Genomic DNA, 54,619 nt, shown 5'->3' on the forward strand with positions numbered 1-54,619 from the left:
CCCGATGCCGAGCGAGCCCTCCTCCGGCTTGACGTAAGCCAAACCGTACTTCGCGAGCAGCCGCTTCAGCGACTTCCGGGTCAACCGGCGGGTCGTCGGAATGTGGGCGGACAGGAAGGGCGATCCGATCAGCACCTTCGTCTTCGCCCACTTGCTGGATACCCTTTTCAACGTGCTCAACGCGTCGTCAACTCCTTCGTATCCGCGTATCGGCGGGAATGCCGAACGCCTTTCCCACACTGTATGGATTTTCTCGCGGAGAGGAAGGGCGCGCGTCTAAGCTGGGAGTACAAACCGCTCATATACATGAATATCACTTTGACCGAAGCGGAGGAATCGCGTTGGCACATGATCGGCTCCGCCGCAAAATCGAGCGGATGATCGACGTCTTCCCCTGGTACGGCGCATGGCTCGCGGAATCCGGCGTCGATCCCGCGGGCGACGTCGCCTTGGAACGGCTCCCGCTCCTGACCGCGGAGACGCTGGAGAGGCGCTATTACGGCGGGGAACCGCCGTCTTTCGCGACGCAAAGCGGCGTCGGCTCTTACCGGACGTCCGGCACGAGCACCGGCCGCCGCAAAACGATCTATTACTCCGAGGAAGACGAGATCCGCTACGTTCGGATCAAAGCCGAGTTGTTCGGAAAGCTGCTCGGCCCGACCGGCGCGCGGACCGCGCTGTCCGACATGGGCACCGGCCACGCGGCCGCCACCGCCCTGGACGTCTTCGCCGGTGCGGGCATCGCCGCGGAATCGATCTCGTTCGAGAAACCCGTCGGGGAACATTTGGCGAAGCTCGCCTCGCTCCGCCCCGACGTCTTGTATACGATGCCGTCGATCGTCGACCGATTGCTCGCCGCCTCGCCCGGCGATCCGGCGGCCTACGGCGTCCGCCATGTCTTGCTCGTCGGCGAGATCGCCTCCCCGGCTTGGCGCGCGGGCGTCGCGGCCCGGCTCGGGCTCGCGCCGGAACACGTCACGGACACGCTCGGCTCGATCGAGATCGGCACGATCGCATATTATTCGCACGAGCACGGCCGCTATTTCTTCGTCGAGGGGATCGAAGCCGAAGGCGTTCCGGCTTCGGCGTTATCGGCGGGCGAATCAAGCCGGATGCCCGAAGAAGATGACCCGCCTCATCGTCAAGACCAAGTGCTCGTGCTGACCTCCTACGCGCGCGATCTATTCCCCGCGCTCCGTTACGTCACCTACGATCTCGTTCGGGATCTACGTCCCGTACTCGTCGATGGGCATTGGGCGATGAGCTTCGAAGCGATCGTCGGGCGCATCGGCCCCGAGCTGAAGCACGGGGAGAAAATCAGCCTCTACGACATCGAAGAAGTCGTCTATCGCCATCTGCCGGAAGCGAACGTACGCGTACGCGTCGGCGGCAATAAGCTGACTATTCAGGTCGACGACGCGGAACGCGATCCGCAAGTTTACGCCGCGATCGAAGCCGATCTCGCAGATCGCATACCGGACATCGGCATCATGATCCGGGGCGGACTGCTGGACGCTCTCCGCGTCGTCCCCGCGGACATCTCGTTCGAAGGTACGGCGCTGAAGCACAAGAAGATTCATTACGACCGGGAGGCAACGGAACGATGAGCGACGGCAACGACGGAAGCGGAACGAACGAGGGACCTGCAGAGTCGACCATAGAGGTAACCATAGAAAAAACCGCTGAGGGAATTCATGAGGCCACAAATAAGGGAGCAAAAGAGGTTACGTACGAGGCAACAACCGCGGAGACGACAGGTAGCGGGAATGCCGGGAGCCGGTTAACCGACGCCGACCTCATGGTCGGCATCGGCGGGACGATCGGCCGTACGCCCGTCGTTCCCCTTGCCCGTCTATTCGAAGACGAACCGTTCGAAGTGCATGCGAAGCTGGAGATGTTTAACCCCGGCGGCAGCTCCAAAGACCGCCCCGCCCTCTTCATCCTTCGGGAAGCGATCCGTTCGGGAGAGATCGGACGCGGATCGACCGTTATCGAATCGAGCTCCGGCAACATGGCCGTCAGCTTGGCGCTGTTATGCCGCTACATGGGCATTCGGTTCGTCTGCGTCGTCGATCCCCGCACGACGGACACCCACCTGAGGCTCATCCGCAGTCTCGGCGGAGAGATCGACCTCGTCGACGAACCGGATCCTGCGAGCGGCGACTTCTTGCCCGCGCGCATCCGGCGCGTCCGGGAACTGCGCGAGACGACGCCGGACAGCTATTGGACGAACCAATACGGCAATCCGAACAATTACTTGTCGCACTACGAGACGACGATGCCCGAGCTGCTGGCCGCATTACCCCGCATAGATTATCTGTTCTGCGGCGTCAGCTCGTGCGGAACGATCCGGGGGTGCGCGGAGTGGCTGAAGGACAGCGGACTGGCGACGAAGATCATCGCGGTGGACGCGGTCGGCAGCGTTATCTTCGGAGGGGATCGGGGTAAGCGGCAGTTTCCGGGGCTGGGCGCGGCCATGACGCCGGCGCTGAGCCGTGGCGAGCTCGTCGACCGGATCGTCTACGTGTCGGAACGGGACTGCGTCGAAGGCTGCCTGGCACTCTCCGCCAAGGAATCGATTCTGGCCGGCGCTTCTTCGGGCGGCGTCGTCGCGGCGATCCGGGCGATGAAGAACGACATTCCTAAGGGTTCCGTGTGCGCGGCGATTCTGCCCGACCGCGGCGAGCGGTATCTCGATACCGTATATCACGAAGAATGGGTGCGACGACATGTACTATCTTAACGACGGCCATATCAGGGCGATCGGCTCCGATTGGCATACGCTTCGCGGCTTGGTCGAGCAGACGCTCCGGCTGACGGGCACGCCCGAAGTCGTACAACCGCTCAAGCCCTATTTGAGATACGGCGATCCGGGCAACCGGATCATCGCCATGCCCGCCTACGTCGGCGGCGACACGGCCGTGAGCGGCATGAAATGGATCGCGAGCTTCCCGGGCAACCTAGCGATAGACAAGCCGAGAGCGCACGGCGCGATCATCCTGAACGAACCGAACACCGGCGTTCCCGTCGCCGTCATCAACGGCGCGCTCGTCAGCCAGCTTCGCACGGCAGCGGTAAGCGCGGCGATGCTTCGCGCCTATATGGATCTCGGACGCCGCGATCGGTATCGCGTCGGTCTCGTCGGCTGGGGGCCGATCGGCCGCAGGCAGTTCGAGATGCTGACGGCGCTGCACGGCGACCGCATCGACGAGATCCGCCTGCACGACAGGCGCGGCATCGATCCTTCGACGATCGATCCGGCATGGCGCGACCGGACGATCGTCGCGGACGATTGGCGCGAAGCTTATCAAGCTGCCGATATCGTCGTCACTTGCACCGCCGCGACCGATCGTTACATCGATGAAGCGCCGTCCCCCGGCGCGTTGCTGCTGAACGTGTCGCTTCGCGACTATAAGGCGGATAGCGTAAAGAACGTACGGACCGTCGTCGTGGACGACTGGCGGGAAGTCTGCCGGGAAAATACCGACGTCGAGCTGTTGCACCGGGAAACCGGCCTGAGCGAAGGGGATGTCCTTACGTTGCGCGAGGTCGTATGGGACGAAGCGCTGAAAGGCCGCGCCGAAGCCGATCCGGTCTTCTTCAACCCGATGGGAATGGCAGCGTTCGACATGGCCGTGGCGGCGCATTATTGGCGGGAAGGACAACGCCTCGGCATCGGGGCTTGGCTGGAAGACTAGAAGAAGACAAATTCAAAACCGAGTTAAGCTCAGTCGTTGTCCGCGTCCGTATGAACGGCGATCAGAACGATGCTCGTGCCGTCGCTGACGTTCCGCACCCGATGAGGCGTGCACGCGTTCCAACTGAACGAATCGCCTACCTCGAGCGTCTCCGAATCTTCTCCTTGCTCGGCGACGACTTTTCCCTGGAGAACAAGATGGGATTCCTCGCCTTGGTGCGCGCGCGGCTCCTCGCCCGTCGACGCCCCCGGCGGGAATTCCACGATCATCATCCGGATGCCTTTCGTCGCGCTCAGATGCTCGACCTTCAGCTGATCGCCGCCGCTCGTCGTTCGTTTGCGGTCGGCTTTGCGGACGACGGACATCCGTTCGTCGTCGCTCATGAGCAAGTAAGCAAGAGGAACGTTCAGCGCCTTGGCGATCTGGTCGAGCGTCGCGATCGACGGAGACGTCTTGTTCGTCTCCACTTGGCTCATGAAACCTTGGGACAAGCCCGTTCTCTCGCACACTTGGGCGATCGTAATGTTTTTGCGTTTGCGAATCGCGCGGACGGCAGACCCGATATCCATATATGCACGCTCCATTGCGTCAAATATATTAGTAATACATAAACTATTTTTATATTAGCAATAAAGTGCTTGACAGTCTATCTGTTTCGGCAGTACATTAGCGATATGTAACTTACATTTATATAGCTAATATATTTTCCGCTATGAAGGAGGACTCACCCATGACGCCCACCTACGCTTACGACATCCGTCTCCCCGACAAGATGGAGCCCGGCAAGCTTTATCCGACGATCTTCACGCTGCACGGCAAAGGTTCGAACGAACGCAACATGGCGAATTTGACCGAGCCTCTCGAGAACGACTTCATCCTCGTTCACGTCCGGGGCGATCTGATTCTCGGTTCGGGTTATCAATACTATGAACTGAAGGGCCTCGGCAATCCCGTTCGCGAGAGCTTCGACAGAGCCGCGAATCTATTAACGGCATTCATCGAGGACGCGATCGCCCGGCATCCGATCGACCCGGCGCGCGTCTACTTGCTCGGCTTCAGCCAAGGCGCGATCTTATCGATGACCCTCGCCTTGACGCTTGGCTCCCGGCTGAAGGGCATCGTCGCCTTGAACGGCTACGTGCCCGACTTCGTCAAGACGGAGTACGTGCTGCGGGATACGTCGGACGTGTCGGTCTTCATTTCGCATGGCGAACGCGACTCGATCTTCCCCGTTCGGATCGGGCACGACAACGCGGCGTATTTCGGAACGAGGACCGACAAGTTGACCTATAAGCTCTACCCGACCGACCACGGCGTCTCCGAACAGAACCAAAGCGACTTCGTCGACTGGCTTCGCCGAGACTCGCACGCGGAATAACTTTAACGGGATTAAACGCGTACCCCGTTAATAATTCAACTCATTATTAAAGGAGATGTTCATGATGATCCCCTCTTACTTTTTCGCGCACGGCGCGCCCTCCTTGGTGCTGGAGCAACACGAATACACCGATTTCCTGAAAAAGTTCGCCGCCGATCATCCGAAACCGAAAGCGATCGCGCTGTTCTCCGCCCACTGGGAAAACCGGGAGCAGCAAGTCAGCGACGTCGGGACTTACTCGACCATTTACGATTTTTCCGGTTTTCAGGACGAGCTTTACGCCATAACGTATCCCGCCCATGGGCACGCGGCCGTCAGCGAAGAAATCCGCCGCCTGTTCGAGGAAACCGGCATCGCCAGCGTCGCGGATACGCGGCGCGGTCTCGACCACGGCGCTTGGGCGGTGCTGAAGCTGCTGTACCCGGACGCGGACATTCCGGTCGTCGCGCTGTCGGTCGACCGATTCTTGACGAACGAGCAGCAATACAAGATCGGCCAAGCCTTGTCCGCGCTCCGCGAACGGGATATCATGGTCATTGGAAGCGGCGGCACGGTCCACAATTTGCGCAGGCTGAACTGGCGGGCGCAAGAAGCGGAGCCGTGGGCCGTCGCGTTCGACGATTGGCTGCACGACAAAATCGAAGCCTGGGACACGGACGAGCTGTTCCGTTACGAGGAGCTCGCGCCGTTCGCGCGGGACGCGGTGCCGACGAACGAGCACTTCATTCCTCTGCTGCTGGCGATGGGCGCCGGCGACGGATCGCGGCAAGCGACGCTGCTTCACCGCAGCTATCAGCTCGGCACGCTGAGCCTCAGCTGTTGGGAGTTTCAATAATCATGGATCTTGGATTGACGGGCAAATCGGTATTCGTCGCGGCCTCGAGCAAAGGGCTGGGCAAAGCTTCGGCGCTGGCGTTCGCCAAGGAAGGCGCCTTGCTGACGATCGCGAGCCGCGATCTCGGCCAGCTCGAGCAGGCGCGGGACGACATTCGGGCGGCGACGGGACATGAAGCGGGTATGGTTCGACTTGACGTACGTAGCGGCGAAGACATTCGCAAAGCGATCGCGGGCGCCGTTGCCGCGCGCGGAGGGTTGGACGTGCTCGTCACGAACGCCGGCGGTCCGCCGCCGGGCGGATTCGCGGACATGGCGGACGACGATTGGCAGCTCGGCTTCGAGCTGAATCTCCTTAGCGTTATCCGCTTGATTCGAGAGGCTTTACCTGCTTTGCGCTCGGCGGGCGACGGCAAGAGCGGCGGCCGCATCGTAAACTTGGCGTCTACGTCCGTGAAGCAGCCGATCGACGGACTCATTCTGTCGAACGTGTTCCGCGCGGGCGTTCAGGCGCTCACGAAGACGCTGGCCGCGGAGCTTGCGCCGGCGGGCATTCTGATCAACACGGTCGCGCCAGGCCGCATCGCCACCGACCGGATCTTCGAGCTGGACGGCAAACGCGCTGCGGACAAGGGCGTCACGCTCGAGCAGATTCAGGCGCAAGCGACGTCGCAAATCCCGCTCGGCCGGATGGGCGATCCGGAGGAATTCGGGCGCTACGCCGCGTTTTACGGCTCGTTCGCCAACACGTACGTGACCGGCCAAACGCTTATCGTGGACGGCGGCATGGTGCGAAGCCTATAATGGGGGCTAGGCGAGAAGACCAGGCGAAAGGAATGTTGGATCGATCGTGAGCGAAACCAAAGAAAACCTGCGGACGACTTATAATCGCTACGCGGAGCAGCGGAACGAAGCGAAGATGGAGCCTTGGAAGTTCAAAGAGCGCCAGCTCTTCCTTCAAGCGATTCTCGAGGAGGACAAGAACGTTATTCTCGAGCTGGGAGCCGGTACCGGACGGGACGGCCACTACTTCAAGGAAAACCGGTTCGACGTCGTATGCGTCGACTTATCGGACGAGCATGTCCGGCTATGCCGGGAGAAAGGGTTGGACGCGCGGGTCATGGACTTCTACGAGCTCGCGTTCGAGCCGGAGATCTTCGACGCCGTCTACGCGATGAACTCGTTGCTTCACGTTCCGAAAGCGGATCTCGGTACCGTGCTCGAACAAGTGCATCGCGTGCTGAAGCCCGGCGGGCTATTCTTCTTCGGCGTCTACGGCGGCAAGAACAGCGACGCCGTCTGGGAAGGCGACCGCTTCGAACCGAAGCGCCATTTCACGATGTATGAGGACGACGACCTGCTGGCGATCGTCCGCGAGCGGTTCGGCGTCGAGGAGTTCCATGTCGAGCCTCTCGGCGAAGGCGTCCCTCATTTTCAATCGTTGCTGCTTCGAAAATAAACACGGAATAACGGGGAAGGAGCCACGGCGCCCTTCCCCGTTTTTTTGTCGAGTGCCGCGTTCCGGCGGCGATGGCATTCCCGCTTGCTTAATACTGGCTCAAATACGTGCCGATTGGCCGCGACGCGGTTGGGTGGTGCGGGTGCTTCTGCCGGACTGAGGGCCGAATGATCCGATGCGTGAATATGGTGTTATACGACGGAACCTTGAAATATTTTCACAATCACTTTATTTCACTTTCATGAATTACACCAAACATCCCTGTCATTCCATCGTGCTTATTAAAACCATAGTTATTATAAAATGGTTCTTTTCCTTGTGCTGCAAACAAACCAATAAATGATTTCTCAGGTGCATTTCCTGTTAAGAATTCTGTTATTGTCTTCATAATCAAAGTTCCGATTCCTTTGTTTTGATGCTCTGGATTAACTGCTATGTCTTGAATGTAAAAATAGATCTTTCCGTCTCCAACTACTCTTCCCATTCCAACAATTTCATCTTTAAATTGAATAACAACGCCGAATAACGATTTGTTTAAGGATTCTTCAGCAACATCAAAATTCATATAGTCTTTCCAACCAACAGCACTACAAAGATTGATGTATTCCTCAATTGTAGGCACTCTCTTGTGTGTAATATATTCGATACTCATGAGTTGTTTTCTCCTTTATCAAAATCGAATGAAATTCATGATGTTATACTATTGCTACATTGTCATCACTCACAAAAGTATTAATCTTCGTTCTGTCGTATAACGTTCATGTGTTCACGGCGTCCAACTCCCTTAAGCCCGAAGGGCGGCCGCGACGCGGTTAGGTGGTGCGGATGTGTCCGGCTGAATATGCTCCCCTGCTGCTGCCGATTGCATCCTAGAAACCTCATCTAACTTCTGCCGGACCGAGGGCCGAATGGCCCGATGCGTGAACATGGTGTTATGTGAAGTATCGTGCATCATTGAAATGCTATCAAATTACTTTCCTTAAATAATATCTCTTGAATCCTTCAGGAAATCCTTCTAATATTCCAAATATTTCATATCCATGTTTCTTATAAAATTCGGGAGCTTGAAAATTCCAAGTATCTAAATGAATTAGCCTACATCCCTTAGATCTCGAAATTGATTCTATTTCTTCTAATAGTCTTGAACCATAACCTTGACCTCTCAGCTGATCACTAACCCATAAAACATGAATATATAATGCAAATCTATAAAATCTCCCAAGAACTCCTCCAAAAATTTGGTCTTCCTGATCCTTTAATATCAAATTTATTGGTTCAGAATATGATTCTTGAGCAGTTGGGGCTATTGATTGATTAAAAGAATCAATCTGATTAATAATGAATTGAACTTCTGATTCTTGATATTCTTCTGTAAGAAATAACTGTCTTTCGATTTCCATCTCTTTCGCCCCTAATGTTTTTATTGGTTTCACGATATTTCATATAACGTTAATGTGTTCACGACGTCCCACCACCTTAAGCCCGAAGGGCGGCCGCGATGCGGTTAGGTGGTGCGGATGTGTCCGGCTGATTCCGCTTCCCTGCTGCTGCCAATTACTTCCCCGAGTCCACATCTAACTCCTGCCGGACCGAGGCGGCTCGTCCGCCGAAGCGTGAACATGGTGTTATACGCAGTGATCTCTTCATCGAGAAGCCAACAATTCCTTAAATTCATCATCAGTTACTTCTCTATCATCATATTCATGATCATCTACAACCTTGAACCAACTACCATCATGTTCCAATTTATGAAGATACCCTACCAAAACACAGTTGGGAATAATTACCTTCTTAACAAAAGGCCATTCCTCAGCTTCTTTCTTGACGTATATCACACCAGGTATAGAATGAATGAACCAAGGTTGATTACCAATACCGAATTGAAGAGATATTATTTCTTTCAGTAGAGTGATGGCCTTAAGTGCTAATTCTTTATCTAATCGATCTGTCTCCGGATTAAAATGAATCGAAAAGTTCCTTAAGTCCTTTAATTCAAAAAAAAGTGTTACTACTTCCGCTAGAAGGACATTCCAAGATTCAAGAGTTGCTATAACTTTGTCCCAATTATCAAAGGACTTTTTAGAATAAACATCTTTATATTGCGGTGTTGCTTTAAAGTCTTCTCTCAACGAAAGTATTAATTGATTTAATATTCTTTCACCCAATGAGCATGCTGCAGTTAATGCAGGATAGAATGAACCAATGACATACGAATCTCTAATATTTTTAAAGAAATTATTATGATATGCAATTATCGAAAATGGCATCGGTCCAAACTCTTTGAAGTAAGCTAACTTCGCTTCAAAGTTTATACCACCATACTCATGAAAAAGCCCTTGTGTAATTGTTTTCTTATTCTCTTTCCATAAACTTGCTGTGTCTTCTTCCCAGTTTTCTTCAATTTGTGTATTTAATATAGTGGCACGCGTATCAAACGACATATGCAAGACTCTATATCTCTTCATGTTTCTACTCCTTTTAAAATTGTTAGGTCATTGCGTATAACGTAATATTTGCGCATAAGTAAGCCCGTCCGTGAGGCAATCGTCGCCCCCGGCCGAGCCTCTAACTTATTTCCCGTTCTTGTTCGCGGCGATCTGCTCCGCGAGCTCGTTCAGCTCGGTCCAGCGCTCGAGCAGCGTCTCCAGCTTCTCCTCGAGCCGTTGCTGCTCCGCCATCAGCTCCTGCAGCCGCGCCGAATCGCTGACGGCCGCTTCCATTCGCCCGGCGACCGCCTTCAGGGCGTCCTCCGTCTCGGCGATCCAGCCGTCGATCTGCTCGTAGTCCTTCTGATCCTTGTAGGACATCTTCAGCGGGCGGTCTCTCTCCGATCTCGCCGGAGCCGCCGCTGCCGCGGAAGCCGACCCGGCGCCGGGCGAACCGGACGTCCCTTTGCCGGCTTTCCCCGCCGCGCTTTCCGCCGCCTTCTGCGTATCACGCTTCTCCGCGAACTCGCGATACTCCGAGTAATTGCCGACGTGATGCGTCACGACGCCGTCGCCTTCGAACGCCAATATACGCTCCGACGTCCGATCGAGGAAATAACGATCGTGAGACACCGTAATGACGACGCCGGGAAAATCGTCCAAGTAATCCTCGAGCACCGTCAACGTCGCGATGTCGAGGTCGTTCGTCGGCTCGTCGAGAAGCAGCACGTTCGGCGCGTTCATGAGCACGCGCAGCAGCTGCAGCCTGCGCTTCTCCCCTCCGGACAGCTTAGAGATGACGCCCCACTGCGCGGCCGGCTCGAACAGGAACCGCTCGAGCATCTGCCCGGCGGACACGACGAAGCCGTCCGACGTTTTGACCTGGTCCGCCCCTTCGCGGATATATTCCATTACGCGCAGCGACTCGTCCATCTCCTCGTGCTCCTGGCTGAACCAGCCCAGCTTCACGGTCGGCCCGAGCTCGACGCGCCCCGCGTCCGGCGCCAGCTTGCCCGCGATCATCTTCAGCAGCGTCGACTTCCCGCTGCCGTTGCGTCCGACGATGCCGACCCGGTCCTCGGGCACGGCGATGAAGCTCAAGTCGCGGATCAGCGTCCGGCCGTCCACGCCCTTCGTCAGATGCTCGATCTCGAGAATCTTCTTGCCAAGCCGCGACGACGCGACGGATACGTCCAGCTTGCCGGCCGACGCCTTCGGCCCTTGGTCCTTCAGCGCCTCGAACCGGTCGATGCGCGCCTTTTGTTTCGTCGAACGGGCTTGCGCGCCCCGGCGAATCCACGCCAGCTCGTTGCGAAGCAGGTTCTGCCGCTTTGCTTCGGTAGCCGCTTCCCTTTCCTCCCGCTCCAGCTTCAGCTCCAAGAAACGGCTATAGTTCGCTTCGTAGAAGTAGGCTTTGCCGCGGTCGAGCTCGATGACGCGATTGCTGACCCGGTCGAGGAAGTAACGGTCGTGCGTAATCATGAGCAGCGCGCCCTTGCGCTTCTGCAGCATGCCTTCGAGCCAAGCGACCGAATCGTTGTCGATATGGTTCGTCGGCTCGTCCAGAATAAGGACGTCAGAAGGCTGCAGGAGCGCGGCCGCCATCGCGACCCTCTTGCGCCGCCCCCCCGAGAACGTCTCGACTTTCCCGTCGTAATCGGCGATCCCGAGCTTGCCCAGCGCCGTCTTCGCCTCGCTTTCGAGCGTCCACGCGTCCAGCTCGTCCATCTTCGCGTTAACCGCGATGAGCCGCTCTTGCAGCTTCTCGTCTTCCGGCCGGATCGCCAACTCCGCGAGCACGTCCGCGTGTTCCCGCACCACGCGCAGCTGAGGCGAGTTCCCGCCGAGCACGTGCTCGAGCGCCGTCTCGCCCGGGGCGAAGACCGGATCCTGCGCCAGCATGCGGAGGACGACGGAACGTCCGATCGACACTTGGCCGACATCGGGGGACTCGATGCCGGCGATCACCTTGAGCAGCGTGGATTTCCCGGTCCCGTTCACGCCGATGATGCCGATCTTCTCTCCCGTCTCCACGCCGAACGTCACGTTCTCGAACAGCATTTTGTCGCTATAGCTTTTGGATATATTTTCAACGGATAATAGATGCATGGAAAACTACCTTCTTTCGGTCAAGAGATCGATCCTTCGTATCATATCATAAATTTTTCGCGGAATCCGGGAACCGGACGGGGAGACTCGGAGTCTGTTTGTTATCGGGATGGGGAGAGGAAGGCGCGGATGAGCGACGAGCACTTGAAATTCGTAACCGCCATCGAGGAATTCGACATCAGAAGCATCATGGAGCGATACGGGGAAGACGTATGGAATTATGCGTTTTTCCTGACCCGCAGGCGCGATTGGGCCGACGACATCTCCCAGGACGTCTTCGTGAAGGCGTACCGGGGCATCGACTCTTTCCGTGGCCAAAGCTCGCTCAAGACGTGGCTGCTCCGCATTACGCGCAACACCGCCTTCTCGTACCGGAAGCTCGCCTTTTTCCGCAGGACGGTGGGACTGGAATTCGGCAGATCGAAGGACGCCCGGCCGTCGGCCGAAAACGAGTACATCGCGAAGAGTTACGCCGACGATATCTGGAGCTGCGTCATGAGGCTGCCCGACAAATACCGGGAAACGCTCGTTCTGAGCGCCCACTACGGGATGCAAGCGGAGGAGATCGCGCGTCACCTGGGCGTCGCGATCGGCACGGTCAAGTCCCGCCTTCACCGGGCAAGAGCCCGATTGGCGGATATGATGGGGAGGAAGTCGCAAGATGACGACGAATGATCGCGATCTGGATAAACGGTTGAAAAGTCGCCCGTTCCGAGTGGCCCGGTTCACGGATGCGCATAGGAACGCGGTCGAGAGGCGGATCTGGGGGGGCGTATCTTCGGAGGAGCCTGTTATAGCGTCAAGGCGAGGCCGCCGGTTTCGTCCGGCCCGCTGGCTGATCGCGGCGGTATGCATGGCGGTCGTCGTCGGCGCGCTCGCGTTGTACCGGATGAACGACGAGTCTCGCGCGGCTACGCCTGCCTCCTCCGTCGGAATGCGGCTTTTCGGCAATGCCTTTACCGATTACACGCTCACGATACCCGGCAATTGGACGGCATTCTCGGACGGCTCCCCCTCTACTTTCTACCAAGGCAATCAAGTCATCGGCGGCGTAGACTTGCTCGGAATTAGCAGTCAATTCTCGCCGTTAACCGATTCTTCCCGCCCCATCCCTACCGAGATCTGGGACTTAGGAAACGGCGTGAAGGCGGAAGTCAAGCTTCCCGATACGGAGAAAGAAGACGGCACCATAAGCACGCCGGATATTCGATACCTTATCGTGATCCCGGATCAGCTCTCGTACACGATTCATTTCTCGGCGGATAGCGTCGATGCCGCGACCGCTTCCCGGGTGGCTCGCAGCTTCCGGCTCGTGCCCGAGCCCGCGGAGTCTCCTTCGCCGTCACCGTCGCCGAGCCCGTCTCCCGATCCATCCCCGCGCAAGCTGGAATCCCAGCAAGTCTGGGACGAGATCGAGAATAGCGGAGTGCTCATGCAGTACACCGCGAGCGAGCAACTCGATAAGCTGACATACGAACAAGTCATGGAGGGGCTCGAGAGCGACTCCGCGAGAGTCCGCTGGTATGCCGCCTATCGGATCAACGAGTTCGACGACGCCGACCGTCATGATGCCGTCGCGGCCGCGCTGAACGCAGTCGCGGGCGACAAGGAAGAATACGTGGCGAATGTCGCGAGATTCTCGCTCTCCTTGTTGGAAGGCGACTTCGCGGAGTCCGATCGGTTCATTCCGGCTCCGGACGGCCAAACCTTTGCCTTCAAGAAGTACGGAGAGTCCAAATGGGGCGACGGCAAGTTATGGATCGCGAAGAAAGGCCACGAGCCAAAGATCGCGTATTCCCCCGATGTCGCCGGCATCATCGGCTTCGGATGGTCGCCCGACGGCAAATGGCTTCATGCCGACTATGCCCTACAGCAAGGGAAATGGATCGTGCTCGTGGACGTCGGGACCGGCAAAGCGCTCGACCATCTCGATCTCGTCAACCGGATCGTCGACGACCCGGCCAACGGGTATCATGTCGACAAAGCCAAGGCGGCGCGTTTCGATCCTTACGAATCTCTCGATCAATGGAGCCCCGACAGCAAGAAGTTCCTATTCAAATACTCTTTCGCCGACGAGAACTTCATCCCGTTCGAAGGATACGGCATCTACGATATCGCGGCGGACAAAATCGAGAAGGTATATACCTTCCCCGCCAACGAATCGGCGACTCGCCCAGAAAGTTTGTCGTGGAACTGACCTTCCCCACCATCCACCTTCAACGCCCCTTGAACGCCCGAACCATATAGATCGCCAGCGTGCCTATGATAACGGCGAGGATGACAAGCACCGACCATGGTCCGATGCCGTCTCCTCCCCCTTCGGCGGCATGAACGGGCACCCACGCGACGAAAGCGAATATGGCGACCATCTCGAGATTCACCCATGCGAGAAGGCGTCGGGACAGCGCATACTGGAATGCCGCGTTGTCGGCCGTGATCGCGACGGGGTAGTTGAACTTATGGGGAATTCTCGATAGCTGATTCAGACCGATAAAGAGAATGGCGGAGATGACGGGAACGATCCATAGCGTCCATTTGCTGCCCCAACCGTCGATCTCCCCGCGTCCGTTGAAATGCATCGGAACGCGCGACGGCAGATCTACCCAACTTATGCCGACGTAGACGAACGTGCCGATCAGCAAGAGCCAGCCCGCGAGCCGAAGCGCTCTCTCCGACGGGCTAACGGGAATATCCAGCTTCGGGCGATGCGTAGGCGTAACGCTCATGTTTCATCCTCCGATTCGATGCCCGGCGATCTCGCCGGGTTTATTCGCGCCTCCAAAGTGGCAATGATGAAGTATATCGCGAATTGGAGGCTACTTTCATGATTTTCGAACATATTCTTGTCCCCTACGACGGCTCCGCTCCTGCGGAACACGCGCTGGATAAGGCGATTCGGCTCGTCCGGATCGGCGCCGCATCCAAGCTGTCCGTCGCCCACGTCGTCAATCTCCAGCCCGTCGTCATCTCGGATATAACGTTCGTGCAGCCCGACGTCTATAAGGAACAGGTCAAAGAACACGGCGATGCCGTCATCGACAAAGTCAAAGAAAAGACGGGCGACCTCCACGACGTGCAAGTCGTCATTCTCGCCGGCTCCCCCGCGGAAGCGATCGTCGATTACGCGAACGGCAACGGTTGCGACCTGATCGCGATGGGCAGCCGCGGCTTAAGCTCGCTGCGGGAATTCATGGTCGGCAGCGTCAGCCACAACGTCATCCTCCACGCCTCCGTGCCCGTCATGATCATGAAGTAGGACGACATTCGCGAGCAGCACTTCTTCCTCCGGCCTGCAAACGTAGGCCCTTACGATGTTTTTCATCGCACCGCGCTCGTTTTTCGCATATGAGGGCGCTGTTGTGATGTTTTTCATCGCAAGAGGGAGCACCACTCCGGTCGACCGCGGTCGCACCGGTTCATTCGAAGGATCGCGTCGTCTCGCGGTCCTTTTTTTGTTATGCTTAATCTATCATTCCATGATCGGATAGGTGATCTTATGTCCCCGACTCCTCCGGCCGGCATCCAGGTGCTCGCCGATCGCGCGCTTAACCGCGCCTTGCTCGAGCGGCAACTGTTGCTCCGGCGCAGTCCGATGTCCGCTCTCGAAGCGATGGAGCATCTCGTCGGCATGCAGGCGCAAGCGCCCAACCCTCCCTATTACGGCTTGCATAGCCGATTGGAGCATTTCTCTCATGCCGAGCTTTCGGAGCTGATCCGGTCCCGCCAAGCGACGAGAATCGCGCTTATGCGTTCGACGATTCATCTCGTCTCGGCCCGGGACTGCTTGGCGCTGCGTCCGCTCATCCAGCCCGTGCTCGAGCGCCAGTTCAAAGGGAACTACGGCCAAGAAGTGGCCGGTCTCGACCTCTCCGAGCTGGCGTCGGCGGGACGCGCGCTCGTGGACGAGCGTCCCCGCACGTTCGCCGAGCTTGAGTCGGCGCTTGCGGAGTTGAAGCCGTGGACAGGAAGGGACAAGCATGCGCTCTCTTACGCCGTGCGTACTTTCGTGCCGCTCGTGCAGATTCCGCCTCGCGGACTTTGGGGCGAAAGCGGACAGGCGACCCACGCGAGCGCGGAAGCTTGGTTCGGCGCTCCGCTTGATCGGAGCCGCGACGAGGAATGGCTCGTCGAACGCTACTTGGCCGCCTATGGCCCCGCTTCCGTCAAGGACATGCAAGCTTGGTCCGGGCAGACGAAGCTGTACGAAGCGTTTCGCCGAATGCTTCCTCGTCTAAGAATCTATCGGAGCGAGGACGGACGGGAACTCTTCGATCTGGCCGATGCCACGTTGCCGGACGAGAACGCACCTGCGCCCGTACGCTATATCGCCGAATTCGACAACCTGCTGCTCTCTCACGCCCAGCGCTCCAGAATCATTTCCGAGACCCATCGCAAAAGGATTTTCACGGTTAACGGCATTATCCGTTCATCGGTTCTGCTGGACGGCTTCGTGGCCGGCATATGGAAAATCGAGCGGGCAAAAGGCGCCGCGACGTTGTCCGTCGAGCTGTTTCGGCAGGCGACCGGGCAAGAACAAGACGAGCTGCTCGCGGAAGGCAACCGGCTGCTCGATTTCGCCGCTTCCGATTGCGGCGAGCGCGACATTCGCATTGTTGCACGGCCTTAAATATTGATTGAGTTAAAGATCGCGAGCATACTCCTCGGGAGATTTGCCCAACACCGCTTTGAAATCCCGGATCAGATGGGCCTGGTCGTAATACCCCATCTCGACGGACAGTCCGGCCCAATCGATGTCCGTTTCCTTCTCGATCCGTTCGGCGAGCTGCTCCACCTTCACGATATCCCGTTCCCCGGCCAACGTCGCGATGATCCGGTTCACGAGCTGACGTTGGCGTCCGCCACCGGAAGCCTGTCTAACAGAAACCGATCCATGCGGCCGACTTGCCCGGATAGATCGTCCGCTGCCAACATTTCCTTCTCCAAGGCCAGCACCGCTTCCCCGAAAACGCCCTCGGCCCCGATGCTGCGCTCCGTCAGCGTCGATAGCGGTCGTCCCCAGAACGGATAAAATCCGCCAGGGTTGAATTTCAGCGCGAGTACCCGGCCTTCGCCTTCCAGCGCCTGCGCGGACGTCTTGTCCCAGATGCCGTATTCTCGTTTTCCCTTCCTCGAACACGAGATTCACGTTCGGATGCGAGAGTACCTTCTGCACGTAAGGCTCCCTGCCCCGCAAATCCCACTCCACGGTCCATGCGGCCATTCCTAGTCATATCCTTATTTTAACATGATTGAAGGCAAACGGCTTCGGCGTTCCTTAGGGATACCGAAGCCGTACGTTCGCAAGTTTCGATTAGCGCCGGAACGGCCTGACTTGGTCGCGCAGCTCGTTCGTCAAGCCCGCAAGCTCCGCCGCCGCCGCGGCGACTTGCTGCATCGAAGCGTTCTGCTGCTGCGCCGCGGCCGCGATCGTGCTCGAGTCGGCGGCGTTCCTCGAGGCGAGCTGCAGCAGATCCCGCGCCGCCGTCGTCATCCCTTTCGCGTTCTCCCCGATCCGTCCGACCGCGTCGTTGACGGCTTCGGCCTGCCGCGACACTTTGCCGATGCGCTCTCCGATATCGCCGAACGCGCTTCCCGCTCCCCGGGCAAGCCCCATTCCCGCTTCCGTCGATGCCGTCCCGGCCTCCATCGCGAGCGCCGCCGAAGCGATCGCTTCTTGAATGGCGGCGAGCAAGCCGCTAATCTCTCCCGCCGCGCGGGACGATTGCTCCGCCAGCTTGCGGATTTCCGAAGACACGACCGAGAAGCCCCGGCCCGCTTCCCCGGCTCTCGCCGCTTCGACCGCGGCGTTCAGCGACAGCAGGCTCGTCTGCGAGGCGATCGACGTAATGAACGCCACGATCTCGTCGATGGCCGCGGAGTGATGCTTCAGCTTCATGACGTGGTCGGACGACGCCTGCACGGAGCCGTGAATGACGTCCATCTGCCCGACCACTTCGGCCAACGACTTATTACCGCCCTCGGTCGCTTTGCCCGCGCCCGCGGCGAGCTCCGTCATGCGCTCCGTTCCGGCATGAACCTCTTTCGCCTGTTCCAGCACGCTCTGCGCGACGTCTTGGAAGCTTTGCACGATAAGGGCTTCGCGTTCCGCGCTCGCGGAGACGCTCTGGATGGCGCCCGCGATCTCTACCGCCGCCTTCGTCGTCTCCTCCGCGCTCCCCTGCATCTGCGCCGCTTGAACGGACATCGACCGAGCCGAACGGCTTATTCCTTCGAGCGCTTCGGATAGCCCGTCCAGCGTGCGGTTGAACCGCTCCCCGAGCCGCTCGAGCTCGTTGCCGGAACGAAGGCGCGCTCGCTTCGTGAAGTCCCCTTCCGACATCGCGACGGCTAACCGATCGATTTCGTTCACGCCGTTAAGGATAAACCGATTAAATAGATGAGCCAATAAAGCAACGACGGCGCATGCCGCGATGACGATCAAGCCCAGTTCCTCGAACAGCTTGAACAGCGGTCCGTACAGCTCGCTCTCCGGAATCGAGAGCGCGAGCATCCAGCCCGTATCCGGAACGGTCGCGTAATAGACGCGCATCGTTCGGCCTGATTTCTTGTAAGTCCCCTCCCCCTCGCTCAGCTTGGAAGGGGAACCCTCTCCGGCTTGGAAATCCGATACGACCGCGTCCGTCGCAGCGGAAGAACCTTCCTCATTCGCGTTTTTACCCTCGGATACGACCGCATCCTCCGGCGCTTCCGAAGCGGAGGCATCCCCCTCGGCATCGAGATCGATCTCCAGTCCGAGATCGCCGAGCGCATCTTCCGTATCTTCGCCGGCATCGGCATCCGGGGCGGTTTCTTCTCCCGCATCGGCTTCCGTGACATTTGCGGCTACCGCATCGTCCGATGCCGCCGATTCGACGGCCTCGCTGGCCTCGGATGCCGCGGGAGCTTCGCTCTCCGCCGCTTCTCCGGCGCTGAACGCATCCGAATCGGCCGTCGCGGCCGTCGCGAGCATGCGCACCGCCAAGCGGGCCAGAGAGGCGTTATCGTCCTCGGTCAACTTTTCTTTCATGTTCTTCTCGTAATCCTTGATCGAGACGACCAAGCCGTCCCCGCCGATGAGGAAGGCCGAACCGTTGCGTCCGACCGGCAAAGCCGCGACGTATTGCTGAAGTCCGTCGAGCGCGATCGTCGTCTCCGCGACGCCGAGGGGAGCTCCCGAATCGTCGAAGTACGGCACCGACGCCTTGGTCATCGCCATTCCCGAAACCTCGTCCAAGTAGGGGGCCGAGAACTCGATATTCGGTCCTAACGTGCCGTTCGCCTCCGCGACGGGAGCGAGCGCGCGCGGGGTCAGAGCGGCGGACAACAATCGGCTATGGATGTCGTTCGCGTAGCGGTGCGTCTCCCCGCGCAGCTTGTCCTGCACGCCGTCCCCGATCAAGCCGCGGGAGAACGAATAACTGACGGCGGTCATCGCGATCAGAATCGCGACGATCGCCGTCATGAACACGAGCAAATATTGATGATGAATCGAACGTAGCCAAGCGATTCCGCCGATCTTGCCGAACACCTTCGCGATTACGGCCATGCGGGTTTCCTCCCATAGAGTCAGTCTGCCATAGCCTAACTGTAGATGGAAAATTTTAATCGGAGATCAACCCTGGGTCCGCTTTGTGTTAATTTTGTCGAATTTCGGCCGATTGCGGCGATCGCGAAGAAGGAGATCGGACGGCTTCCGTCGAATTCCAGTACCCTTAACGAATGGAATATTTTCCGAGAATGGACGGTACCACATTGAACTCGACTCCAGCCACCACGAACAAACGCAAACGGATACGACCCGAATACGTCATCGTCGGCGCGTTCCTCGCTCTGGCCATCGGTATCGCGACCCTGCTGTTCATGCCTCGCTACTATACGTTCTCCGCCATGGGCAAGCTCGTCCCCGTCCGGGATCTCGGCATCGAGGGCAGCGTGCGGTTCGTCTACGTTAACGAAGGCGTCGCCCGCAATTGGATCGAACGCTGGAACGCGAAGCAAGCCTACCCGGATGCGGAATTCGAGCGGACCGACGCTTCCGCCTTCGAGGAAATGGAAGAAATGCTGGACTACGGCGAAGAAGCCCGGGACGATACGATACTGAACGCGCTCACCTCGGCCGAGGACGAGACGGAAGGATACGCGGAAGAGGATGCGTTCCAATCCCGCTTGGACGAGCTCGTCGAGCAGGCTTCGGGATATTATGGAGACTCTCTCGGTCTGATGGTTTCCCTCGGACTCGTCGAAGAGACGCGCGGAGAGGACTTCTCGCAGGGCGGACGTTACGTCATCGCCGGAACGGGGACGATCGAATACGACCATACGGTCGGCTCGGTCGGCGGCATCCGCGATAAGCTGCGGACCGCGGAGAAATTCGGGGCGGACTATTTCTTCGTTCCGAAGGACAAGGAAGACTGGGAATACGTCGGATTAAGCAACGAGGAAGAAGCCGAGGAGGTCGCGCGCGAGCTCCAATTGACGCTGCGGGTCGTGCCGGTCGATACGATGGAAGACGCTTTGGATTTTCTAGACACTTTATAACTTATCGCCGAGAGGAATGAATCGCGCCATGAAACTTTATTCCGAACTGACTTCGAATATCCTGAAATTGATGCTAATCGCCTTGATCGTCGTCGCGGCGGTCCGCATGCTGGCGACCCTCGTTTACGTGATCGATATGGACGCCTACTGGGACTACGCTTATAACGCGGACAATTTCGCGCGGATCGTGAGAATCGTCCTCTTCATCATTAACTTGATCGTGTTCTTGGTGTGGATCTACCGGGTGCACGTCGATATGAAGTCGCTGTACCCGAACCATTCGCGCGGTCCCGGAGGCGCGCTCGCTTGCGTCATGGTGCCGGTATTCAACCTCTTCTACGGTATCCCTTCCACTTTCTTGAGGATCGGAAACTCGATGCGGTCGTTGCCGACCTCGAGCGCGCAGGGCCGAATCGTCGGTAACCTCGCCGTTCCGCTGACGCTGATCATCTGGATCTCCAATTCGATTACCCGATACGCGAACAAGCAGGAGGTGCCCGACGAACGGGTCGTTCTGCTCGCGAACGCGCTCGACGTCGTCCTCTTCTCCGCTTTCCTCGTGATCTGCCTGCAAATCGCGCGAGGATTGCGGCATGCCTTGAGCTCGCGAATAGCGACGGCGGAAGCCGCGGCCGCGGCGGTCGGCGAAGAGCCTGACGTAGAGGTCGCCATGACGGCAGAAGAGCAAATCGCCGCAACGGCGGCAGGTTCTGAAAACGCGGAATCGACCTTCTCGCTGGAGAAGAAACCTGCAGAATAAGAATAAGCCTCGAAGGACGGCTCGATAGCCAGTTCTTCGAGGCTTATTACGTTAGTTCGATCCTTATCGGCTAACGTACACCGCAAGAGCCCGCGCCGCGCTACTTCGCCCGGCTATTGCGCATCGCCTTCAGCACCCGGACGCCGTCCCTCGCTCCGCTAGCGTAGGCGTCGTACTCGGGCGACTCCTTGGCGACGAGCGCGACTTTGCCTTCGGCGTTGAAGTGCAGGCCCCAGCCGTATTTCTTGGGCAGCATGGACGCCCGCATGCACGCTTGCGGCTTCCCGAAGAAGGCGGCGCGCAGCTCCTCCCTCCGCGCGGCCAGCTCTTCCGCCGGAAATCCCTTGTGACGGACGTGCGTCTCGAACAGGACATCCTCTTGCGTAAATTCGTACGGCCGGTCGAACAGAAGATCGAACTCGATCTCCGGCTTCGTCCTGCCGCTCTTCTTCCCGGGAGGAACGGTTCCCCTCTCGGCCGGACAATCCGCCGCCGCTTCGATGAACGTATCGTAATAGTTCCATTCCATTTCGGCATGCCTCCGCGCCGTTCTATTTTTACCATTATAACCCTTTTCCCGAAGGTAGCGCATGTTCTCTAACCCGACACTCCCTCATATACTGTACCGATACCCGCTCGCGGAGTGAAGGAGTGATCGACATGCCGGTTGAGACTCGTATGCTGCCGATCTTGATGGAGCCATATAGCCGACTGCCCTTGCTATTCGTTCCCAATCAAGGACAAGCCAAAGCGAACGTCTCCTACATCGCCGAGAAATTATAAACGCATAGGCTTCGAGCTCTTCGAATCCTTCGATGCGAGCCGAGAGCTCTACATCGGTCCAGGAACGAACGCTTAACGCAATAACTACGTCTTGATAATATCCAATAACTCGCTCCAGTTCACGATTCTCGGAATCGTCAGATGCCGATTGTACGAATTGTCCTTGGCATATACGTGAAGCTCCAACCCTTCCAATGTCCCGAGCACGACCGGCTTGTCGTCGAAGTAATAGTCCAATCCGAGTTTGCCGATGATGTTCGCTTTCTCCAGATCGGCCATTCCGCAATAGAAGCGTCCTTCTTCTACGGGGAAGCCCGCTTTCTCAATCACGTTCTTCGTTCTCTCGCAATGCTCGGCCGTTCTCGCGGTCACGTAATAGACCTCATGACCTTGTTTCACAAGCTCTTGCAATACCTCGACGGCTTCGTCGAAGGGAGGCGCGGAATAATAAATCTCGTCGCGATGGGCATTCCACAGCTCCCGTCCTTCTTCCACCGTCAGCCCGAAAGCGTCATGAACGGGAATGGTCGTTAGGGACCGGAAGACATCGATGCCGACATCCCTGCCGAGTTTTGCGTTATAAATCTTAAAAGCATGCTCTCTGAGATTAAGCAGTGTATCGTCGATGTCGAATCCAAACTTCATGAGCGTGCTCCTTCGGTCCGTTAAATTCCGTCAAGAATCCTCCCCTAGCAGTCCGGGGATGGTTAGCCGTCCGTAATCGACGACGTAATCATTGATCCGGTCGATCCTCGCTTGGTCCCCCGCCCCGTAGAGCTTATCGTCCACGCTTAGGTAGCCGGTGCTATTATATTCAAATTCCTTGCCGTTATCCACGATCCGAATAACGAAGTTCTGACCGACCCGGTCTGGAACCTCGATCTTCCGGTAGTCCATTTCCCTCAGGTCGTTGATAATCCGCCAGATCAGATCTTCATCGCTAACGGTTAACCGATTCCCGTCTCCGAATTGCCCGTCGACTTGCTTGTGCGCCGACTCTTGAAGAACCGAGAAGGGACTTGCCTCACCCGCGGCAGATCCGACGGGCTTCGTGTCGTTCCCGCAGGCCGATAGCAGCATGGCAAGCGCGATGATCGCTACCGGTAAAAGCATCCTTATTCTCATCGGTACTTACCCCTTTGAAGCTTAGACGACCCATCGTTTCGCAAGATTGCGGGCGGTAATTCCGCGTTCCTCGTTATACTTCGCCCCAGAATACTTCCGTGACGTAATCGAAGCTCACGGAACCCTCTTGCTCGTTCCGATCGAACAGCTTCCTCAGTTCCTTCATCATGGGCTCGTAATTCGGATGGCCGGGCTCGGGGCTATACGAGGAAGACTGCAAGCGCCCCTTTAATCCGTCGAAATCGAATAACTGGCTGATGGCAAAGCAAGCTTCCCGAAGCGTTCCCGGACGGAAAAACGATTCCAGCATCTCGCGGGTAATGTTACGGTGGTTCACCTTGCCGTAGTCGGTACCCAAGTCATGAAGCAGCTTCTCATAACCTTCCAAGAAGGGGGTTCCCTCCGTCACTCTCGTGTTCCAGATCAGAATCGCTTTGCCGCCCGGCTTCAGCACTCTTCGGAATTCAACCTGCGAGGCTCTCCGGTCGAACCAATGGAAGGCCTGCGCGCAGACGATCGCGTCGAAGGAATGCTCCGGCATCCCCGTCTCTTCTGCCGAACCGGCGACCGCGCGGAAATTCGGATCTCCTCTAGAGGCCGATACGGCCACTTCCCTCATGTCCGCGTTCGGCTCAACCGCCGTAACGGAGGTCCCCCTCTCGAGCAACAGGCGGGAGAATATTCCCGTTCCCGCTCCGACATCCAGCACTTTCGAGGATTCGCCAAGATCTACCTCTTCATAGAGATAATCGATCGCTTCCTTCGGGTAAGTCGGACGGTATTTCGTATATTTATCGACCCGACTGGAAAAACGCTCCTTGCTGTTCATCGTCTAGTCCCCCATTCCAGAAATTCGAGTCGGTTGCCGAACGGATCGTCCACATAGAACCGCCGCACGTCTTCGTCTTCCCTTGCCCGATCGTCGATGACGCCGATATGATGCTTGATGAAGCGTTCCCTCAGGATATCGAGGTTCCGAACTTCGAAGGCTGGGTGCGCCTTCATAGCCGGCGCGAAGTTCTGCTGCACACCGATGTGCACCTGATGGGCTCCGCATTGAAACCAGACTCCGCCCCGCCCCGCCAGAGCTGCCGGCTTCGGTATCTCCGTCCAACCAAGCAAGTCTCCATAGAATTCCCTCGCTTCGGGCTCGCAGCCGGAGTAAGCCGCTAATTGAACATGATCTATTCCCATGAATTCGACCGCAATGCTCATATTCTCTGCTCCTTTTCGCTAGATAGTTTCATCTGATGGAACTAAGTTTCATTTTATTTTTATTTCCATCATAAACCATCTGCATTAACAATTCCAGAGGTAATCTTCACGGCCGACTCGACGTGCATAGAAATGCAGCAACTGCTATAATCAGCATGAATTTCCTTACGAAGAACAACTTAAACTCTGCCATGCGAGGTTATGCAATTGGACTATATTATTCTGGATATCGAATTTAACGGACGCAAGTTCGCCAGCGAGCTACCGATGGAAGTCATTGAGATCGGCGCAGTGCGACTGGACTCCACTCTGAATCACGTGGACGAATTCTCGTCCTTGATCAAGCCGGTTTATTTCTCCAAGCTGAATTCGTTCATTAAAAAGAAAACCGGGATCCCTCAGGAAGAAATCGATATCGCGGACGGTTTTCCGAAAGTCATCGGTGATTTCGAGGACTGGCTGAGCCGCAGCGACGAGTTCCTGCTGTTCACTTGGGGCGGAGAGGACTTGAAGCGCATCGTCTTCGATACGCGCATGCATAAGCTGGATGATTCTTTCTGGACGGGCGCGTACTACTACGACCTGCTGAAAGGATATTTGCGATACAAAAACGTGACCAACGACGTCAGCGTGGAAGCGGCCGTGGCCGAGCTCGGCATTCCCGCCGAAGGTTCCGCGCACCGCGCGCTGGGCGACGCCCGCATGACCGCGGAAGTGTTCCGCAAAGTGGCCGAGCATCTCGATCTCGGGCTGAAGCAGCAGTTCAAAGACCAGTTTTCCAACTCCAAGGAACGCCGCTTCGTCAAGAATGCGGTGCGGATGATGCGCAACCAGAAGAAGTTCCAGACGTGGGAAACGTTCGTCGAGACGTTCCTGGGCGCGAAGGTCGATCTGACCGACGAGAAGAAAAACGCCGAGCTCAAAGCTTACTTCGAATCCGAATTGGAGAAAATCGGAACGTCCTTATAACCTATTCCGCCTTCCCTCCCTCGTTTCCCCGACTTGTTCAGAAGAAGGGCATTCGACAGCCGATTTCGCCCTTCCTCCCACCCTATCGTTTGCTATAATAGAAAACAATCCCACGACATGGAAGCGTGCGCAAGGCCGGATTCCGGTCCAGGAGCGCCCATGTTCGGCTCGAACGCTCGCGCAAGGCCGGATTCCGGTCCAGGAGCGCCCATGTTCGGCTCGTACGCCCGCGCAAGGCCGGATTCCGGTCTTGGAACGCCCATGTTCGGCTCCAACGCTTGCGCAAGGCCGGATTCCGGTCTTGGAGCGCCCATGTTCGGCTCATACGCTCGCGCAAGGCCGGACTCCGGTCTTGGAATGGTAATGGCAAGCAATCCCACGCATCGAAGGAGGCTGCTCCTTGGACATGCTCGCGTCTTTCCCCGTTTACTTGCCGATCGGCCCCTGGAAGCTGCATCCCCATCCCGTATTCGAGTTTTTGGCTTATTTCATCGGGTTTCGTCTGTACGTATGGACCCGTCGCAAGGAACGTCTTCCGGCCGTCCATGCGCTGTGGATCATCGTCGCCGCGGCGTTAGGCGCCGCCGTCGGCTCCAAGGCGCTGTACTGGCTGGAAGATCCCGCCCTTACGCTGAAGCGCGCGGACGACCTCGTGTTCCTGATGGCGGGCAAATCGATCGTCGGCGGCTTGCTCGGCGGACTGATCGCCGTGGAATGGACGAAGAAACGGCTCGGCATTACGCAATCGACGGGCGACGATATGGCATTCCCGCTTATGGCGGCGATGGCGATCGGCAGAATCGGGTGTTTCCTGTCCGGCTTGGGCGACCATACGTACGGAACGGCGACGGCTCTGCCATGGGGCGTCGATTTCGGCGACGGCGTTCCCCGGCATCCGACCCAGCTGTACGAGATCGTCTTCCTCGGGGTATGGGCGCTACTGTTAGCGCGGACCCGCGCGGCGTCGAATCGCCGCGGGACGGCGCCTCTGCCGGACGGGGCGATTTTCCAACTGTTCATGACCGGTTACCTCAGCTTCCGCTTCGCCGTCGATTTCATCAAGCCGACGCCGCACCCCTTCCTCGGCCTCAATAACGTGCAGCTCGCGTGCCTCGCAGGCTTGGCTTATTACCTTTGGCTCGTCGTTCCATGGCTTTTCACGAGAATCCGCGGGGAGGAAAGCGCATATGCCGGAAAAAGTTAGGCCCTATTTATTCCTTGATCTGACGAACAGCATCTGCTCGACGTGTTACCGCAAAGTCGAAGCGAAAATCGTCGCCGAGGACGGCAAGGTATACATGCTGAAGACGTGCATGCGGCACGGCCGGGAGAAGGTATTGCTGTCCTCGGACTTGGCATACTACCAAAGAAGCCGCGCCTTCATCAAGCCGGGCGAAATGCCTCTTCGGTGGAACACGCCGATCCGTTACGGCTGCCCTTACGATTGCGGTCTGTGCCCCGATCACGAGCAGCATAGCTGCCTGTCGATCATCGAAGTGACGGACCGCTGCAATCTGCAATGTCCGATCTGCTACGCCGATTCTTCTCCGCATCGGGAAGCCTACCGATCGCTCGAGCAGATCGAGTTCATGATGGACGCCGTCGTCGCCAACGAGGGAGAGCCGGACGTCATGCAGATCAGCGGGGGCGAACCGACGCTCCACCCCGACTTCTTCGCGATATTGGATGCCGCCAAAGAGAGGCCGATCAAGCACCTCATGGTGAACACGAACGGCATCCGCATCTCCCAAGACCGGGAATTCGTCCAGAGGCTTGCCTCCTACATGCCCGGCTTCGAAATCTATTTGCAATTCGACAGCTTCGAACGCGACACGCTGATGGAGCTGCGCGGGGCGGACTTGCGGGAGGTGCGCAGGCGGGCGATCGAACATCTGAACGAGTTCAATCTGTCCACGACGCTTGTCGTCACGTTAAAAAAAGGGCGCAACGACCGCGAGATCGGCGACATTCTGAAATATGCCGTCCGGCAGCGCGCCGTTCGCGGCGTCACGTTCCAGCCGATCCAGGAAGCCGGCCGCACGGAAGATTTCAGCGCCGGCACCGACCGCCTCACGTTAAGCGAAGTCCGGCAAGGGATTCTGGATCAATCCGACCTGTTCGCCGAAGACGACCTGCTTCCGGTCCCCTGCCACCCCGACTGCTTGGCGATGGGCTACGCGCTGAAGCTCGGAGACGACGTCATTCCGCTGACCGGCCTTATTCCGCCCGAGACGCTGCTCGAAGGAACCCGTAGCACGATCGTGTTCGAACAGGATCCCGAGCTGAAGAAACGGCTGTTCTCTTTATTTTCGACCGCGCACTCTCCCGACTCCTCCGCCTTGTCGCTGAAGCAATTGCTCTGCTGCCTGCCTCTGCTGCAAGTTCCCGAGCCGATCTCCTACGATAACGTCTTCCGGGTCATCATCATGAAATTCATGGACGCGCGCGATCTCGACGTCCGGTCGGTGAAGAAATCGTGCGTGCACATCGTCCATCCCGACGGCCGGATCATCCCGTTCGACACGTACAATCTGTTCTACCGGGACGGCAAAGAGGCGGAGCTTGAACGGCTCCGCTTGGAAATATCCGCAGGACGAGGGGGATTGTAGGATGAACGGCGACCCCCGCTCCGCGAACAAGAACGGCCATGGCAAAGACTTCGCGCTCGGCTTCTTCGGTTGCATCGGCCTGCATGTCGTCGTCGCGTTCGTTTTCCTCCCGGCCGCGATCGTCATCGGCATCACCCAGGTTCTCTACGTGCTGCCGCTCGCCATCGCGTTCCGCCGTCGCACCGGCTTCCTCCAAGGCTTGCTGATCGCCGCGGCCGTCACGTTCCTGCTCAACGCCGCTTGCTTCGGCTTCTTTATATTCGGTTTTTCCTAAGCGCTTGGGACGGCGGAATCGCACGCCTTCTTGAAGGCGTGCGGGTCGTCCAGCGCCAAATAGACGACGTCGACGGCGCGCGGCTGGAACAAGAGGCCTTCCGCGCGCGTCGGCTCCATCAACTTGATGCGCACGTTGGCCGTGCCGAGAACCGGCGTGGCCTTCGTTCCGTGCTCTTTGTCGTACACGCGATACTCCCTGGCGACGGACACTTCGGCAATTCGGGACATAGGGATATCCGATTGGATGCGCATGCCATAACGGATCGTCAACACGTCGCCCGCCAGCTTGACCGGTTGCAGGACGGAAGCGCGATAGTCTCCCCAGATAAGAGCGAGCAGCCACAAATCCCCAACGGTCACGATCCACGCCAGCCACGCCGTCGTCAGATCCGCAACGACCAGGTGCGTGAAGATCCCTTCCAAAGCAATGATCTTCGTGAAAATTCCGCAATATAACGCTTGATGCGTTTCCTTATGGTAGGAAAACGTCATTACGCCGTCCGCGACCGGCCTCTTCCTGCGCCAGGAGAATAATAAATAGTAGAGCAGCGTCGCGTCATGGAGCGCGAACGACGGCATCCGGCCTCGGCCGATGCCCCCGTGCACGGCAACCCGAAGCGCTTCGGCGGTATCGGGTCGTTCGCGCCTGGCCTGCCGGAACGCTCGGACGAGCTTGATGACGAGCCGGGCTTCCGCGTACAGCACCGCAAGCTCCAAGGCGAAGATCGCAAGCTCGATCCACCACGCGACGTCCGTCACGAGATGCCTTCTCTGCGCGGGAAGCACGAACCACGCCGCGACCGCACCGAACAGCGGCAATAGAAGGGCTTTCTTGATAGGCTTGCCCCGGCGGCGCATGAACAAGAGCCAATACAGAAACGGAACGACGAGCATGAAGTCGATCAGAAAAGCGTAAACGAGAATGGACTCGTACCCGCCCTTCGGGAACGAGCGAATCGCGGCGATATCCGCCGCCAAGATAAACAAAAGGACGCCAAGTGACCAGAAAGTCGACCGTTGCAACCTAAGCTTACGAATGACCAATCGCTTCATCCCCTTTAACCGGTATCGTTCACATCCAGTATAAGGGAACCATGGAATGTATCCGATCGAAGGATTGACGAAACGATGGCGAGAAATCGACGGATCGGTGGCAAGCGCGGCATGGCGGAAGATTCGACCGGATAGGTCGTTCTTCCGCCGTTGCGCTACCCTTGAGCCGGAGGACGCCAGCCGTTCTGCAGATCGCGGATCGAATAGCCGAAGTCCATCTGCAAGTGCGGGTAATCTTTGAAGCTTGTCCAATCCCCGCCCCAAGCGAACCCCAGTTTCTTGGCGATCGCCACGACTTCCAGCCAATCGGCGCGGCCGTTGCGGTTGCCGTCGTATTCCATATCCCAGATCACTTTGCCCGCGGGCGTGCGTAACGCGAAGTCGATGGCGAGGCCGTAATTGTGATACGATTCTCCGCCCTTCGCTTTCGTCACGATGGCGCCGCCGTCGCCGCGTCCTTGACGATATAGCGCGTCTTGCTCTTGCGAGCTTCTGAATTCGTCCGTAATCGCGACCTTGATGCCGATCTTGGCCGCTTGCGCGACGAGCTTATCCCTTCCCGCGGCGACGGCGGGGTGAAGCCCCGTCACGGGCGGCACTTCCTTGAACCAGTCTAGCGGAACGCTGCGTTGCAACGGATGGGCGTTCTGCGCGACCGCCGCCGCGATGACGAATCCGGCCAGAGCGGCAAGCGCGGCCCAACCCGGCATGCCGCGGCGCGCGGCCGCCGATCTCGTTCCCGGTCTCGTTCCGGCGACGGCATTGGCTTGATTGTTTTTATTCATTTTCGGCGTATGCCTTGCCTTTCTTCCGCCTTGCGGAGAACTGTTGACCCTAGTAACTCTCTTACTAGAATGCCCAACTTCTCTTAATTATAATAGAGCGTTCGCCGGGACGGTTTCCGTTTTGGAGAAAAATCGGTATTATAGACATAATGTCTGCAACCGGACGACCATCAAACGACAGCTTTCCAGCTCAGAAGGGAAAACGAAGATGATCATCAAACCGAGAACTCGCGGCTTCATCTGCACGACCGCGCATCCGGAAGGCTGCGCCCAACAAGTTCAACAACAAATCGACTACGTCAAATCGAACCCGCCCATCGCGGGGGGCCCGAGCAAAGTGCTCGTCGTCGGCTCTTCGGCCGGATACGGCCTCGCGGCGCGTATCGTCTCCGCGTTCGGCGCGGGAGCGGCTACCGTCGGCATCTACCGCCAAGGCGAACGCTCCGGGGGACGGACCGCTTCCGCGGGCTGGTACAACTCCGCCGCTTTCGAGAAAGCCGCCGAACAAGCCGGCCTTCGTTCGTTCAGCGTGACGGGCGACGCATTCACCGACGAAACGAAGCAAAAAGCGATCGAGCTGATCCGCAAGGAGCTGGGCCAAGTCGACCTCGTCGTCTATAGCGTCGCTTCCGCCCGCCGCACGAATCCCGTCACGGGCGAGACGTCCAACTCGGTGCTGAAGCCGATCGGCAAGCCTTACACGAACAAAACGGTCAACTTCCACGACGGCGTCGTCACCGACATTACGCTCGAGCCGGCGACGGAGGAAGAAATCCGCCACACGGTCGACGTCATGGGCGGCGACGATTGGCAGTTGTGGATCGACGCGCTCCGCGAAGGCGGCGTTCTCGCCGACAACGCGACGACGATCTCTTATTCTTATATCGGATCGACGATTACGCAGGCGATCTATCGCGACGGTTCGATCGGACAAGCGAAGGACCATCTCGAAGCGACGGCCCGGAAGCTGAACGAGGAGCTCGGCGCCACTGGCGGCCGCGCTTACGTGACCGTCAGCAAAGCGCTCGTGACCCAATCGAGCTCGGCGATTCCCGTCGTACCGCTCTATATTTCCGCCCTGTACAAGGTCATGAAGGAGAAAGGCATTCACGAAGGCTGCGTCGAGCAGACTTACCGCCTCTTCTCCGAGCGCTTGTACGCCGCGGACGGTATCGTCCCTCTGGACGAAGTCGGTCGTATCCGGATCGACGACTTGGAGCTCCGCGACGACGTCCAACAAGAAGTCGCCAGCATCTGGGACGCGATCACGAGCGACAACATCTTCGAGCTGAGCGATCTCGAAGGCTACCGCCGGGAATTCTTCCAGCTGTTCGGCTTCGAGACGGACGGCGTCGACTACGAAGCCGACGTAGACCCGAACGTGAGCGTGCCGAACGTGATTTAATGAGCGAACGCGTGAGCGGCCGGCAAGACGTTATTTTGACGGCACCCGGGCAGGCGACGCGATTGGCGGCCTGGGAGGGCCTTATTTCGCTTTCCGAGCGCCTAAAGACCGGTTCCCACCGCGGGAATCGGTCTTTTTTGCGATGCCGCGGCATCGTGTTCACTCCTCCGTCTTCTGTAATCCGTCACCCCATTTGACTCCGGCGACTCCGCGGGAGTATCGTGAATCTATTCGATGTTAATCTATCAAAACCGAGGAGGATGCTCCATGAAAATCGCAGAAGGTCTCGAAGTGCTCGTTATCGCTCCGTCGAACGGCGGCCCTCCCTACCATCCCTCGGCGCTCTACGACGAACGATCCGTCGTTCTGGTCGACGCGGGCTTGCCCGACTTCCTCGATCTGATCGTCGCCGCCATGCAGGATGCGGGCCTATCGCCCGATCGGCTTCAAGCGATCGTCTTCACCCATAACGACCTCGACCCTATCGGAAGCCTGCCTCATTTTCCGGCCGCCCCGGGCGGCGATCGCCTCGACGTATACGTGCACGAAGCGGATAAGGACGTCGTCAATGGCCATCGGCCGATGATTAAAGTTCCCGCGGATCGCGTCGACATGATTCTCGGCACGATACCCGCCGATGCCATGGTCGTCCAAGGGGACCAACTCATGGGACCCAATCCCGGCTTCACGCCGAACATGAACGAAGCGCTTCGCCCCCTCGGCAAGCTGGCCGCTTACGACATCGAGACGGTCGTCTGTTTCCATGGCGGCATCTACCGGGGACAAGAGAACGAACGAATCGCGGAGCTGGCGGCGCAGGCGCAAGCGGACTGATGCCGAATACCGCACTTTCGCATCCCGGCATCCGCTATGCGCTTACGCTTCTGATCGCTCTCGCTTCCGGTTACTTGTTCACTTTGATCCATATGCCGATCCCCTGGCTTCTCGGGCCGATGATCGGCACCTGCTTCGTCTCCCGCCTGGCCCCCTCGGCCAAGCTGATCTGGCCGGGCTCGCTTCGCAACGCGGGACTGATCATCGTCGGCTACGCGATCGGCTTATCGTTCACGCACGAGGCGCTCCGCGTCATCGCCGGTCAGCTTCCGTCGATGGCGCTGCTTACTTCGCTGCTTCTTCTTTTCTGCGCGATGATCGCTTACGCGATCGCCAAGCTGGGCGGGGTATCATTCCCGACCGCGCTGACGGGAAGCATCCCGGGAGGCCTTACCCAGATGGTCGCGCTAGCCGAAGAGACGAAGGGCATCGATCTGACCGTCGTCGCTTTCCTTCAAGTGTCGCGGCTCATGATGATCGTCGTGTTCGTTCCGCTCCTCATCTTCAGCCCGCTGACGGGAGCGGAACATGCGGCCGGGCTCGCCGTCGCGACCGTGCCGACCACCGCATCCGGAGCGGCGGCGACCGCCTGGAGCGCCCTTTTTCCCGACATCTTGCCGTACGCCGTCGTCTGCACCGGACTCGCGCTCCTCGGGAAGAAGATCAACTTCCCGACCGCTTTCCTGCTCGCCCCTCTGATCGGCGCGGCGGCTCTGCATCTGGCCGGCTTGCACGCCCCCGTGCTGCCCTCGACCGTCATGCAGGCCGCCCAGCTCATGATCGGCTGCTACGTCGGCCTCATGCTGCAGCCGGAGAACTTGCCGAACAAAGCCCGCATCGTCGCGCTGGCCGTGCTGAGCGGCATCGCGCTCATCGCCGGCGCGTGCGGGCTGAGCTACTTGTTGACGTTGCTGCATCCCGTCTCGAACGCGACGGCGCTGCTCAGCCTGTCTCCGGGCGGCATGGACCAGATGGGCATCATCGCGCACGAGATCGGCGCCGACGTGTCCGTCGTGACCTGTTATCAGTTGTTCCGCACTTTTTTCATCTTCTTCGCGGTTCCGCCGCTGCTTAAAGCGTTGTTCAAGACGCTATCGGCGGCGAAGAACGCCCGCGCGACCTAAAACGCGCTCTAACCGAAACGGCAGACTTCGCAACCATCAAAAAGGCTATCTCCAAGTCGTTTCCGACCCCGGAGATAGCCTTTTGAGTTCCATTAATGCTTAAACTTTGAAAGCCTGTCCAACAACTCCTGTACCATCGCGCCGAGATGGCCGGCGGAAGAGGAGACTTCCTGCATCGTCGCCAGCTGCTCCTCGGAGGCGGCGGCCACGTGATTCGCGTTGTCGGTAGACATGCGGGCGATTTCCTTGACGTTGTCGACGGAACGCAGCACTTCCTCGATGCCGGCGGACAGCTGCTCGACCGAAGACGAGACGTCCTCGGCTTGCGAGCGCACCAACCTCATCTCCGACGTAATTTCCGCGAAGAGGCGCCCGCTCTCCGTGACCGTCGCCGAACCTTTCTCCACTTCCGACGAAGCGGAAGCGATGACGCCCGTCATCCGGTGCGTCTCCGAGCGGATCGAATCGATCTTCTCCTCGACCTTGCGCACCGAGTCTCCCGTCTGTTCCGCCAGCTTGCGGATTTCGGCGGCGACGACGGCGAAGCCCCGTCCATGCTCGCCCGCGCGGGAAGCTTCGATCGAAGCGTTAAGCGCCAGAATGTTCGTCCGGGAGCTGATTCGGCGGATCATTTCAACGATACTTCCGATCTCCTCGGAATGTTCCCGAAGTTTGTCCATCGTCTGCGTCGATCGCGTCATCGACTGGCTCGTCTCGTCCATCTGCCCGACCGCTTGGCGAATCAGCTGATCGCCTTTCTCGGTACGAGCGCTCACGTCGTTGGCCAAGCCGAGCACGACGGAGGCCGACTGCGCGATCTTCCGTGCGCCGAGCGTCACTTCCTGCACGTGTCTCGACGAAGTCTCCGCTTGTCCGCTCTGTTCCGCCATGCCTGAAGCGACTTCCTCGATCGCCTGGGAGATCGTCTCCGCGCTCTTCGACACTTGCTCGGCGCTGGACGTCAGCTCTTCGGACGTCGCGCCGACATTCATTGCCAAATCCGACGTCGCCTTCATCATCGAGCCCAGCGAAAGCGTCGTCTCGTTCAGGTGCTCGGCCATCCGGCCGAACTCGTCTTTGCCCGACATCCGCAGCTTGCCCGTGAAGTCACCTTGCGCCAATTGCCGAATGCCCCGCAAGATCCGGCTCACGCGAAGCGTAATCATGTATCTCGTCAACAGCCAGACGATAACGCCGACGACCGCAAGCGTCGAGAACAGGAAGATCGTCAGCTCCCGCTGTCCGTCGTCGTAAGACTTCATGACGTTCGCGACGGGAATGACCGTCTGAACGAACCATTTCTCTTCCTCGGAAATATCGATCGGCACGAAGCTTCTGAGCACCTGCATCCCTTGCCCGTCGGTGCCCCGTTGGAGCCATTCCCCTTGCTTGACCTTGTCCCATACCTCTTTCCCGGATTCGTCGGACGCGAACGATTGGGCGAGCAATTTCTCGTCGCCGCCGTTCGCGATGTAGATCCCTTCGTCCGACAGGAGCGACACGTACCCGCCGAGCGGATGCTCGGCCGCGGCGCTCGTCTGCAAGTCGGAGAGCGACAGCGTCGCGCCGATGACGCCCAGAAACTTCCCGAAGTCGTTCACGATCGGGATGCTCAGCGTGGATACGAGCGACTTATTATTGTCGTCGCCGGTCGAATAGGGCTTCGTCGCCGTTATCTTCTTTGTCTGCTGGACTTTGACGTAGTATTCTTCCTTCTCGAAGCCCGGCGCCATCTGCGACCGGACGACATTACTCCCGTTGTAAGCTGCCGTCAGCGCGAAGCGTCCGTTCGTCACCGCGTAGGCCGGATCCGAAGCGTACTTCCCGTCTAGCCCATCGAAGCCGTTCGGTTCCCAAGCCGTGAAGAAGCTGAGCAGGCCTCCGCCTTTCTTCTCCTCGATCGAATTGCCCATCGCGGAGAAGAACAACTCGCGATCCGGCTTCTTTCCGCGGAGCATCGCCATTGCTTCGTCGCGATAAATGCCTAACGTCGTCGTCATGTCCGTAATCAGCTTCTTGTTGCGATCCGCATACTGCTGCGCCGATTGTTGCGCCATCAGCTCTCCCTTGTCCAGGCTTTCGCTTTTCAGCCTGCCCAAGCTCACGCTGTTCATCGTCCACACCGCGACGAATATGACCAGCAGCAATACGGTCAAATACTTAATCGCGATCTTCACGTCGTTTAACCAACGCAGCTTGTCCAACCATCCGTTCCATCGTTCCATCTCTAAGCGATCTCCTCTGCTCCAACTATCTATGTGCCATCTTGTGGCACTTTATCTAACATAATATATCGGCTGAAGCAGCCTATTCGCTTATAGCTCGTTCGTACGGAGCAGATGAAGCGCCGTCCGCATTTTGTCGACGTATTCCGGCTGGCCTCCGGTGCACAGGAGACGAACGTTGCCGCTCCCCCGTCCCGCCGCCACGCCGTAACGGTTCAACAACGAAGAAAGCCTCTTGATCGTGCCGGCGTTGCCGTTCACGATCTGAATGTGCGGAGGCAATACCTCTCGCAGTATTTTCGTGTAAAAAGGATAATGCGTGCAGCCGAGCACGACGATTCCGTATTCGTTCAGATCGTAAGCGGACAGCTTCTCGCGGAAATAATCGCCGATGATCTTCCGGTCGAACTGGAGCGACTCGCAATACGGCACGAGCTCGGGCAACGGCAACGAATCGACGATGCCTCCTTCGTCGACGCGATGGACGAGCGCATAATATTTGGGCATACTCAGCGTGAGCTGCGTCGCGAAGACGAGCACGCGCTTGCCCGTCGCCCTGTTCATCTCGACGGCCGGCTTCACGGCCGGCTCCATGCCGACGATCGGCAGCGAATATCGCTCGCGCAAGTCGCCGACCGCGATGCTCGTCGCCGTATTGCACGCCAAAACGAGCGCATCGATGCCTTCGCCGATCATCGTCTCGACGGCTTCCAGCACGTAGGCTCTCACTTGATCTTCCGTTTTCGTGCCGTACGGCACGTGCAGCGTATCCGCCATATATAAGTAATCTTGGTCGGGCAATCTGCGCAGCGCTTCGTCCAGCACCGTCAAGCCGCCGATTCCCGAGTCGAAGAAACCGATTGTCATCGTCATCTATTCCTATTTTCCGTCATGAAAGATATTCCTAGCATAGCGCGACCGAAGCGCCTTCGCAATGTCAATTCTCTGCCATTGTTTCGGCTGGATTCGCGGCTTGTTTATGATACACTAGACTAGAATAATTTAGCAGATACTAAGGGGATCGGCTCGATGAAACTCGTATCTTGGAACGTTAACGGTTTAAGAGCGTGCGCCAACAAAGGATTCGGCGATTACTTCCGCGAAGTCGGGGCTGACGTCTTCTGCGTCCAGGAGACGAAGCTGCAGGAAGGGCAAATCGATCTCGATCTCGGCGGCGAACACGAACAATATTGGAATTACGCGGTGAAGAAGGGTTACTCCGGCACGGCCGCGTTCACCATGAAGAAGCCCCTCTCGGTGCGCTACGGCATCGAGGAGAACGAGGAGCCCGAAGGGCGCATCCTCACGCTCGAATACGAGAACTTCTATCTGGTCACCGTGTATACGCCGAACGCCAAGAGGGATCTGTCCCGTCTCGAATACCGGCTCGAATGGGAAGACCGGTTCCGCGATTACTTGATCTCGCTGGACAAGCTGAAGCCCGTCCTCGCCTGCGGGGACTTGAACGTCGCCCACAACGAGATCGACATCAAGAACGCCAAGTCCAACCGCGGCAATTCAGGTTTCACGGACGAAGAACGGGAGAAGATGACGAGGCTGCTCGAAGCCGGCTTCATCGACACGTTCAGGCACATCCACCCGGACAGGACCGACGTCTATACGTGGTGGTCGAACATGCCGGGCGTGCGCGCCAAGAACGTCGGCTGGAGAATCGATTATTTCCTCGCCTCGGCGCGGCTGGCCCCGCTCATTACGGCCGCCGAATCGGATTGCCACGTGCTCGGAAGCGACCACTGTCCGATCGTCCTCGAGATCGCGTTGGATTAGGCTTAGACCGGAAGCGTAACTTCCAACCAAACACTTTCCTAACAATCTTCGTCCACTTCTATTAACAAAATGCTGATACAATTGTACTAGTTCGATAACGAGGTGATGAAAGTGGAACAGATAATCGCCGATGCATTCGGGCCTTACGGGCTAACGAACCGGGAAATCGAAGTCGTAACGTTGATTATCGTCCAAGGCTACTCCAACAAAGCGCTTGCGGAAGTCCTTCATATTAGCGAGAAAACGGTTAAAAACCACGTGGCCAACGTCTTCGCGAAGCTGAACATCGGCAACGTGCGGCAGTTGATGCCGATCTGCTTGCGTGGCTTCGCCAAGGGGTTGTCGGCGTAATCGCGCGTTAACGGCAATCGTTTCCGCTATCGCTCCAGCCAAGCGACAACATCCTCCGCCTCCTAAACAAAACAAAAGCATCGCAAAGAAAATCCCCTGCCGGATCGCCCGGCAGGGGATTTCGTTATGAGGCGGCGCGAAACCGCGGCATTCCTTCGCGCTCTTCGGATCGAGCGCGTCGCGGAGGGCGTCGCCGATAAAGTTGATCGACGGCACGCACAGGATGATCATGACGCTCGGCGGCACCCACAGCCAAGGCTGCGACGTCAATACGGTGAGCGACTGCGCGCTCGCCAGCATGTTGCCCCAGCTCGGCGTCGGCTGCACGCCGAGGCCGAGAAAGCTAAGCGAGGCTTCGTCGAGAATCGCGACCGCGACGCCCGACGCGGCATAGATCAGAACTCGTCTCTTCAAAATAGCGATAGCGATTTGGCTTTGTCAACTCGGACGACGACATTCCGTCGCGCCCCCGCCGTTGTGCCCACAGCGGCGCAATAGTTCGACTAACTCCAACTATCGACGCTGATCTTCCACCAACCGCTGCCTCCCTGCCACCCGCCAAGTAACAAAATGTATGGACTACAGTTGAAATTGCTCATCTCGCCCTTATTAAGCAATCAAAATGCAAATATGCAGGTTGTTGGCACCGAAAACTCCAAAACCGATCCAAAGCGGAAAACAACCTGCATATTTGCAGGTTGTTCCCAACTTCGGACTAAACTAACGAATACAAACTGCATATTTACATTTTGTTTAAACTAGAGGGGATGTGTTTGTTTAGGTCGCGGGGTTGGGTCGCGGGGTTGGGTCGCGGGGTTGGGTCGCGGGGTTGGGTCGCGGGGTTGGGTCGCGGGGTTGGGTCGCGGGGTTGGGTCGCGGGGTTACCGCCCCCTCCCGAAATTAAAAACCGCGAGTCTTCGAATGAAGACCCGCGGTCGAATGTCGGTCGAACTCCCGGTCGTTACACACCTCACTTCCCGGGCTTCCGACCGTTCGCTTACATCACTTTCTTGCCGAGCACGTGGTCGAGCGGGATGAAACCGATCGCGCGGCTGTCCTCGCTATGGTTGCGGTTATCCCCCATGACGAAGATATGGCCTTCCGGCACGGTCCAGTTCTCTTGCGCGCTCGACTCCATCGCTTCCTTCACGTAAGGCTCGTCGAGCTTCTCGCCGTTCCGGTACACCTCGTGGTTTCTTAGCTCCAGCACGTCGCCCGGCTTGCCGACGACCCGCTTCACGTAGAACACGTGCTCCGTCGTGTTGTGGAACAGCTGAAAGATCGGATTGTCCTTCACGTCGTCGAAGAACGTCCTGTTCCGGTCGACCCGGCTGTCGATAATGACGATGTCGCCGTACTTCGGGTAATAAGAGAACGTGTGCGACAGCTTGGAGACGAATAACCGTTGTCCGTCGCGCAAGGTAGGGTCCATCGAGTGCCCTTCTACTTTGTAAGGTTGGATGACGAATATGCCGATGACCATCGACAGAACGAACGCGATCGCGATCGTTCCGATCCACTCTCTCGCGAATTTCAATAGAATCATGCGCGCTCTCCCTTACGCTCTTTTCCATATTCTATCATATCGGATTACAAGGTTCCATGCCGCGGCGATCGTCGGGAAATACCTTATGCGAGGCTACTTTTCCCATCTCACAGCCCGTCGATCAGTCCTTGGACCACGAGAGCCACGACCATGACGAGCCCGACGCGGGCAGAGGCTTCACCGATACCGGATGCCGACGGGGAAGCATTGTTCTCGTTGTTGTTATTGCCGCAAGTCGCCAAGCTAAGCGTGAGCAAGCTGGATGCCGGTACGACTTCCGCTGCTTTCATTTTCTGTTTGCCATGTTGAAAAGCCGAATTTCGGAAGCGAATCCGCCCGATTCCGATGTATACTGGAAGGACATTACCTTGCCGTGCGGAAGATATGGATCGCGCGTTAAGCCGGGCAAAAGGGGAGTATCGCCATGCAAGCGGGGGCAGTCGATCGGGCTTATTGGATTCGAAAAATGACGGAAATGGCGGAGCCGGTGTTGGGGGCGCTCGCGAGGGGACGGTTGAGGCTGGACATGCCCGTCGAAGGAGGTGCCGATCGCGCGCGGTATGCCCACCTCGAAGCGTTCGGCCGGCTTCTCGCCGGAATGGCGCCTTGGCTCGGCTCTAATCCGGCGGACCCCGACGAGGAAAAGCTACGTCTGCGTTATGCGGAGTTGGCGCGCGCGGGACTGTCGGCGGCGACCGATCCGGGCTCGCTGGACTTCATGAACTTCTCCGAAGGCGGTCAGCCGATCGTGGACGCGGCTTTCCTCGCCCACGCGATCGTTCGCGCGCCGGAGGAGCTATGGGAGCCTCTCGATTCGCGAACGCGGGCCGCGGTGGCGGCCGCGCTACGCGCGACGAGATCGCGCAAGCCGCATTTCAGCAACTGGTTGTTGTTCTCGGCGATGATCGAGACGGCGCTCAGGGTCATGGGCGAGGAATGGGATCCGATGCGGATCGACTACGCGCTGAGGCAGCACGAGCAATGGTACTTGGGGGACGGCATGTATTCGGACGGTCCCGAATATCACGCGGATTATTACAACAGCTTCGTCATCCAGCCGATGCTCGTCGACATCGTCGAACGCGCGGCCGACGCTTCGGAAGATTGGGAACGGCTCCGGGGGCCGATCGTCGGCCGCGCGCGCAGGTACGCCGCCGTGTTGGAGAGGTCGATCTCCCCGGAAGGCACGTTTCCCGTCGTCGGCCGATCGATCGTCTACCGCGCCGGAGCGTTCCAGGCGCTCGCCCAAACCGCGCTTCGGGAGGAGCTGCCGGCGGAAGCGTCGCCTGCCCAGGTTCGTTGCGCGCTGACCGCCGTTCTCCGTCGCGTGCTCGAGGCGCCCGGCACGTACGACGACGCCGGTTGGCTGACGATCGGCTTGTGCGGCCGCCAGCCGGAGCTCGCCGAACCGTACATCTCGACCGGGAGCCTGTACTTGTGCGCGACGGCGTTCCTGCCGCTCGGTCTCGGGGAGGAAGCTTCGTTCTGGAGCGCGGACCCGGAACCGTGGACGGCGGCCAAAGCATGGTCCGGCGCTTGGACGCCGATCGATGGGGCTTTGTACGGTCGGAACTAACGAAAAAGCCGTCAAGGAGATGTGAATCCCTGACGGCTTTTTGTCGTATTGGCTATAGGTTCTGGGCCTGTTCCGCCCCGCCCTACTACCGCTCGCCCACGAGGACGACGCTTGCGACTCTCGACTTCTTCACCATCGCGACGAACAGCCACGACGCGACAAGCGCCGCCGCGCCGCTGCCCCATAGGAGCAACTCGAAGTAAGACGGGAAGTTCTGCATCACCTTGTCCCTCCACATATACAGGACGAACGGGTGGAAGAAGTAGATGCCGAACGAAGCGATGCCGATGCTCTTCAACGCTAGAGCGAGTCGGCCTCCGCGGCCGTGCAGCCACATGGAAACATAGATCAAGGCGAAACAGCAAAGCGAGCAGTACCCGTAAGTCGTCGCGAAGTTCACCCAAGAGCGGTATGGTTGCTCCAAGTAACCCGGTTCGTACGCCAGCATCGCGACTTGGCCGACGTAGACCGCTCCGAACAGGAAGGCGGACGAGAGCAATATTTTCCGCCCGGGGGCGGACAGCGACTTGCCGGACTTTAAACGGATTCCCGCGTATGCGCCCAAGAACAAGTAAAGCATGTACGAACCGACGAATACGCCCGTACGGGTCATGTGGAAGTAATAATAATTGCCGAGATAAAACGCGACTTGGCATGCGATCCCGATCCACGGCAGATTGGATCTGACCCACTTCAGACGCGCGAACGCGAGGAACAGCGGGAACAGAACGAAGAATTGGATCATGATGACGATAAAATACAGGTGCGTGTAATTATTGCCGTATAGCAAACCCCGGAAAAAGTCGGGAATCCGATCCATCGGCGACACGCCCTTGATGCGGGACACGAACAGGTAATAAAATATCGACCAAGCGACGTACGGCAGCACGATCGACAACAGCCGCTTCCCGTAGAACGTCCCCCATCGGATGCCGGAACGGCCGTCGTAATTATAGAAGTGAACGAGCGCGCTCAGGAACAAGAACGACGGTACGGCGAAATACGAAGCCGCGTTGACGATCAAATACGCCGGATACCAAGGATCGTCCTTCGGCAGCGTACCAATCGCGTAAGCGGTCGTGTGGATGAGAATGACGGCGAGAATCGAGATGGCCCGGTATACGTCTAAATATTGGATTTTGCCGGCGCCGCTCGCTTTCTCCGTCGAAGATTCGGATGCGGTTGCGGATGCGGTTGCCGCTCTGCTGCTTGCCAAGATTGACCACTCTTTTCTGTAGATGAATCAGCATGTAAGACGCCTCTCTATAGCATACAAATTTCTACATAAAAGTATAGGTGCAGACCCGCTATTTTTTTTGCTTCGTGCGGATGGCGCGCATACACTGCCAACGGAGGTGAATATCTCTTGCTGCCGACCAAACAATATCCGGTCAACACGGTACGGACATCAACGGTTTTCCGGGTTGCGCCATGCCCGGTCCGGCGCCGAGGCCGCTTTTCTAGGTGCAAGCGGGTAACTAAGTGTGATGAAGGCAGTAAATGGGATGACGTTTCAGGAAGAAAGTCAGCTGTCTACTAACATTAGTTGTACTCCGTGCAATGAGGCGATTCGTGTTTAGTTGTCGGGGTGTGCGGTCACTCCCCCGCCGAGCCAACCTGCATGGACTACAGTTTGTTTGCGCCATTTCCTCGTTTTCACCCGACAACCTGCATCTACTACAGTTTGAATACCGTAAATAGCTCATTTTCGCGATTTCCTCGGAATCAAACTGCACCCCATGCAGTTTGATTCGCACGATGCAGCCGATTACCGGAACCAAACTGCACTTTTGCAGGTCGATGGATGAACGTTAGACTTGCGCGCACAACGCATCCCCTCTACTCACATAGCCATCTCGTATCCCCAACTCGCTCACCTTACCAATCCCCTACAAGCAAAAACGGCTTCATGAGAAGAGTGAGACGTTATAAATTCCGATGCGCACAAGCAAAAACGCCTTCGGCGTCCTACGGACGTCGGAGTAGCTTTGCGTAGGGATCAGAGGAGTATAAGGAAGTCGAAACTTTTACTTTCTGATCCACTTAAAAAGACCGGACGCTATTCCGCGAAAGAAAGAGGTCCGGTCTTTGCCTACGGCGTCGATTATTCGGGTTGCCAGCCGAGTCGAGCGTCTTGCCCGTCTCGAAGTACGATTTGAGATTGCTGAGGATGATCGGCCAGCTTTCCTGCGACGACTCGTAGGACGGATGGTCATCCGGCCATTGGTCGTTCACGATCGTCAGTTTCGTGCAATTTCCTACCGCTTCGACCGACATCGTCACCCTAATCCGAAGCTCCGCGTGGTTTTCCCGGTCTCATCATATACCCTCCGTTTAAGTCGATTAACGTCTAATCCCCACTATAAGAGCCGCTGCCAGGTCTCGTATTGTAAAAACGCGACACCCTCGTTCGGCCGCTTACTCCTTCGCGCCGAATCTTCTGACCGACTTCGCCCGCGCCCGCTGCGCTTCGATCTCCCGGTTCTTCGACGGCGCTTGCGTCACGAGGGAATCGAGCAGCCGCTGCGCGACGGCCGTCACTTCTTCCACCGCCCGCCGAAACGCTTCCTCGTTGGACTTGGACGGCGCGTTAAATCCCGACAGCTTCCTGACGAACTGAAGCGATGCCGCTTGCACCTCGTCCGGCGTCGCCGGAGGATCGAAATTAAACAACGTCTTGATATTCCTGCACATGGCTTGTCCCCTTCTCTCGTTCGTCCTTCCGCGAATACGGCGCGAAGCGCGGGAGCTTCTCCGCTCTCCGCCCTCCGCGCCTCGCGCTTCACGTTTAAACCCGGCTTTACGTCTGCCCTTCTAATTTCGACTTTTCCGGTCCGCTTTCCTCCCGCGCCGCCGCGGGCGTCGACTTATCGAGTAAACCGAAGTCTGCCAATTGCCGAATAACCGGCGGATAAGGCCGCTTCGTCCCGTACAGATTCTCGTAGATCCCCTCGATCTCTTCGCCCGTCAAGTCTCCGCGCTCCAGCAGCTGGCCCGCGATGACGTGAACGAACTCCGCGTGGTCCGTCACGAGTTTCTTCACCTGCTTCATCTGGTCCTTCAGCAGCTCGTTGATCTTCGGACGCATCGACTTCAGACCGTCGCCGTAACCGCCCCCGAACGAACGCCAGCTGAACAGCTCGTCGCCCATGCCGACCAAGCCGAGATAGACGCCTGCCAGCTCCGTCGCTTGCTGGAGATCCGACGTTACACCGTTCAGCTTCTTGCCGAGGAACTCCTCTTCGACCGCGCGGGCGGCGAGACACACTTGGATCTCCGCGAGAATTTCCCCGTCGCTGCGGTTGTAACGCTCGCTCATCGGCTTCGTCGCCGCGAGGCCGAGCGCGTCTCCGCGCCGGATGATCGTGACCTTCCACACCCGATGGTGCGGCTTGAGCAAGTATTGCGCCACCGCATGGCCCGCTTCGTGATAGGCAACGTTGCGCTTCTCGTCATCGTTCATTGAACGGAGCGGTTGCTTCAGCCCCCACTCGTAAGTCTCCATGGCCGACCTGAAATCTTCGTAAGTCGCCGCTTGCCCGCCCCGTTGATGGGCGATCACGACGGCTTCGTTGACGATATGCTTAATCTGCGCCGGGCTGTATCCGATCGTGTCGAGAGCGGCCATCTCGGGAGTGAGCGTCGGGTCGCTTTTTACTTTCTTCAAATAGTATTGGAAGACGTCGACGCGGCCGTCGTAATCGGGCGAATCGACCCATAGCTTCCGGTCGAAGCGGCCGGGCCGCAGCAGCGCGTCGTCGAGGACGTCGGGCAGGTTGGTCGCCCCGATCGTGAGCACCGCCGGACGTTCGGCCTTCTTGCGCCGCAGTCCCATCATGCGAAGCATCTTCGTGATTTTCGAATTGTCGACGTTCGGCGGATCCATCTGCATGAGCAATTCGTTGAGCAAGCCCGAGCCTCCCGTGGCCATCCCGAACAGTCCGCCTCCGCCGGCGCCCCCTCCATTCTGCCTCTTCATGCCGATCGCGTCGATCTCGTCGATGAACAGCATGCACGCGCCGAAGATCCTCGCCCTCTTGCGCGCTTTGCGGTACAGCATCATGACCTTCATGTTGCCCATGCCGAAGAACATGCTCGTGAAGCTGGGCGCGGAAGCATAGGCGAACGGCACCTGCGCCTCGTTCGCAATCACTTGAGCCAAATAAGATTTGCCCGTGCCCGGCGGACCGCAGAGCAGCAGCCCGCGTATCGCTTCCCCGCCCATTTCCTTGAAGTCTTTCACGCCGCGCAGCAAAGCGACGATTTTCTTCGCGTTCTCGACGATCTCCGGGTTTCCCCTGTAATCGTCCCATGTCGCGCCCGTCTCCCCGGGCATGATCCAATAGAGCCGAACCCTTCCCAAGAACCAGAACATGGCGCCGAATTGGACGATGATGAACATGATGGCAAAGAGCAGGTTGATCGCCAAATACAGCAATTGCGTCGCGATGTTCTGCACCGTCGGACCGCCGAATCGGATATAAGAGACGATTCCCGCGACGACGATCAGCCTGATGAGGAATCTTCTCCACTGAATCCAACGATATCTCCTCATCGCCCTCACTCCCTTTAGGGTTGGTCAATGCTCTTATGGATTAAATGTTTATTCCGATTATTGCCATTCATCCCGCATAACGCCCGTCCCTCTTTGTAATAATTTTAGGAATGCGCCTTCAGCGGCGAAGTCGAGCCCCCAATGTCGCCGGCACGCTCGGCGGAGGCAGATTCTCCTTCGGCTACGCGGACGAGTCCGGCAAGCGGTTGCTCGGATTCGACTTCGTCAATCCGTCCCGTTTCGTACAAGCCGTCGCCGCGATCGAGAAAGCGAAGAAACGCTAAATACTTCGGCAAGACGTCATCGGACAGGCCGGCAAAGAAGCGACGGTCGGCATCGTCCGATTCGCGAACGCGAAAGGGAAGAAACCTCTGGCGAGTCTCGTCCTGAAGACGAGTTCGGGGCTTGTCTTCCAAGACTTCGTCGGGACGGACGACAAGCAATCGACTTGGCGCGTCGACGACGGTGGCGAGTTCCCGCCGGAAGCGTTCGTCGTGCTGTTCGTCAGCAAGTCGAAGGCGGGATACGCCCTCGCTTACGATTGGCAGGGCTTCGAAGGCAGCTCCCTGGAGCTGCTTCAACAAAAGGGATCGAAATTCCGTTCCGTCATCCACGGCTACCGTTACACGTCGCCGCTGTGAGAATGTCGGACGGGGCGCCGGGCTCGCTATTTAATGGCGATGCCCCCAGCGCGTTGCTCATATGAGATAAATCGTACCCGCTGTTTTGGGGCGATCTTACGCCGAAATTCGTTCGCTAACGATGAAAAACATCGCAACAGCTCTCGCCGCACGGCAAAAAGGCCGAATTTCCGCGTCGCGCTTCGACGGGCATTCGGCCTTTTCGCTTATGCTGATTCGCTTAGGAAAGCAGCAATCTCTTATAGTTCTTGATGGCATTCACATGCATGCCTTCGTGATACAGGTTAAAGCTGAGGCATTGCGCGGGCGTCTCCAGCAACAATCCAGCCGATGTCGTGAACGGCAAAGCCAACGGTTCGTTCAGCCTTGCACCAAGAGCGGCGGCAATTCGTGCCGGTTGATCCTTCAGTAGGCTCTCGAGCTCCCGAAGGGTCGGAACGGAACCCGGAACGTCCGGCGAGACCGTGAGCGGAGACGTATCGCGCTCGAAACGCTCCTTGAAGCCTTCCGGCAATTGCAAGGACAACCCAATATATTGGAACGCGAACCGCTCCGTAACGACGTAAATATGTCCGGCGTTCCAGCGAATGCTGTTCCGGAACAGCTGCGGCACCCGGTCGGCGTCATCCTCGGCAACTCCCTCAAGCTGCTTCAACGTCTGCGAACGCGCGAATTCCAATTGCTTGAACATATAGTCGCCCCCCTATCGGTTTACCGGTTTTTCGGTTCATTCCTCTCTTCGATGCATGCTTTGATTTACAGCAAGCCCGCATACACGAGTCCGTTGCGGACGCCGCCCTCTTCGACGCGGGAAGTGACGTGATCCGCGAAAGGCAGCAACTCCTCGTGAGAGTTGCCCATGGCGATGCCGAGACCGACCAGTTCCAGCATCTCCTTGTCGTTAAGGCCGTCGCCGAACGCGACCGCTTCCTCCGTCGTCAATCCGAGGGACGCCAGCAACGCTTGAATGCCGTCCGCCTTCGACCCCGCCGAAGTCAGCACGTCCATCGCCTTCGCGTGCCAACGAACGAAGCGAAGGTTCGGCAGCTTATCCGGATAAGCGTGCTCCTCGTGGCTCTCGCAATGAAGGAACACCTGATAGACGCCTTCCGTCCGCCAGAAGCCCGCATCGACGCCCGGATGCTTGACCTTGAGCGATTCGACCGCGTCGAACACGTGCGAATGCCCCTCTTTATTCGTGTAGAAGTTCGCCTTGCCCTCGAAAACGAGCGGATGCCCGAGTTCGCCCGCGAGTTCGACCAGTTTCTCCAAGTCGGATAGCGGAATGGTGCGTTGGTACACCTCTTCGCCCCTGTAGACGACGTAGGCGCCGTTCAGGCTGACCCAGGAATCGATGCCCAGCTTCTCCGCGATCGGTTGGAAGAAGTAAGGCGCTCTCCCCGTCGCGATAACGGGTTCGACGCCGCTCATCTTCAGCTTGCGGATGGCCTCCACCGTATCGTCGGGAATTCTTTTTTCCTCGTCCAACAACGTGCCGTCGAGATCGAAAAACGCGATTTTGTAAGCCATGATGACGAAAGCCCCTTCCTTGTGTCGAATAATCATTCGTTGCTTTCTATCATTATACAAATCTTCCGGGATGTAAATTAAATAAAAGGGATTTCTTATATAACATCGAATTCTTCCAACCATATCCTAATGATCGAGGTGCGATCGAATTGAGAGAATCGAACGGCAAGGGCGTATTCGGCAAAACGATTCAAGTCCGTCTGGTCTCGGACCTACGGCGCTCGCAAGCCTACTATCGGGACGTTCTCGGCTGCGAGGTCGACGATTGGGGGCACGCGGAGAGGGACGGCATGCTCGTCATTCTGCAACAGGCGGCGGCACCCGAAGACGTGCGGCCGAACCCGCCGTCGAGGAAACGGCCGGATTACCCGACAGAATGGGAAGGCCCGGACGCCGGGTGGGATACGTTCATTCACGTCGGCTGGGACGACCTGGACGACCTCTTCGCCGACATTCGCGGCAAGGGCGGCAACGTCGCGGCGGAGCCTTTTACCGGGGCGCACGGCAGATGGGAATACAAGAACGCGTACATCCGGGACCCCGACGGCTACACGCTCGTGCTCGGCGCCATGCGGGAAATCGCGTAAGATCGACTCGTAACAACAGCCCACGAAAGCAAGGACGACGTCCGTCCTGCTTCCGTGGGCTTTTTCGTATTATCGCTCGCCGAAAATTTGACCGAGATGGTGCTCCATATGCGCCACGTAATCTTCCGCCAGCCACGCCAGCGTGACCGGATGCTCTCCGCCGTTGTCGCACGGGGTTAGCCATCGTTCATCGGGTACGTTCGCGAGGATGCGCGAGATTTGACGGTTGAGCGCTTCCCATAACGCCAATACTTCGGCGGCGGGAGCGTCGCGATAGCGCATGAGCGCCACCCAATCGTCCTGCGCGCACTTCAGTACGCGATAGGGCAACGGCTCGTATTGCGCCCGCACGTACCGTTGCGTATTCGTCAGCGCGGAATCGCACAGATGGCCGAGAATTTCCTTGCCCGACCATTTGTCAGGACGCCGCCTCTCGGAGAACGACGCTTCGGGAATCGCCCGTACCAAGGGAGGAACTTCCGCGATGTAACGGTCGAGTCTCTCCAGCACGAGGGAGTAAAGTTCGCTTATATATCGATCTTATTTCCCGCTCGCGCCGCCTGCGCCGAACAGCTCCAGAAACCCGAGGAACGCCTTCGACTGCCACTTTTTCTTGGAGTAGATCAACTGCGTATGGAAATTGTTCTCCGGGTGATCGAACGGCACCGCGATCATTCGCCCGGCACGAATATCTTCGGCCACGACGATACGCGGCAGCAGCGCGATGCCCAGCTCGTAGATGACGCACTGCTTGATCGCCTCTTGGTTGCCGAATTCATAGGACAGCCGGTAATTCACCTGCCCGCTCTTCAGCGTCCGAAGCAGCATCGACCGGTAAGAACAGCCGTCCTCCGTCAAGATGAGCGACTCGCTCTCTAGATCCTTCGGGCGAATCCGCTCGTATCCGGCGATCCGATGGTCCGGATGCGCCGCGATCACGAGCTCTTCTCGCCTCAGCACGATGGTGTGAAGATCGTCATGCTCGAACTTCGGATCGAGAATGATGCCCAGATCCTGCTCCCCGTCGAGCACCTTTTCGATAATCTCCGGTTCGTTGGACGGCTGCAGAATGACGTTCATCTCGGGAAAGGACTTGCGGTAAGCTTGCAGGTAGGGAGGCAGAAAATGCGCGGCCAGCGTCTCGATCGTGCCGATCGCGAGCGTCCCCTTCGCTTGTTGGGCCACGTGTTCGCGGGATTGCTCGTGCAGCCGCACCAGTTCGTGCGCATAGCCTAGCAGCGATTCGCCGGCGGCCGTCAGCCTCATTTTCCGACCGTACCTTTCCAGCAATACGGCATCGTAGGCTTCTTCGAGCTTCTGAATCTGGGCGGTCACGCTGGACTGCGCGTAGCCGAGCTCCTCCGCCGCCTTCGTCAGGCTTCCCCACTTGGCGACTTCGCGAAACGTACGCAAATAAACGAGTTCCACGCCGGATCCCTCCCTTTATTCTTGATGTATACGCCTCCGAACCGTTAAGCTTACGCCTCGTACCGTCCCAGCATGCTTCTCAGCTTCGCCTCGAATCGCTCCCGAAGCTCCGGCGGCTCTAGAATGACGGCCCGGTCTCCGAAGCCGAGAACGAGCGACATGAGCCATTCCGTGTGGCTCGCGTCGCCGATGTTCAGCGTCAACGTTAGCGAACCATCCTCGTTAAACGTCTTGTCCGCGCCCATGAAGACGTCAAGTGCCTTCGCGAGAGCGTTCGGCAAGAAATGGACGACGACCTTCGCCGGTTCCGGACGCAAACTCCAATCGGGCATGCCCTCTTGCGGACGGACATTGTGAACGCGGCTAAATGTCTCCGGAAGAACGGCCAGCTCCACGATTCTTGACAGCTTGAACTCCCGGTAGTCCTGCCTCGACAGGCAGAAGCCGTAGACGTACCAGCTTTGGTTTTTGTACATAAGGCTGGCCGGTTCGATCTTCCTGCTCGTTCTGTCGTTCTTCGCGTCGATATAGTCGAACCGAACAATATGCTTGGACGTGATCGCGGAACGGATCGAGCGAAGCTCTTTATTGTTCAGCCGCCGGTTCTCGATATCCAGCGACAGGCTCGGCATGCCGTTCTCCTGTTGGATCGTCTGCAGCTTGCGGACCGTCTCCATCGCTTTATCGTCCCGGAATACGGTAGACATGCCCTGGAGGACGGTAATAAGCGAACCGACGTCATAGGAGCCGAGCAAGCTTCTGTCCATCTTGTACTCTTCGACGATGCCGTAGCCGCCGTTCACCCCTTGATAAGACACGATCGGAATGCCGGCCGCGCAGATCGCATCGATGTCGCGGTAGATCGTCCGTTGGGACACTTTGTATTTGTCAGCCAATTCCGACGCCGACAAGATTTCGTGGTTCAGCAGCATATAGATCATGGAGATCAGCCGTTCGAGTTTCATTCGGATCGTCCTCTCCGTTCATACGTTCTTTTCCGCCGTCGCCGCGGAAACGGCGGATTAAGACGACGAGAGCGTCTTCGCCTTCCGCCCCATTTTCACGAATCCGTAGCCGAGTAACCCGAATAGCAATGAATAACCCGTCAGCATAGGAACGGCGATCCCCCACCGGACGCCGCCGGCCGGAAACCAGAGTCCCAGGTTAAGGAACAGCAGCAGCAGCAGGTTCACGAGCGTCATGACGGCTTGGGTTTTCCGGTAATGCGCGGCGAGCGATTCTTTGTCCGAGTATAGACTCGGGGTCTCTCCGGGCTCCCGCGGTCTGCGAAAATAGTGCCACATCGCCCCGTAGGAACTCACGTATTCCCATCCGGCGTCGCGGTACAGCGCAACGTACTCTTCCTTCTTCTCCCTCGGAGTTATGCCGGTCTGATAGTCCAATCGGTAAACGTACCGGACCGAGCCGTCCCGAACGAACGTGCTCCTCACCGCTCCGGCTTTCTCCAGATGCAAGCCTTCGCCGGACACCCGGTCGAGATAAGCCTCTTCCTTCTCGTAGTTCCAGCTCGCCCACAGATGAACTTTTTTCTCCCTGACGATGGCCATCCCCATCATTCTCCTCTCGCCGCGGTCGCGATGCGTCCCGACTCCAGAAGCTCCTGCAACCGCGCCATCTCGGCCGCGACGATCGCTCGGCCTTCCTTCGTAATCGCGTACGTTTTTCGCCGCGAATCCGCTCCATCAAGCACGGGCGCGTTATCGATCCACCCTTTGTTCAGCAACGTGTTCAGCGCGGTATATAGCGTTCCCGCCCCTAGCTTCACCCGGCCCCCGCTCATCTTCTCGACGTCCTGCATGATGCCGTACCCGTGGCCGGGCTCGGCGTACAGCGCGATCAGGATGTAGTAAAAGGCCTCCGTCAGCGGAAGAGACTCCTTGAATGCGCCCAATCCCGCAACCTCCTTCATTCGAGACCAAATGTATCGATTCCAAATATATCGCATGACGATATAATATATCTCGATATATCGATTGTCAATATATGTGATGCGATCGTCTTCCAATATGGTCATCTTGACCGTTAACTCTATTGTCCGCCCAAGCAAAAACGCCTTCGACGTCCTCAAGGAACCGAAGAAGCTTTGCGGAGACGATTCAGCAATGGATATGCGTGAAACTTATACATTCTGAATCGTGAAAAAAAGGCCGCAACGGATCGCCTTTCGGCAGCCGTCGCGACCTTGCAAACTTTATGAGCGGGCAGAATAGGCGCTTACTCCTGCAACGCCCGCAGAGCCAGCATTTGTATGACCGCGTCGTCCATCGGCGGATTGTGCAAGCCGGCCCGGACGTCCCGGTACATGCGTTCCAGCGGCAAGCTCTTGGACAGGCTCGCGCCGCCGACGATGCGCATCGCTTGATCGACGACGCGGATGGCCGCGTTCGTGGCGAGATGCTTCGCCAGCCCGAGCTCCGGCTTCATCGTCTCGCGCGCTTCAGTCAGGCGGTCCCAACGGTCCGCCGTGAAGTACAGGAAACTTCTCGCCGCGACCAGCTCCGCCTCCAACATACCGATCTGCCGCTCGATGTGCGGCAGCTCTGCAATCGGCTTCCCGATCGAATTCGGCCGATGCTCTCGCGCGAACCGGAGGGCGAAATCTCTCGCGGCGTACGCGATCCCAATGTAGCACGCGGGAATGTGGAGCAACGCTCCCGCCTCGTCCGGCAGCTTCGTCTTCGGCGGCAGGCCGGGCGCGTAAATCGCTTCCTCGTCGGGCACGAACGCCTGATCGAGCACGACGTCGTGGCTGCCGGTCGCCCGCATCCCGAGCGTATTCCACGTCTCGTCGACCGCGACGCCCGAACCTTGTCGAACGAGGAACTCCCCAACCCTATCGCCGCCCTCGATCGTCGCGGACACGGTGAACAGCCGAACGATCGGACTTAGCGTGCTGAAAATTTTACGGCCGCTGATGAGCCACCCGCCGTCCGCCCGGACGGCGATCGTCTCCGGCTTGCCGCCGCGCGTCGGGCTGCCGGTCGTCCGCTCGCTGGCAAAATGGTTGATGAGCGCGCCGTCTCGCACGACTTCCGCACATAGCTTCGCAAATAGCGTTTCCGGCCACGAGCGAGAAATCCGCAATTGCATCAACTGGCCGAGATGCCAGCCGACGGCAAGCGCGGTCGAGCCGTCTCCCCTGGCCAGCCTTTCCTGGGACAGCACGAGCTCGTACAGCGTTGCTTCTTCCCCGCCATATTCGCTAGGAATCGTCAGCTTTAAATAGCCGGACTCCTTCAGCTCCGCGAAGTTCTCGAAAGGAAACGTCCCTTCCTTATCGTGAATCGGCGCCCGGCTCGCGAACGATGCGGCCATCCGATCCGCCCGATCGGCTATCGCGGCTTCCCGGTCGTTCCGGATGAACATGTCCGCCGCCGTTTTCCCGTTTTCCGTAACCATGTCATCATTCCGCCTTCCGCCATTACGGACGAGAATCGTATGTTATAGACTCTATTGTACTCTCGATCCGTATGCAAGCGGCATATCGTTCCCTACCGCCTCGCAACCTCCCCTTGTTAGTACTTCTTCAGCACGATAACCGCGTTGTGCCCGCCGAAGCCGAACGAGTTGGACATGCCGATCGTCGGATTCGCCTGACGCGCCTTGTTCGGAACGTAATCCAAGTCGCACTCCGAGTCTCTCGTCTCCTGGTTGATCGTCGGCGGAACGATGCCCGTTTGCAAGGTCTTGACCAAAGCGATCGCCTCGACGCCTCCCGCGGCGCCGAACAGGTGACCCGTCATCGACTTGTTCGCCGTCACGGGAATGCGATACGCCGCCGGACCGAACAGCCGCTTGATCGCGGCCGTCTCCGACTTGTCGCCGAGCTCGGTGCTCGTCGCGTGAGCGCTGATGACGTCCACTTCATCCGGTCTTACGCCCGCGTCCAGAAGCGCCGTCTTCATCGCGCGGTACGCCCCGTCGCCTTCCGGATGGGTCGCGACCATATGATACGCGTCCGAGCTCGCGCCGTAGCCGATCACCTCGGCGAGTATCGTCGCGCCCCGCCGAAGCGCGTGGGACAGCGACTCCAGTACGAGAATGCCAGCGCCTTCCCCTATGACGAAACCGTCCCTGCACGCGTCGAACGGGCGGCTCGCCTTGGCTGGCTCGTCATGCCGGGTCGACAACGCCGTCGCGTTCGAGAAGCTGGCCAAGGAAATTTCGGCGACCGCGGCATCCGTCCCGCCCGCGAAGACGATGTCGGCTCTCCCGGCCTGAATGTGGTGGAACGCCTCTCCGATCGCGGTATTCCCGATCGAGCAAGCCGTCACGGGAGAAAGCGTCGAGCCTAACGCGCCCAGTTTGATACTAATCAGCGCCGCGGCCATGTTGGCGATCATCATCGGCACGAGCGTCGGGCTGACCCTGTCCGGCCCCCGCTCTCTCAGCACGTCATGCTGGTCCATGAGTGTCTGAAGCCCGCCGATCCCCGAGCCGACGTATACGCCGAGCCGTTCCTTGTCGATCCCCTCGAGATCGATGCCCGAGTGCTTCAGCGCCTGATCGGCGGCGGCGAGCGCGTACTGGCTGAACCGATCCATACGGCGTGCCTCCTTGAGACCGAACCGTTCTTTCGCGTCGAAATCCCGCACGATGCCGGCTATTCTCGTCTTGAACCGGGACGTGTCGAACGCATCGATAACCGAAATGCCCGACTCTCCCCGCACGAGCCGACTCCAGAACGTCTCCGCGTCGTTTCCTAGCGGCGTGATCGCCCCCATCCCCGTAACGACGACTCTTTCTTGCCTCCTATTCGCACCCGCTGCCGATCCCGTTGCCGATTCCATCGTCATTGCCGCAACCTCCTTGAACTCGTCTGAGTCATCCTCTATACTCATCTTGTCATTCAGATTATCCTAGTACAAGTTGTTGTTTATTATAGTATAAGAGGTAATACGATATATAGAGATACGAGGAGGAAGTCCATGAATGCCCCCGCCCGGCTTCAAGCGTTGTCCCAGTTCCTGAAAACGCAGCGCGCCAAGCTC

Annotated in this window: 62 protein-coding genes and 1 pseudogene (2 of these 63 only partly in view); 28 read left to right on the forward strand and 35 right to left on the reverse strand. The window is 58.1% G+C overall.

The window, feature by feature from the left end; translation table 11 throughout:
- Positions 1–180: the beginning of a YheC/YheD family protein gene (locus ACFPPD_RS01680; RefSeq protein ID WP_209747269.1), read on the reverse strand. 585 nt of this gene lie to the left of the window's left edge; only the first 180 of its 765 coding nucleotides appear in the window; it begins with the start codon at positions 178–180; its stop codon lies beyond the left edge, outside the window.
- Positions 181–341: 161 nt separating this feature from the next.
- On the opposite strand from ACFPPD_RS01680, the gene ACFPPD_RS01685 reads away from it, so the two are divergent.
- The 3 genes from ACFPPD_RS01685 to ACFPPD_RS01695 are packed head-to-tail and all read left to right on the forward strand — an operon-like array spanning position 342 to position 3,698.
- Entirely contained in the window at positions 342–1,607 is a 1,266-nt protein-coding gene (locus ACFPPD_RS01685) for a phenylacetate--CoA ligase family protein (RefSeq protein WP_378081114.1), read from the forward strand.
- Positions 1,604–2,743: a 2,3-diaminopropionate biosynthesis protein SbnA gene (gene sbnA / locus ACFPPD_RS01690; protein WP_378081116.1), complete on the forward strand. Its 1,140-nt coding sequence runs from the start codon at positions 1,604–1,606 to the stop codon at positions 2,741–2,743. The genes ACFPPD_RS01685 and sbnA overlap by 4 nt, the downstream gene beginning before the upstream one ends.
- A complete protein-coding gene (locus ACFPPD_RS01695; protein WP_209747267.1) occupies positions 2,730–3,698 on the forward strand; it encodes a 2,3-diaminopropionate biosynthesis protein SbnB in 969 nt (322 codons plus the stop codon). Before sbnA ends, ACFPPD_RS01695 begins: the two co-directional genes overlap by 14 nt.
- A 29-nt stretch (positions 3,699–3,727) precedes the next feature.
- On the opposite strand, the gene ACFPPD_RS01700 is transcribed toward ACFPPD_RS01695, so the two are convergent.
- Positions 3,728–4,267 (reverse strand): cupin domain-containing protein, encoded by a 540-nt coding sequence (locus ACFPPD_RS01700; protein WP_209747265.1) that lies wholly within the window; start codon positions 4,265–4,267, stop codon positions 3,728–3,730.
- A gap of 161 nt (positions 4,268–4,428) precedes the next feature.
- Here ACFPPD_RS01700 and ACFPPD_RS01705 point away from each other — a divergent pair, with 161 nt between their 5' ends.
- From ACFPPD_RS01705 to ACFPPD_RS01720, 4 genes are all read left to right on the forward strand, one after another.
- Positions 4,429–5,076: an alpha/beta hydrolase gene (locus ACFPPD_RS01705; RefSeq protein ID WP_209747262.1), complete on the forward strand. Its 648-nt coding sequence runs from the start codon at positions 4,429–4,431 to the stop codon at positions 5,074–5,076.
- A gap of 64 nt (positions 5,077–5,140) precedes the next feature.
- Positions 5,141–5,911, forward strand: coding sequence for a DODA-type extradiol aromatic ring-opening family dioxygenase (locus ACFPPD_RS01710; RefSeq protein WP_209747259.1), 771 nt, complete (start codon positions 5,141–5,143; stop codon positions 5,909–5,911).
- Positions 5,912–5,913: 2 nt separating this feature from the next.
- Complete coding sequence (locus tag ACFPPD_RS01715) at positions 5,914–6,714, forward strand: SDR family oxidoreductase (protein ID WP_209747257.1); 801 nt, start codon at positions 5,914–5,916, stop codon at positions 6,712–6,714.
- 46 nt (positions 6,715–6,760) lie between these two features.
- Positions 6,761–7,369, forward strand: a complete 609-nt coding sequence (locus ACFPPD_RS01720) for a class I SAM-dependent methyltransferase (protein WP_209747255.1) — start codon at positions 6,761–6,763, stop codon at positions 7,367–7,369.
- Between the two features lie 223 nt (positions 7,370–7,592).
- Here the strand turns inward: ACFPPD_RS01720 and ACFPPD_RS01725 are convergent, their stop codons facing one another.
- From ACFPPD_RS01725 to ACFPPD_RS01740, 4 genes are all read right to left on the reverse strand, one after another.
- Complete coding sequence (locus tag ACFPPD_RS01725) at positions 7,593–8,021, reverse strand: GNAT family N-acetyltransferase (RefSeq protein WP_209747253.1); 429 nt, start codon at positions 8,019–8,021, stop codon at positions 7,593–7,595.
- 313 nt (positions 8,022–8,334) lie between these two features.
- The gene (locus tag ACFPPD_RS01730; protein WP_209747251.1) at positions 8,335–8,769 is read right to left on the reverse strand and encodes a GNAT family N-acetyltransferase; all 435 of its coding nucleotides are present in this window, start codon (positions 8,767–8,769) and stop codon (positions 8,335–8,337) included.
- 243 nt (positions 8,770–9,012) lie between these two features.
- Positions 9,013–9,834 carry a hypothetical protein gene (locus ACFPPD_RS01735; protein ID WP_209747249.1) on the reverse strand — a complete coding sequence of 274 codons (822 nt, stop codon included), beginning with the start codon at positions 9,832–9,834 and terminating at the stop codon, positions 9,013–9,015.
- Positions 9,835–9,939: 105 nt separating this feature from the next.
- Entirely contained in the window at positions 9,940–11,904 is a 1,965-nt protein-coding gene (locus ACFPPD_RS01740; RefSeq protein WP_209747246.1) for an ABC-F family ATP-binding cassette domain-containing protein, read from the reverse strand.
- Positions 11,905–12,033: 129 nt separating this feature from the next.
- On the opposite strand from ACFPPD_RS01740, the gene ACFPPD_RS01745 reads away from it, so the two are divergent.
- Positions 12,034–12,579 carry an RNA polymerase sigma factor gene (locus ACFPPD_RS01745; RefSeq protein ID WP_209747243.1) on the forward strand — a complete coding sequence of 182 codons (546 nt, stop codon included), beginning with the start codon at positions 12,034–12,036 and terminating at the stop codon, positions 12,577–12,579.
- A complete protein-coding gene (locus ACFPPD_RS01750; RefSeq protein ID WP_209747241.1) occupies positions 12,566–14,101 on the forward strand; it encodes a hypothetical protein in 1,536 nt (511 codons plus the stop codon). The genes ACFPPD_RS01745 and ACFPPD_RS01750 overlap by 14 nt, the downstream gene beginning before the upstream one ends.
- A 19-nt stretch (positions 14,102–14,120) precedes the next feature.
- On the opposite strand, the gene ACFPPD_RS01755 is transcribed toward ACFPPD_RS01750, so the two are convergent.
- A complete protein-coding gene (locus ACFPPD_RS01755) occupies positions 14,121–14,630 on the reverse strand; it encodes a DUF1648 domain-containing protein (RefSeq protein ID WP_209747239.1) in 510 nt (169 codons plus the stop codon).
- Positions 14,631–14,728: 98 nt separating this feature from the next.
- Between ACFPPD_RS01755 and ACFPPD_RS01760 the strand changes: the two genes are divergently transcribed.
- Together ACFPPD_RS01760 and ACFPPD_RS01765 are read left to right on the forward strand one after the other, a co-directional pair.
- Positions 14,729–15,160 (forward strand): universal stress protein, encoded by a 432-nt coding sequence (locus tag ACFPPD_RS01760; protein ID WP_209747237.1) that lies wholly within the window; start codon positions 14,729–14,731, stop codon positions 15,158–15,160.
- 240 nt (positions 15,161–15,400) lie between these two features.
- Entirely contained in the window at positions 15,401–16,531 is a 1,131-nt protein-coding gene (locus ACFPPD_RS01765; RefSeq protein WP_209747235.1) for a winged helix DNA-binding domain-containing protein, read from the forward strand.
- A gap of 12 nt (positions 16,532–16,543) precedes the next feature.
- Here the strand turns inward: ACFPPD_RS01765 and ACFPPD_RS26985 are convergent, their stop codons facing one another.
- Positions 16,544–17,125, reverse strand: a complete 582-nt coding sequence (locus tag ACFPPD_RS26985) for a hypothetical protein (RefSeq protein WP_209747233.1) — start codon at positions 17,123–17,125, stop codon at positions 16,544–16,546.
- Between the two features lie 90 nt (positions 17,126–17,215).
- Positions 17,216–19,450, reverse strand: a complete 2,235-nt coding sequence (locus ACFPPD_RS01775; RefSeq protein ID WP_209747231.1) for a methyl-accepting chemotaxis protein — start codon at positions 19,448–19,450, stop codon at positions 17,216–17,218.
- Between the two features lie 191 nt (positions 19,451–19,641).
- Between ACFPPD_RS01775 and ACFPPD_RS01780 the strand changes: the two genes are divergently transcribed.
- Both ACFPPD_RS01780 and ACFPPD_RS01785 read left to right on the forward strand, forming a co-directional pair.
- The gene (locus ACFPPD_RS01780) at positions 19,642–20,442 is read left to right on the forward strand and encodes a hypothetical protein (protein WP_209747229.1); all 801 of its coding nucleotides are present in this window, start codon (positions 19,642–19,644) and stop codon (positions 20,440–20,442) included.
- 28 nt (positions 20,443–20,470) lie between these two features.
- Positions 20,471–21,202 carry a DUF4328 domain-containing protein gene (locus ACFPPD_RS01785; protein WP_209747227.1) on the forward strand — a complete coding sequence of 244 codons (732 nt, stop codon included), beginning with the start codon at positions 20,471–20,473 and terminating at the stop codon, positions 21,200–21,202.
- A gap of 100 nt (positions 21,203–21,302) precedes the next feature.
- On the opposite strand, the gene ACFPPD_RS01790 is transcribed toward ACFPPD_RS01785, so the two are convergent.
- On the reverse strand, positions 21,303–21,731 hold the full coding sequence (locus ACFPPD_RS01790; RefSeq protein WP_209747225.1) for a DUF6157 family protein: 429 nt from the start codon (positions 21,729–21,731) through the stop codon (positions 21,303–21,305).
- Between the two features lie 131 nt (positions 21,732–21,862).
- Here ACFPPD_RS01790 and ACFPPD_RS01795 point away from each other — a divergent pair, with 131 nt between their 5' ends.
- Positions 21,863–21,985 (forward strand): hypothetical protein, encoded by a 123-nt coding sequence (locus ACFPPD_RS01795; protein WP_378081124.1) that lies wholly within the window; start codon positions 21,863–21,865, stop codon positions 21,983–21,985.
- 84 nt (positions 21,986–22,069) lie between these two features.
- Here the strand turns inward: ACFPPD_RS01795 and ACFPPD_RS01800 are convergent, their stop codons facing one another.
- The 4 genes from ACFPPD_RS01800 to ACFPPD_RS01815 form a co-directional block, all read right to left on the reverse strand.
- Positions 22,070–22,630, reverse strand: a complete 561-nt coding sequence (locus tag ACFPPD_RS01800; RefSeq protein WP_209747223.1) for a 5' nucleotidase, NT5C type — start codon at positions 22,628–22,630, stop codon at positions 22,070–22,072.
- A 30-nt stretch (positions 22,631–22,660) separates the two neighbouring features.
- Positions 22,661–23,110 carry a hypothetical protein gene (locus ACFPPD_RS01805; RefSeq protein ID WP_209747221.1) on the reverse strand — a complete coding sequence of 150 codons (450 nt, stop codon included), beginning with the start codon at positions 23,108–23,110 and terminating at the stop codon, positions 22,661–22,663.
- 73 nt (positions 23,111–23,183) lie between these two features.
- Positions 23,184–23,939, reverse strand: coding sequence for a class I SAM-dependent methyltransferase (locus tag ACFPPD_RS01810; RefSeq protein WP_209747218.1), 756 nt, complete (start codon positions 23,937–23,939; stop codon positions 23,184–23,186).
- Positions 23,936–24,325, reverse strand: coding sequence for a VOC family protein (locus tag ACFPPD_RS01815; RefSeq protein WP_378081127.1), 390 nt, complete (start codon positions 24,323–24,325; stop codon positions 23,936–23,938). Before ACFPPD_RS01815 ends, ACFPPD_RS01810 begins: the two co-directional genes overlap by 4 nt.
- 207 nt (positions 24,326–24,532) lie before the next feature.
- Here ACFPPD_RS01815 and ACFPPD_RS01820 point away from each other — a divergent pair, with 207 nt between their 5' ends.
- Positions 24,533–25,294, forward strand: a complete 762-nt coding sequence (locus ACFPPD_RS01820) for a 3'-5' exonuclease (protein ID WP_209747216.1) — start codon at positions 24,533–24,535, stop codon at positions 25,292–25,294.
- Between the two features lie 92 nt (positions 25,295–25,386).
- Here ACFPPD_RS01820 and ACFPPD_RS01825 read toward each other — a convergent pair whose 3' ends face one another.
- Positions 25,387–25,608 carry a hypothetical protein gene (locus tag ACFPPD_RS01825; RefSeq protein WP_209747214.1) on the reverse strand — a complete coding sequence of 74 codons (222 nt, stop codon included), beginning with the start codon at positions 25,606–25,608 and terminating at the stop codon, positions 25,387–25,389.
- A gap of 92 nt (positions 25,609–25,700) precedes the next feature.
- Between ACFPPD_RS01825 and ACFPPD_RS01830 the strand changes: the two genes are divergently transcribed.
- From ACFPPD_RS01830 to ACFPPD_RS01840, 3 genes are read left to right on the forward strand one after another with little or no spacing between them, the layout of a single operon-like run.
- Positions 25,701–26,498, forward strand: coding sequence for a prolipoprotein diacylglyceryl transferase (locus ACFPPD_RS01830; protein WP_209747404.1), 798 nt, complete (start codon positions 25,701–25,703; stop codon positions 26,496–26,498).
- On the forward strand, positions 26,482–27,903 hold the full coding sequence (locus tag ACFPPD_RS01835; RefSeq protein ID WP_209747212.1) for a radical SAM protein: 1,422 nt from the start codon (positions 26,482–26,484) through the stop codon (positions 27,901–27,903). Before ACFPPD_RS01830 ends, ACFPPD_RS01835 begins: the two co-directional genes overlap by 17 nt.
- Before the next feature lies 1 nt (position 27,904).
- Entirely contained in the window at positions 27,905–28,177 is a 273-nt protein-coding gene (locus tag ACFPPD_RS01840) for a hypothetical protein (protein WP_209747209.1), read from the forward strand.
- Here the strand turns inward: ACFPPD_RS01840 and ACFPPD_RS01845 are convergent.
- A complete protein-coding gene (locus ACFPPD_RS01845; protein WP_209747207.1) occupies positions 28,174–29,223 on the reverse strand; it encodes a hypothetical protein in 1,050 nt (349 codons plus the stop codon). The two genes, ACFPPD_RS01840 and ACFPPD_RS01845, sit on opposite strands and share 4 nt — an antisense overlap.
- A gap of 164 nt (positions 29,224–29,387) precedes the next feature.
- Positions 29,388–30,017, reverse strand: a complete 630-nt coding sequence (locus tag ACFPPD_RS01850; protein ID WP_378081130.1) for a M15 family metallopeptidase — start codon at positions 30,015–30,017, stop codon at positions 29,388–29,390.
- A gap of 208 nt (positions 30,018–30,225) precedes the next feature.
- Between ACFPPD_RS01850 and fabV the strand changes: the two genes are divergently transcribed.
- From fabV to ACFPPD_RS01865, 3 genes are all read left to right on the forward strand, one after another.
- On the forward strand, positions 30,226–31,422 hold the full coding sequence (gene fabV, locus ACFPPD_RS01855; RefSeq protein WP_209747205.1) for an enoyl-ACP reductase FabV: 1,197 nt from the start codon (positions 30,226–30,228) through the stop codon (positions 31,420–31,422).
- 267 nt (positions 31,423–31,689) lie between these two features.
- The gene (locus tag ACFPPD_RS01860) at positions 31,690–32,256 is read left to right on the forward strand and encodes an MBL fold metallo-hydrolase (protein WP_209747203.1); all 567 of its coding nucleotides are present in this window, start codon (positions 31,690–31,692) and stop codon (positions 32,254–32,256) included.
- Positions 32,256–33,380, forward strand: a complete 1,125-nt coding sequence (locus tag ACFPPD_RS01865; protein ID WP_209747201.1) for an AbrB family transcriptional regulator — start codon at positions 32,256–32,258, stop codon at positions 33,378–33,380. The genes ACFPPD_RS01860 and ACFPPD_RS01865 overlap by 1 nt, the downstream gene beginning before the upstream one ends.
- A gap of 92 nt (positions 33,381–33,472) precedes the next feature.
- Here ACFPPD_RS01865 and ACFPPD_RS01870 read toward each other — a convergent pair whose 3' ends face one another.
- Both ACFPPD_RS01870 and murI read right to left on the reverse strand, forming a co-directional pair.
- Entirely contained in the window at positions 33,473–35,605 is a 2,133-nt protein-coding gene (locus ACFPPD_RS01870; protein WP_209747199.1) for a methyl-accepting chemotaxis protein, read from the reverse strand.
- A 90-nt stretch (positions 35,606–35,695) separates the two neighbouring features.
- On the reverse strand, positions 35,696–36,472 hold the full coding sequence (gene murI / locus ACFPPD_RS01875; RefSeq protein ID WP_209747197.1) for a glutamate racemase: 777 nt from the start codon (positions 36,470–36,472) through the stop codon (positions 35,696–35,698).
- A gap of 162 nt (positions 36,473–36,634) precedes the next feature.
- Between murI and ACFPPD_RS01880 the strand changes: the two genes are divergently transcribed.
- Complete coding sequence (locus ACFPPD_RS01880; RefSeq protein ID WP_209747194.1) at positions 36,635–37,393, forward strand: exodeoxyribonuclease III; 759 nt, start codon at positions 36,635–36,637, stop codon at positions 37,391–37,393.
- A 111-nt stretch (positions 37,394–37,504) separates the two neighbouring features.
- A complete protein-coding gene (locus ACFPPD_RS01885) occupies positions 37,505–37,744 on the forward strand; it encodes a response regulator transcription factor (protein WP_209747192.1) in 240 nt (79 codons plus the stop codon).
- A gap of 168 nt (positions 37,745–37,912) precedes the next feature.
- On the opposite strand, the pseudogene ACFPPD_RS01890 reads toward ACFPPD_RS01885, so the two are convergent.
- The 3 genes and pseudogenes from ACFPPD_RS01890 to ACFPPD_RS01900 all read right to left on the reverse strand — a co-directional run.
- Positions 37,913–38,128 (reverse strand): annotated as a pseudogene (locus ACFPPD_RS01890) (ABC transporter permease); the annotation flags it as partial.
- A gap of 613 nt (positions 38,129–38,741) precedes the next feature.
- A complete protein-coding gene (gene lepB, locus ACFPPD_RS01895; protein WP_209747188.1) occupies positions 38,742–39,290 on the reverse strand; it encodes a signal peptidase I in 549 nt (182 codons plus the stop codon).
- 107 nt (positions 39,291–39,397) lie between these two features.
- Entirely contained in the window at positions 39,398–39,580 is a 183-nt protein-coding gene (locus ACFPPD_RS01900; protein ID WP_209747186.1) for a hypothetical protein, read from the reverse strand.
- Between the two features lie 134 nt (positions 39,581–39,714).
- Here ACFPPD_RS01900 and ACFPPD_RS01905 point away from each other — a divergent pair, with 134 nt between their 5' ends.
- Positions 39,715–40,866 carry a DUF2264 domain-containing protein gene (locus tag ACFPPD_RS01905; protein ID WP_209747184.1) on the forward strand — a complete coding sequence of 384 codons (1,152 nt, stop codon included), beginning with the start codon at positions 39,715–39,717 and terminating at the stop codon, positions 40,864–40,866.
- 85 nt (positions 40,867–40,951) lie between these two features.
- On the opposite strand, the gene ACFPPD_RS01910 is transcribed toward ACFPPD_RS01905, so the two are convergent.
- The 4 genes from ACFPPD_RS01910 to ACFPPD_RS01925 form a co-directional block, all read right to left on the reverse strand.
- On the reverse strand, positions 40,952–42,082 hold the full coding sequence (locus ACFPPD_RS01910) for an acyltransferase (RefSeq protein WP_209747182.1): 1,131 nt from the start codon (positions 42,080–42,082) through the stop codon (positions 40,952–40,954).
- Positions 42,083–42,909: 827 nt separating this feature from the next.
- Positions 42,910–43,149, reverse strand: coding sequence for an SRPBCC family protein (locus ACFPPD_RS01915; RefSeq protein ID WP_209747180.1), 240 nt, complete (start codon positions 43,147–43,149; stop codon positions 42,910–42,912).
- Positions 43,150–43,284: 135 nt separating this feature from the next.
- Positions 43,285–43,560, reverse strand: a complete 276-nt coding sequence (locus ACFPPD_RS01920) for a DUF2277 domain-containing protein (protein ID WP_209747178.1) — start codon at positions 43,558–43,560, stop codon at positions 43,285–43,287.
- 106 nt (positions 43,561–43,666) lie between these two features.
- Positions 43,667–45,421: an AAA family ATPase gene (locus ACFPPD_RS01925; protein WP_209747176.1), complete on the reverse strand. Its 1,755-nt coding sequence runs from the start codon at positions 45,419–45,421 to the stop codon at positions 43,667–43,669.
- Between the two features lie 110 nt (positions 45,422–45,531).
- Here ACFPPD_RS01925 and ACFPPD_RS01930 point away from each other — a divergent pair, with 110 nt between their 5' ends.
- Both ACFPPD_RS01930 and ACFPPD_RS01935 read left to right on the forward strand, forming a co-directional pair.
- Complete coding sequence (locus tag ACFPPD_RS01930) at positions 45,532–45,705, forward strand: hypothetical protein (RefSeq protein ID WP_209747174.1); 174 nt, start codon at positions 45,532–45,534, stop codon at positions 45,703–45,705.
- Between the two features lie 210 nt (positions 45,706–45,915).
- Positions 45,916–46,062 carry a hypothetical protein gene (locus ACFPPD_RS01935; protein ID WP_209747172.1) on the forward strand — a complete coding sequence of 49 codons (147 nt, stop codon included), beginning with the start codon at positions 45,916–45,918 and terminating at the stop codon, positions 46,060–46,062.
- Between the two features lie 220 nt (positions 46,063–46,282).
- On the opposite strand, the gene ACFPPD_RS01940 is transcribed toward ACFPPD_RS01935, so the two are convergent.
- Both ACFPPD_RS01940 and ACFPPD_RS01945 read right to left on the reverse strand, forming a co-directional pair.
- Positions 46,283–46,753, reverse strand: coding sequence for a DinB family protein (locus ACFPPD_RS01940; protein WP_209747170.1), 471 nt, complete (start codon positions 46,751–46,753; stop codon positions 46,283–46,285).
- A gap of 65 nt (positions 46,754–46,818) precedes the next feature.
- Positions 46,819–47,592, reverse strand: a complete 774-nt coding sequence (locus ACFPPD_RS01945; RefSeq protein WP_209747400.1) for a Cof-type HAD-IIB family hydrolase — start codon at positions 47,590–47,592, stop codon at positions 46,819–46,821.
- Between the two features lie 149 nt (positions 47,593–47,741).
- Here ACFPPD_RS01945 and ACFPPD_RS01950 point away from each other — a divergent pair, with 149 nt between their 5' ends.
- On the forward strand, positions 47,742–48,179 hold the full coding sequence (locus ACFPPD_RS01950) for a VOC family protein (RefSeq protein ID WP_209747168.1): 438 nt from the start codon (positions 47,742–47,744) through the stop codon (positions 48,177–48,179).
- Between the two features lie 69 nt (positions 48,180–48,248).
- On the opposite strand, the gene ACFPPD_RS01955 is transcribed toward ACFPPD_RS01950, so the two are convergent.
- The 7 genes from ACFPPD_RS01955 to fabF all read right to left on the reverse strand — a co-directional run bounded on the left by ACFPPD_RS01955 (position 48,249) and on the right by fabF (position 54,424).
- Positions 48,249–48,689, reverse strand: a complete 441-nt coding sequence (locus ACFPPD_RS01955; protein ID WP_209747167.1) for a DinB family protein — start codon at positions 48,687–48,689, stop codon at positions 48,249–48,251.
- A 30-nt stretch (positions 48,690–48,719) separates the two neighbouring features.
- The gene (locus ACFPPD_RS01960; protein ID WP_209747166.1) at positions 48,720–49,607 is read right to left on the reverse strand and encodes a LysR family transcriptional regulator; all 888 of its coding nucleotides are present in this window, start codon (positions 49,605–49,607) and stop codon (positions 48,720–48,722) included.
- Positions 49,608–49,657: 50 nt separating this feature from the next.
- Positions 49,658–50,572, reverse strand: coding sequence for a helix-turn-helix transcriptional regulator (locus ACFPPD_RS01965; RefSeq protein WP_209747163.1), 915 nt, complete (start codon positions 50,570–50,572; stop codon positions 49,658–49,660).
- Positions 50,573–50,629: 57 nt separating this feature from the next.
- Positions 50,630–51,175 (reverse strand): DUF2812 domain-containing protein, encoded by a 546-nt coding sequence (locus ACFPPD_RS01970; protein ID WP_209747161.1) that lies wholly within the window; start codon positions 51,173–51,175, stop codon positions 50,630–50,632.
- 5 nt (positions 51,176–51,180) lie between these two features.
- The gene (locus tag ACFPPD_RS01975) at positions 51,181–51,519 is read right to left on the reverse strand and encodes a PadR family transcriptional regulator (RefSeq protein ID WP_378081139.1); all 339 of its coding nucleotides are present in this window, start codon (positions 51,517–51,519) and stop codon (positions 51,181–51,183) included.
- A gap of 323 nt (positions 51,520–51,842) precedes the next feature.
- The gene (locus ACFPPD_RS01980) at positions 51,843–53,027 is read right to left on the reverse strand and encodes an acyl-CoA dehydrogenase family protein (protein WP_209747157.1); all 1,185 of its coding nucleotides are present in this window, start codon (positions 53,025–53,027) and stop codon (positions 51,843–51,845) included.
- A gap of 116 nt (positions 53,028–53,143) precedes the next feature.
- Positions 53,144–54,424 carry a beta-ketoacyl-ACP synthase II gene (fabF, locus tag ACFPPD_RS01985; RefSeq protein ID WP_378081141.1) on the reverse strand — a complete coding sequence of 427 codons (1,281 nt, stop codon included), beginning with the start codon at positions 54,422–54,424 and terminating at the stop codon, positions 53,144–53,146.
- A gap of 132 nt (positions 54,425–54,556) precedes the next feature.
- On the opposite strand from fabF, the gene ACFPPD_RS01990 reads away from it, so the two are divergent.
- Positions 54,557–54,619 carry the start of a helix-turn-helix transcriptional regulator gene (locus ACFPPD_RS01990; protein WP_209747155.1) on the forward strand. 783 nt of this gene lie beyond the right edge of the window, so 63 of the gene's 846 nt are visible here — the first part of the coding sequence; it begins with the start codon at positions 54,557–54,559; its stop codon lies off the right edge, out of view.

Source organism: Cohnella suwonensis, assembly GCF_042655365.1.
Classification (GTDB): Bacteria; Bacillota; Bacilli; order Paenibacillales; family Paenibacillaceae; genus Cohnella; species Cohnella suwonensis.

What these genes read in the sequence shown, in the direction of transcription:
- ACFPPD_RS01750 (WP_209747241.1), top strand. Translation starts at nt 12,566, where the DNA reads ATGACGACGAATGATCGCGATCTGGATAAACGGTTGAAAAGTCGCCCG.
- ACFPPD_RS01705 (WP_209747262.1), top strand. Translation starts at nt 4,429, where the DNA reads ATGACGCCCACCTACGCTTACGACATCCGTCTCCCCGACAAGATGGAG.
- ACFPPD_RS01980 (WP_209747157.1), bottom strand. Translation starts at nt 53,027, where the DNA reads ATGGTTACGGAAAACGGGAAAACGGCGGCGGACATGTTCATCCGGAAC.
- ACFPPD_RS01730 (WP_209747251.1), bottom strand. Translation starts at nt 8,769, where the DNA reads ATGGAAATCGAAAGACAGTTATTTCTTACAGAAGAATATCAAGAATCA.
- ACFPPD_RS01785 (WP_209747227.1), top strand. Translation starts at nt 20,471, where the DNA reads ATGAAACTTTATTCCGAACTGACTTCGAATATCCTGAAATTGATGCTA.
- ACFPPD_RS01735 (WP_209747249.1), bottom strand. Translation starts at nt 9,834, where the DNA reads ATGAAGAGATATAGAGTCTTGCATATGTCGTTTGATACGCGTGCCACT.
- ACFPPD_RS01800 (WP_209747223.1), bottom strand. Translation starts at nt 22,630, where the DNA reads ATGAAGTTTGGATTCGACATCGACGATACACTGCTTAATCTCAGAGAG.
- ACFPPD_RS01805 (WP_209747221.1), bottom strand. Translation starts at nt 23,110, where the DNA reads ATGAGAATAAGGATGCTTTTACCGGTAGCGATCATCGCGCTTGCCATG.
- ACFPPD_RS01765 (WP_209747235.1), top strand. Translation starts at nt 15,401, where the DNA reads ATGTCCCCGACTCCTCCGGCCGGCATCCAGGTGCTCGCCGATCGCGCG.
- ACFPPD_RS01700 (WP_209747265.1), bottom strand. Translation starts at nt 4,267, where the DNA reads ATGGATATCGGGTCTGCCGTCCGCGCGATTCGCAAACGCAAAAACATT.
- ACFPPD_RS01780 (WP_209747229.1), top strand. Translation starts at nt 19,642, where the DNA reads ATGGACGGTACCACATTGAACTCGACTCCAGCCACCACGAACAAACGC.
- ACFPPD_RS01880 (WP_209747194.1), top strand. Translation starts at nt 36,635, where the DNA reads ATGAAACTCGTATCTTGGAACGTTAACGGTTTAAGAGCGTGCGCCAAC.
- ACFPPD_RS01715 (WP_209747257.1), top strand. Translation starts at nt 5,914, where the DNA reads ATGGATCTTGGATTGACGGGCAAATCGGTATTCGTCGCGGCCTCGAGC.
- lepB (WP_209747188.1), bottom strand. Translation starts at nt 39,290, where the DNA reads ATGATTCTATTGAAATTCGCGAGAGAGTGGATCGGAACGATCGCGATC.
- ACFPPD_RS01850 (WP_378081130.1), bottom strand. Translation starts at nt 30,017, where the DNA reads ATGAATAAAAACAATCAAGCCAATGCCGTCGCCGGAACGAGACCGGGA.
- ACFPPD_RS01940 (WP_209747170.1), bottom strand. Translation starts at nt 46,753, where the DNA reads ATGTTCAAGCAATTGGAATTCGCGCGTTCGCAGACGTTGAAGCAGCTT.
- ACFPPD_RS01930 (WP_209747174.1), top strand. Translation starts at nt 45,532, where the DNA reads ATGCGCCTTCAGCGGCGAAGTCGAGCCCCCAATGTCGCCGGCACGCTC.
- ACFPPD_RS01810 (WP_209747218.1), bottom strand. Translation starts at nt 23,939, where the DNA reads ATGAACAGCAAGGAGCGTTTTTCCAGTCGGGTCGATAAATATACGAAA.
- ACFPPD_RS01865 (WP_209747201.1), top strand. Translation starts at nt 32,256, where the DNA reads ATGCCGAATACCGCACTTTCGCATCCCGGCATCCGCTATGCGCTTACG.
- ACFPPD_RS01755 (WP_209747239.1), bottom strand. Translation starts at nt 14,630, where the DNA reads ATGAGCGTTACGCCTACGCATCGCCCGAAGCTGGATATTCCCGTTAGC.
- ACFPPD_RS01825 (WP_209747214.1), bottom strand. Translation starts at nt 25,608, where the DNA reads ATGGGCGCTCCAAGACCGGAATCCGGCCTTGCGCAAGCGTTGGAGCCG.
- ACFPPD_RS01790 (WP_209747225.1), bottom strand. Translation starts at nt 21,731, where the DNA reads ATGGAATGGAACTATTACGATACGTTCATCGAAGCGGCGGCGGATTGT.
- ACFPPD_RS01775 (WP_209747231.1), bottom strand. Translation starts at nt 19,450, where the DNA reads ATGGCCGTAATCGCGAAGGTGTTCGGCAAGATCGGCGGAATCGCTTGG.
- fabV (WP_209747205.1), top strand. Translation starts at nt 30,226, where the DNA reads ATGATCATCAAACCGAGAACTCGCGGCTTCATCTGCACGACCGCGCAT.
- ACFPPD_RS01870 (WP_209747199.1), bottom strand. Translation starts at nt 35,605, where the DNA reads ATGGAACGATGGAACGGATGGTTGGACAAGCTGCGTTGGTTAAACGAC.
- ACFPPD_RS01725 (WP_209747253.1), bottom strand. Translation starts at nt 8,021, where the DNA reads ATGAGTATCGAATATATTACACACAAGAGAGTGCCTACAATTGAGGAA.
- ACFPPD_RS01970 (WP_209747161.1), bottom strand. Translation starts at nt 51,175, where the DNA reads ATGGCCATCGTCAGGGAGAAAAAAGTTCATCTGTGGGCGAGCTGGAAC.
- ACFPPD_RS01900 (WP_209747186.1), bottom strand. Translation starts at nt 39,580, where the DNA reads ATGAAAGCAGCGGAAGTCGTACCGGCATCCAGCTTGCTCACGCTTAGC.
- ACFPPD_RS01835 (WP_209747212.1), top strand. Translation starts at nt 26,482, where the DNA reads ATGCCGGAAAAAGTTAGGCCCTATTTATTCCTTGATCTGACGAACAGC.
- ACFPPD_RS01710 (WP_209747259.1), top strand. Translation starts at nt 5,141, where the DNA reads ATGATCCCCTCTTACTTTTTCGCGCACGGCGCGCCCTCCTTGGTGCTG.
- ACFPPD_RS01760 (WP_209747237.1), top strand. Translation starts at nt 14,729, where the DNA reads ATGATTTTCGAACATATTCTTGTCCCCTACGACGGCTCCGCTCCTGCG.
- ACFPPD_RS01920 (WP_209747178.1), bottom strand. Translation starts at nt 43,560, where the DNA reads ATGTGCAGGAATATCAAGACGTTGTTTAATTTCGATCCTCCGGCGACG.
- ACFPPD_RS01695 (WP_209747267.1), top strand. Translation starts at nt 2,730, where the DNA reads ATGTACTATCTTAACGACGGCCATATCAGGGCGATCGGCTCCGATTGG.
- sbnA (WP_378081116.1), top strand. Translation starts at nt 1,604, where the DNA reads ATGAGCGACGGCAACGACGGAAGCGGAACGAACGAGGGACCTGCAGAG.
- ACFPPD_RS01905 (WP_209747184.1), top strand. Translation starts at nt 39,715, where the DNA reads ATGCAAGCGGGGGCAGTCGATCGGGCTTATTGGATTCGAAAAATGACG.
- fabF (WP_378081141.1), bottom strand. Translation starts at nt 54,424, where the DNA reads ATGACGATGGAATCGGCAACGGGATCGGCAGCGGGTGCGAATAGGAGG.
- ACFPPD_RS01740 (WP_209747246.1), bottom strand. Translation starts at nt 11,904, where the DNA reads ATGCATCTATTATCCGTTGAAAATATATCCAAAAGCTATAGCGACAAA.
- ACFPPD_RS01815 (WP_378081127.1), bottom strand. Translation starts at nt 24,325, where the DNA reads ATGAGCATTGCGGTCGAATTCATGGGAATAGATCATGTTCAATTAGCG.
- ACFPPD_RS01860 (WP_209747203.1), top strand. Translation starts at nt 31,690, where the DNA reads ATGAAAATCGCAGAAGGTCTCGAAGTGCTCGTTATCGCTCCGTCGAAC.
- ACFPPD_RS01965 (WP_209747163.1), bottom strand. Translation starts at nt 50,572, where the DNA reads ATGAAACTCGAACGGCTGATCTCCATGATCTATATGCTGCTGAACCAC.
- ACFPPD_RS01830 (WP_209747404.1), top strand. Translation starts at nt 25,701, where the DNA reads ATGCTCGCGTCTTTCCCCGTTTACTTGCCGATCGGCCCCTGGAAGCTG.
- ACFPPD_RS01925 (WP_209747176.1), bottom strand. Translation starts at nt 45,421, where the DNA reads ATGAGGAGATATCGTTGGATTCAGTGGAGAAGATTCCTCATCAGGCTG.
- ACFPPD_RS01795 (WP_378081124.1), top strand. Translation starts at nt 21,863, where the DNA reads ATGCCGGTTGAGACTCGTATGCTGCCGATCTTGATGGAGCCATATAGC.
- ACFPPD_RS01840 (WP_209747209.1), top strand. Translation starts at nt 27,905, where the DNA reads ATGAACGGCGACCCCCGCTCCGCGAACAAGAACGGCCATGGCAAAGAC.
- ACFPPD_RS26985 (WP_209747233.1), bottom strand. Translation starts at nt 17,125, where the DNA reads ATGGCCGCATGGACCGTGGAGTGGGATTTGCGGGGCAGGGAGCCTTAC.
- ACFPPD_RS01945 (WP_209747400.1), bottom strand. Translation starts at nt 47,592, where the DNA reads ATGGCTTACAAAATCGCGTTTTTCGATCTCGACGGCACGTTGTTGGAC.
- ACFPPD_RS01745 (WP_209747243.1), top strand. Translation starts at nt 12,034, where the DNA reads ATGAGCGACGAGCACTTGAAATTCGTAACCGCCATCGAGGAATTCGAC.
- murI (WP_209747197.1), bottom strand. Translation starts at nt 36,472, where the DNA reads ATGACAATCGGTTTCTTCGACTCGGGAATCGGCGGCTTGACGGTGCTG.